The organism is Pseudomonas sivasensis (assembly GCF_013778505.1).
Taxonomy (GTDB): Bacteria; Pseudomonadota; Gammaproteobacteria; order Pseudomonadales; family Pseudomonadaceae; genus Aquipseudomonas; species Aquipseudomonas sivasensis.
Genome location: NZ_JAAOWU010000008.1, coordinates 1 through 51,026 on the forward strand (window position 1 = coordinate 1; position 51,026 = coordinate 51,026).

The following is a 51,026-nucleotide window of genomic DNA, read 5'->3' on the forward strand; positions in this document are numbered from 1 at the left end:
GGGCTGGGCTGGGCTGCCAGATCTTCCATCGACTTTCTCGGAAACCTGCTACTTCAAAATCTCATACCAGATCTGGGCATTAACCAGCATTCTGACAGCGTTAACTTTGTCGATCGCATACTGCGGGGCTGTCTCCCAAGGTAGCGAACTGCCTGTAAAAACAAGCAGCGGCTCCCCCGTGCCGCGCTCAAGAACAAGTCGAGCTTTAATCGATGTGAACTCAGGCTTGGCATTCAACGTATCGCGCATATTCAGGCGCTGCATTGGCGGAAGTTGACTCCAGGCAACAAACTCTTTGATCGGCTCCAGTCCAGCTGGAAATGTGTCGCGATGTAGAGTATTTCCAAACGTCTTTATGACTCGCCCCATGTCATCGTTGAAGTCCATCCATTGATTGTTATCGGCTATTCGTGCGGGCAGCATTCTATTCCGAAAGTTGGGATTAGAACTCAGCATTCCTGACTTGCCATCAAAGTAATTGTACTGAACGTTCGTTCGATTCCACTCATAAAATTGCAAGGTTGCATACTTATTGAACGTCGACACAGAGCAGCCAGACAGCAGGAGCGTTGGAATAGTTAGCCACAGAGCTACCAAGATTTTACGCATGGGGCATCCTTGCGATTCAGGTGGATAGGGAAACTCGAAATCCAAGCACTGTACCTCGTGCCTGTCCAGGCATCCAGCGTGGATGGAATACCAGTAACCGGGTTGATCGGCAGCGTAGTAGCTTTGTGCCTCTCAATTGGAGATCGCTATGGACGGAGAAGACGAACTTTCGCGCGCACTTGTTGAAGCACTGAAGAAGACTGAAGTCGGGAAGAGGCTGACCGTTAACTTCAAAGGCCAGCCTCATCCAGTTGATGTGAAGTACCGCTTCGCAGGTGGATGGATAGTTGAGCAAACTCTCATACCAGGCATGTCGTTAGAGCTCACCCGAGGAGAGGATGGCGTCCTCGAAGGAATTGATATCACCATTCAGCCCAATGACGGGTTGAAGGAGATTAAAGTCGATTAAAGGATTTCCCAGTCCTTCGCCTGCAAGCCCAAGGACTGGGGTTGCGCCAATATCGGCGCGTTTATGACCTGGAGGTCAATGTGTCAGATGACCAATTCGTTCCGCGACCCGCGTTCACGGTCGACTGGGTGCGCCAATTCGATGTCGGCCCTTCGGACCCGAATCTGCATGCGATCGGCCAGTTTGTAGCCTGTTACTCCGCAGTGGAGTGGAAGATATCTGAGCTTTTCGCCTTTTTCCTGGACAAGCCTATCGCTGAGGCGCAACGCATCTGCGTTGAAACTAATATGTCGATGGCGGCGATGATCAGATATTCAAAATTCAAGCTCTCCGACAGTTTGGAAGAGCAAAGCGATATAGCTGATGACCTGAAGGCTTCTATCGAAGCATTCGAACTAATATCGCCAATCAGGCATAAAATTGTTCACTGGCAATGGGGGCTTAATGAAGGCCCTACCGCAACACAAACCGATTTAATCAAACCAAAAAGCGTACAGAAAGCGAATGCCGTTTTGACGCTCGATGAGTTGCGGGCGCACTGCTTAAGACTCGCAAGAATCTTTCAGGCTATTCACTATGGAATTGAAGTCATTACCGAGAAGAGGACTCGCGAGCAGATTCAGCTAGACCACACAGGCACATCGCCTGAAAAGCTCTTTCGACCGTAAATCTGGATAGAGGCCGATCATCCGTCTCCTCAAGCACAGCTAACCCGGCTTCGACCATTGAGGCTGAAACCGGGATATCTTCTGCTCGCAAAGGAAAATGCGCCTGGACTTGGTTACCTGCTTGCATACTTTCCTCCTGCGGCCTTACCGCATCATGTTGGTTATCTGGCGTCTTTGTGCCTGAGGATCAGGCGTGTTCGGTCATGCCATGTTCCACCATATACGATAATTTCCGACGGCCTGCCGTACAGGTGGTGCAGCAGAAACGGGCCGGGGCCGAAGGTGCCTGACTTTTCGCCAGGTAGCGATGGATCAGTACCCAGGTAGATCCCAGCATGGTTCGGGTGAACAGTCCTGCCCACATGCATAACGATGAGATCGCCGCGCTGCGGCCCGTCGACTCGAACAAAGCCGGCAGACTCGTAATGCTGCTCGTACAGGCTGGCGCTCTCCGCACTCTCCCACCAGCCATCGGTGCGCTGGAAGGCTTCAAATTCCAGGCCCCACTCACGCTTGTACCAGTCAGCGCAGACCTGCCAGCAGTCCCAGGCGCCATGCACGAACGGACGTTTGAGCAGCGGCGTACTGCCCGTGGGCGTGATCGTGCGCATGTCGCCCTCTGGCCAGGACAGAATGTGCCAGGGCAAGGCCGTGGCCTCGCACATCGCCAAGTCATGCGGTGACGGCCTGCTGGTGGCGTCCGGGTGCGAGTGAACGATGCCGATCACCTCGCCAAGGTCTTCCGCCGCAGCGTAGTCCTCGGGGTCGAGGCAGAACTCTTCGTTAGGCTCCGTGGCGATGTTCCGGCACGGGAAGTACTTCTGCGCTCGTCCGACGGCAATCAACAGGCCGCAGCATTCGCGCGGGTACTCGGCCGCCGCATGCGCCTGGATGGCCGCAATGATGTGCTTGCGCATGGTCAACTCCGGGCAATCAGGGAAACGGCAGGGAATCCACCGAAGGACAGTTCGTTGTTCTCGCCGAAGCGCAGCTTGCAGGACGACAGGCAGCCCTTGCACTGATCCTTCGACGGATCGTCTGTTGGGTTGTCCTCGTCATCGAACATGGCCGCGCCGGTGTAGCCACAGTCCGGCCCCCGGTAACCGTTGGTCATGGCCCAGTGGCAGAACGTGGTCATTTGCCGCCCGGGAAGCCCGTGGTTATCGATCTCGCCAGGGGAGGAAAGCTCCCAGACCACTGCCTCGCCGTCCTCACTGGTTTTCTGGTCGATGTACCAGATCTCCAACGCCTCCTGGGTCGGGTCCGCAGTTCGGTTGCCGTCAGGGTAGTTCGCCGCGTCCAGGTACTGTGCCAACGTCTCACGGACCGTCAGCTTGAACTTGAGCATGTCTTCGAAGGCCAGGCAAAGCGCAGTGACACGCCCGTTGACGTTGCCGGCGGCGAAGGTCGGTCGAGAGGCGGTGCCATCGCTGCTAGAAGAGATCCCCTCAATCTGAACCGGCCATGCCGCATACTCCTGGCCCTGCCAGATAATCGACTTGGCGGGCAGATCCTCTTCAGAGCCTTCGTAGGCAAGCAATTCCTCTGGCGTGTGCGGGATAGCGTGACCGTGGAAGCGCAGGTAATCGGCGCCGTATTCGGTACCATCAATTTCGAACAGGCGAATCTCGCCGCCGGGCTCCAGTTTCTGGAGGTCCGTGATCAGTGCCATGGGCTGTTATCTCAGGGGTGAAAGGTTTGCTGGAAAGTGGCGGTGATGGCGTAGACCTGGCCGCCACGGTGCACCGGCTTGTAGCCGTTGCACTTGTATAGGCCAAGCTCACCCAGGGGCGGCTCCCAGAGGAAGCCCTTCGCCCCTTTGTGCCGGTCAAGGAACGCCATGATGTCCTTGATACGCGCCTTCAAACCGGTGAAGGTCACCGGCCAGGACTGCGACCGGTTGTTGAGGCCATCCTCGACCGACTGCTCGTAGCCATCGCCAAACTTCTTGGAGCGAACGCGCTGGGCTATATCACCCTCTGCGCCCTTCTCCGTCGCCCAAGTGAAACGTTCGATAGCCATCAGCGCCCCTTGATTGCTTTATTGATGACGCCACCCTGGCCCATGTCTTTGTTGCGCATCTGCTGGTATTTCTGCTCAACGAACGCGGCCAGCTCCTTGCCGAACAGGTCATAGCCGGGAGCATCAGCCGAGGACGAGGCGTTACCCTCGCCATCGATGTGCACCTCGACATTGATCTGCGTACCTCCCGTAGCGCCCCCGCCCATGGCCATAACGCCAAGCTTTCCGCTGGATGTTCGGGTGAGAGGCATGATCGCCTCTGGTCCGGCCTCGCCTGCGATCCCCATGTCACCGTTCGCCATGCCAAACGAGGTTGGCTTACTCACGATGGAATTCGTGAACGCGCCGCCGTCGGCGAACATCTGCACACCGCCCGACCATGCGCCGCCCAAAGCCTGGGGAAAGTAAGTGCTGGAGTAGCCAGCCGAGGACGCGCCGAGGTTCGACGATGTAGCGCCAGCGGAACCGGCAGCCATGCCATTACCGCCGCCAGCAGCGCTACCACCGAAGTAGCTGGCCGCTGCGCCAACCAAGCTGCCCAGCAAGGCCGAACTCGCCTGACGGGTAGCGATACGCGCCATATCAGCCAGGATCGATTTGGCGAAATCTGAGAACGACGCTTTGCCGGTCATCGCGAAATTGACGATCGAGTCTTCCATGGAGCTGAAGGCATTGCCGAAAAGGCTTTTGGTCTGGCCGGCGATGTCACGCGCAGAATCCAGGTAGTTTTCCCACGCAGCAGTTGCGCCCTTCGTCCAATCGCCCTGCGCATTCTCCACATCCGCATAGTTCTGCCGGATCTGGTCCGTCGCGGCATTATTCGCATCTGCGAGCGCCTGCGACTTCCGCTTAAACTCCTCCTCCGACATGTTGCGCGACGGATCGGACTTCTGGTTGGCAAGCTCCAGCGACTGCTGAGCAAACCGGTCCTGCTGGCTGTTCAGCTCACCGCTGAGAGCGTTCTGTCGATCGCCCTGCCCTACGCCGAGCACAGCGCGCTGGCCCGCGAGCTCCAAGGCTCTCTGTTGCTGACCCAGCGCCTGCACGTACGTACTGATCGCCCGCTCCTGCTTGGCGAGTCGCCCGGTCTCGTTGGTCGCCAGAACCTCAAGCTGGCTATCCGCATCCTTCTGAGCCTTGACCATGCCTGCGCGCGCGCCGGCGATCTTCTGGTCCAGCTGGATGCTTGGCGCAGCCGACGTGGACTTCTTGCCTTTGGCCGCTTCCAGTGCGGCAATCTCAGCCTCGTATGCTGCCGTGGTTTGGTCGAGCTGGTTGCCGATCAGCGCCTGGCGCCGCAGCAGATAGTCTTCCTCGGACAGCAGGCCGGCCTTTTGAGCCGCTTCCAGTTCCTTCTGGTAGTTTTTGTAGGTGTCGGTGATGGCGGCCAGCTCGTTCTTGGCGTCGTTGAAGCTGGTCAGGTCGACTTGCGTGCTGGCAGCTTTGGGATCCTTAAACTTGGCGTTGATGTTGGAGATGTTTTTATCGACAACGTCCTGCTGGAGACGGGGATCATTTGGCGCAACTTTCCGGATATCCGCGAGTTGCTGCTTATAGTCCTCAATCTCCTTTGTCCGCTTTTGCTCATTGGTCAACGACGACTTGGTCAGCGCATCAACCTTCGTCATTGCCGTGACTGCAGCCCCCTGGGCCTTGGCCTGCTCGCCCTCCCACTTGGCAATGTCCGCCTGAGCTGCCTTTTCGTCCTCCAGCATGTTCAGGCGGTTTTGCCTAAATTCAATCAACGCATCCTTGGACTTTTGGCTTTGAAACAGGCCATCCATGCCTTGAGCTTCAGCCAGTCCAGCACGAGCATTCTCGATGTCTGAGTTGATGTCTCGGCGGCCGGCGTTTTTCAGACCGTCCGCCGCCTGTGCGACAGCGTTGTATGCCTTCTCCCAGAAGCTCAGGTTCTCCAAAATCTTCGGCGTGCGCTCGTTGATCGCGTCGGCGTAGGACTCGGTGGCCAGCTTCACGGCGCCCGCGTGATCACCCTGCTCTTCCAGCGCGGCAATCTGCGAGTAAACCGAAGCGGTGAGGTAGTGGTACTGCTCGTTCAGTGCTGCTGAGGCCTTCACAGGGTCATCAGCCAGCTTCACGAACTCGGCCACCGTATCGCTGACCGCCTTGCCCGTGGTTTCCTGCATCGACACTGCGGCCTGAGTGATACCGGTGAAGCTCTCGCTGGCGATCTTGCCGTTGTCCGCCAGCATCGCCAAGACCGCCGCTGCCTGTCCTGTAGTGCCCACGGTTGCGCTGACCTGCCGCGCCATGTCGCCCAGTTGCCCGGCGCTGACACCGGCGTAGTTACCGGTGAGGATCAGTGACTTGTTGTAGCTGTCCTGTTCTTCGCTGCCTTTGTAGTACGCGTATGCAAGACCGCCAACAGCAGCCGTTGCCAGCGCCAGCGGCCCTAAAATCGCGAGCAGCCCAGCAGCGCCCGCCCCAGCACCAGCGCCCAGCTGAGCCACGGCACGCACGCCGCTACCCCAGTCACCCGACGACAACGCATTACCGAGCTGAACAACGTTTTCCTGGGCCTGACGTGTGCCGAGACGCAGTTTGTCGAATCCTGTGGTGGTCTTTTCGAGCTTGGCGTAATCCTTGTCGATTTTACCCAGGGCGCTGTTGTACTGGTCCTGGCTGATTCGCCCGGCATCCAGGTGCTTGCCAAGTTGCTCGACCTGGGTGTCCAGCTTGGCCAGTGCAGCCCGAGCCGGGTCAATGGCACCCAGCAGGCTGTTCAGGGCCTTCTGTTCGTCTAGGGCGGACTTGGCCAGGGCAATCTGCTGCTTGTCCAACTGAGCGGAGATCTTCGCCGCCTCCGCCTCGCCATAGGCGCCGGTCTTGGTCAGCTTGGCGAGAGCATCACGCTGCTTTGCCAGGTCCTGGGTGGTTTTGGCACTGGCGGAAAGCGATTTCTCAAGCGCCTGCATTTCGTTCATCAGCGAAACAGCGGACTGCTCGGCCCGGCCGCCGGCCTTCGCCATTTCGTCCAGGCTCGTCTTAGCCTGGATTGCATCGGCCGAGTCGATTTTGACGCCGAGCTCTGCAATATTCATCGACTCACCTTGAATAAGTGCCCGTGGTTACGGGCTGTTTTCCCTTTCCTCCGCCATAACGCGCAGGGCTTCGCCTTCCAGCACCTGAAGGTCAGGGAAGATTTCAGCGAGTTTCTTTTTCTTGATGCCGAGGAACCCGGCTACATCGCGGATGCAGCTGTAGTCGAGACCGATCGCGCCGCCGGCGCCTGCTCGCCACTGGGTGGACATGCGGTTGAAAAGAAGGAACGCCGGCCAGTTGCAGGGCCAGACCTCCACTTCCTCAACCAGATCTCCAGGGGCAAGGCCGAACATCCCGATAATCGCGTCGGGCACGCTCGGCGAATACATGGCGCGGGCGGCGTCGGTCAGTTTCCCAGGCGGGCCTGGCTATACGCGCCTTCGTAGGCCTTAACGACCGCCTCGGCGGCACCCTGGCAGGACTTCACGAATGCGACGATGTTGTCGTCGCTGTATTCGTCATCGAAGCCCCAGCCGACTACCAGGTCTTTGATCTGCTGGGTTTGCTGCTCGGTGTCCACGGCAACCACTTCCGACCAAGAAGGCTTGTCGCCCAGCGCGGCCCGCGCCCTGTTCCGCGCCTCGTTCCATTCATCGAACAGAGCGGCAAGCTCGGTGCGATCCCGGTACTTGAAAGTGAACTCGACCTTCTCGGGTTCGCTGCCGACAATCGGGATCAGCACGGGCGCATTGAACGTAGCCTTTTGCGCAATACGGATCTTAGCCATGGGTTACACCGCCGCAGTCAGGTAGCGGGTCGGCTCGGCCTGCAACGCCAAGCTGACGGTACGGGTCAGCAGGTTGTTGCGGGATACCGCTGGCTGCTTGGAGAACGACGTGTAGGTGCCGTACAGCAGGGTGTCGTTACCGGGCAGGTTCAGCCGCGCTGCTTCGATCTGCTTGCCGGCGTCTGCCTTCAGCAGTACCCCGTTGAACGCCTGGGCGGGGTCATCGGCAATGGTGAGCACCATACTTGCCGCTGATTTGTCGGTGGGGATCTGCTTGCCCTGGTCATCTTCGAGGAAAACCACGTCGAGGTAGTTTTGCTCGCCGCCGGAAAAGGCCACGTCCGAGATCTGCGGGATCTGCACCCAGGTCAGCACCTTACGCATCGAGCCCGCGCCGCCAGCGACCGGATAGACCTGCGTGTCAGTAGTGTCGATGCCTTCCAAGGTAATCGCCGTTGCCGTGGCTGCCTTCACGCGCACCACCTTGCTATCCAGCTTGCTCCAGCCAGACGTCAACAGAACAATATCGCCGGCAGCGATGGTGCCACCTACAACGGTGGCAACGGCCTCGGCAGCGTTGCTGATGGCAGTGAATGCCAGTGCGGTCGCGTAGGTTGCGGCGTGCTGGAAGGTGCCGCCGTTGGGGAGTTTGTAGCCCATGGGGTATTTCCTCTTTGCAGATGTGAAAAAACCCGCTCAATGGCGGGTCTCTGGGTTTGCCCAATGGGCGGGATTAGTTGGTGTCGGCTCGGTATAAGAACGAGACCGGGACGGTGTAGGTGGAATCGCCGGTGATGCCGGGCCCAGGGTCGACCGGCGACATCGTCACCACGGTGACCGAGCCCTTCGTGTCCCGGGCGTATAGCGGGAACAGGTCGGTCAGCTCTGCTGCGATTGGGTTCGTCTTGGCCTTGCCGGTGCCGGCCGGCGCGATGATGCTCATCTGGAACACTCCGGTGAACAGCCGATGATCACCGCCGAGCGTGTTGCTTGCAGTGTCACCAGGGATCGTGAACGCCCGGAGGTATGTTTCGCCCTCCGCTGGCGTGTAGGCCGTGTTCTCGAAGACGATCTTCAGCTTCTCCGACCTGGCAGCGTTCCAAGCGATGAGCTTTGCCTCGTAGATCGAGGCGATGATTGCGTGCGACATCAGGCCACCTCGTACACAAGCGCAGGCGATACACTGCGCAAGCTTTGCTGTAGACCGCAGAGGGCACACTGGTGCAGGTACTGCGCAGGAAATGACAGCAGTACCGGGGCGCTTTCGACTTGCATCAGCCTTCCACCGCACTCGCAAAGCGTGTAGCGCATCACCGGGCGAACCGGCACGTCTTCGAACTTCATACCTGGTTGTTCCTGATGGCCTCCAGCACGATCTGCTGAAAGCGAGCCACGGTTACCCGGACCATGCCGCTGGGGGCCTGGGTCGAATGGCCGAACTCCAGCGGGATCGCGTAGGGCAAGTTGTTGATGATGTAGGCCATCTGGCCGGCGGTGAAGTCGCTCATTGCGGCCACCAGTGCTGCGGTGGTTTCTGCGCCGCTCGGGTCGACTTCGTCGAAGGTGACACTCTCGACAACGCCCAGCGAGATGTGCCAGTTCGCGCGGAACCGGCCGCCGACGTAGCCCTCTGGCGCCTTGAGGTCCATGCCGTCGTTGAGCTTGCGGCCCTTCTTCAGCCGCCCGCCCTTCGTGAGGTTCGCCGGGTCGCTGCGCAGCGCGCTGTTGTGGTCGTCGACAGCCTTGTTGTACTGCGTCGCCACAGCATTCTGCGCCCAGATCTCCGGGTTACCCACGGGAGACATGCGAATCAGGCTGCTGCCTACCTCGATGATGATCTCGCGAACGCTGGCGTCGATGGCTTCACTGGTCTGTGCCGCGAACTCGGCCAGGCTCAGGGCGAAGCTGCCGGACTGGCCAGCGCCTGCGCGGCTCATGACCGCACCTGCAGTTCATATAGGATCGGCGTGCCGGCCGGGTTGGTCTCTTTCAGCGGAGGCACGATTGACCAGGTGCGGCCCTGGACAACGACCTTGTCCAGCAAGTCAGGCACCCAAGCCAAACCCTGCGCGGCGATCTTGAGCTTCTTGTCGCCCTGCTTGATAAGGCTGTTAGTCTGGAATTCTTGACCAGTGAAGTCGAGCAGGATGCCTTGGGCGGTTTGCTCTTTGATGCTTTCGGGAGGTGCCGAACCGGTTTCCGGGTCGTACTCGCCGACGATTGTTGCGCGGATGATCACAGGTTGCCCAAACTCTGTAATCATGTTCAGTGCAGTGACGGCCATTTCGTCATAAAAAGCCATAGTAAGCCCCTGATCATGGAGAGGATCAATGAACAACCAGCAACGCGCCGCGCTTATTACTGCAGCACTCCAAGCCTATTTGACTTGCCCTCCACCATTGAAGCGCTTCTATCGTTTAGATTTACGAGGCGCGATTCAGGACGCTTTGGCAGGCACCAAAGATGAGGAATGGACATATAGAGCTCAGGGCAGGTGTTGCCCATTCGTAGTGGAAGAGGATTCGCATGTAGATTTCGCCGCCACGAATCACCTCGCCACTACGATCCACAATGCGATTGAGTGGCCCGAGGATCTGTTCTGGAACTGGTGGTGGAACAAGCTTTTGACTTACTGACTCAGGCCCGGACAGCAAACAACCCGCGCTTCTGTAGGTAATCAGCAAATTGTGTAGCGCTCGGCCGATTGGGCGCCGCCGGCAACAAGCGGCTGCTGGTGGACGGGATCGCAGCGTATTGGCGCGTTACCGCCCCCTCAACACGATCCAGCAGCACCGCTCCTTTACGTTTCTCCACCGGATCGATGTCGTCCTGATGTATCTCGGCCGCCAGGGCCATTTGGCCGTACTGGATCCGCGCCGGCAGGTAGTTGTTCGGCTTGATCTCCTGATCCAGTAACACTTCCCGGCGCGGCCAGGACAAACCCTGCTCGCTACTGGTCTTGCGCCCCTTCCAGGTCATGCCATCCATCGCCAAGGCGGCCCGGCGCAGCAGCGCTTCCTGCTCGGGAACACCAGCGGGGATGACCGTGCCGAATTTCACGGCATATCAGGCCAGGTCCTCGGCGCTCGCGTAGCTTTCGGCGTCAGGCTTGCCGGTGCCGTCCTCGATGATGAGTGTCATGCGTTAACTCGCTGGAATGGCTTGAAGATTGGCTGCCGGATCACCAACAGCCAGCAGTATTACTCCTTGGGCAGCTCAGCGACGAGCTTTTCCAGGGACTCTTTGGAGGCGTTGGCCCGGTACTGGACCTTGGCTTCATCGAGCCTTTGTTTAAGCGCTGCGATTTCACCGGCCTCGTCAGCCGGCGGCGTGAGGGCAGACTTCTTCAGCGCTTCAACCTCGCCACGCAGTGCGTCGACAGTCAAGGCCAGGCCGTTACGTTCAGTGGTCAACTCATCAATCGAAGCATGGATGGTGCCCAGCACGTCAAACAAGCGCAACGCCAGGTCGCCGGACTCTGGACGATGGATTTCGCCAGCTTCCAGGCCGTCAACAAGGATCAGGATCGATCCATGCTCAGCACGCAAAGCCGCGATCACCTTTTCCAGTTCGGCCTGGTTGCCCGCACCAACAATCTGCACCCGCTTTGCTTCCTTCACCGACACGCCAATGCCGGCTGCTTCGTATGCGTCGACCACGCTTGGCCAATCGCCAATCACCAGCACGCTGGTCACGCCGGCTTCGGGCTTATCGAAATGTTCCGGATTGCGGTAACGCTTCTCCGGGTCGAAGCCGCTCAACTGGTTGCTGTAAGTCAGTTCCATGTGTTTCTCCAAGGCGGCCATCGCTGACCGCGCGTTGAGTTTTTGGGTTAGCCGCCAGTTGCCGGAGGCGTCGCAGTCAAAGTGATCATCACGCCGGCGGTTACCTTGTTGCTGCCCGCGTGCTTGACCCAGTTGGCAGCGGAGCCGACCGCGGCCAGGGTTGGGTTGGAACCGCCAGTGGTGGCTTTCCAGCTGTAACCCAGAACATCGATGTTCACGGTGCCTTCAGCGCGGTAGCCAATGCTCAGGTTTTCTTCGTCGTTCACTTCGTAGGAACGGAAGCCCGGCGCCTGCGACTCGGTGATGGTTACGGCGTTTGGCAGCAGGCCGAAGATCACATCCGCCGGCGCGGTGTCGGTCACCAGTACCGGCTTGCCCAGAGTGCCCGGCAGGCCGCCGTAGATCACGACGCCAGCTTCTTCGTAGATCTTGTTGGTGATGGCTTCGTCAACGATGTCGAAGTAGGCGCTGGAGTGCATGACCCACAGTGCGATCCGACCGAACTTATCGCCGAACTTGCGCATACCGCGAGTCAGAGTCTTCTTGCCGTCGGTTTCGATGTTGGCCGAAACCACCATGTCAGCGTTGGAGCCGATGGCCGCGCGCAGACCAGCAGTTGCGTACTGGATGAAGCCTTCCAAGGTCGCATCAGCAACGTCGGCGCCGACGATCTGGGAGAACTCCTCGACCGGACGACCGCGGCGCTTGAACGCCTCTTCGGTGGTCTGGTAAGGGCCGTACTTCCAGGGGGCTTTGACGCCGACAGCTTCGCCGGCGCTGATCTTCTTGGCAGTCACATTGCCTTCAGAGTTGACGTCGCGGTGCTCCAGCGAACCGTTCAGCTTGTAGAGCGCACGCTTGCGGAAGTCACCTTCGATCAGTTCGTTGTCCAGCACCATCGCGCCGTTCGACGATGCGTTGAACACATCCAGGTTGTCCTGGACACGCTCCAGGTATGCGGTTTGCGCCTCATCGTTGTAGATGATCAGGTCGCTATTTACGGTTGTAGCCATGGGTCAATCCCCTTACTTGGGCAATTGCAGATATGCGGTTTGGCCGTGCTTGCGCTGGAAGTCGCGCTTCTGCTCGGAGGTCATTTCGGAGCGCTTGAATGCAGCCTTGCCGCCACCCCCGCCCGGGGCAAATGTCCCTGAAGCCCTGGGCCACAGGTGGGGTGCGCTTTCGCGCAGAGATTCCGCCCATTCGAGCGGAGTCAGAGGGGTCTTGCCGTCTTTACCGAGGATGACCTGGCCGGATTCATCGACGGCGACTGCATCGCCATCTTCGTTAAGGGTGAACACGCCTTTGGCGCGCAGGATGATGTCGTCGGTTGCTTCGGGCAGCGCGCCCGCCTTCAAAGCAGCACCACGTACCGAGTCGCCCAGGACTTTGCCCTGGAACTTGGCAGCGAAGGACTCAGCTTTCTCGGCGCGCTCGCTGATGGTCTTCAGCTGCTTGTCGTAGTCACCGCGCAGACGCTCAGTGCGGCGGTTGAAGACCTCGTCCACCTTGCCTTCGGTCAGCAGCTTGGTTTCTTCGTCCTGGCCCGCACGACTGAGCAGACCTTTGACGGCGTCGATGTCGATGCCTTCAAACTGAGTTTCGAACTGGGTCAGCTTGCCGGAGGTTTCCTTCAGCTTGCCCAGCAGTTCCGAGTTCTTGGTTTTCAAACCCGAAACAGATGCTTCAACGGCAGTCGCGATAGCGGCCTTGATTGCCGGGTTTTCCAGGTCGATTTCGTTTTCTTCTGCCACTTTGATGCACCCCTTGGGTTTAGTCCGCCCGCTTTGCAGGCAATAAAAAACCGCCCGGAGGCGGCTGGTTGAATGTGTTCAGTTAAATCCCGGCCCTCTCAAATGCCAGCGGCTCTAGTCCCTTCATCTGCGCCAGAGTTAGCGGTGCGAAGTTGCGATCAAGCTGCAGCTCGGCGAAGCGCTCGACGGTCAATCCGCCCTCACGGAACAGCTTGGCCCGGGCGGGGCCGATGGCGACATCCTGAAACGAGGCTGGCTGCTGCTGGAGCCATTGGTAGTAATCGAGGTCGGCACTGACCTGCTGTCCGCCATTGGCGCCCACTGAAGCCCTCGTGGCGCCTTTTGCAAAAATCTCACTGAGAGAAGTAAGCAGTACAAACGTTGTTCGACAGTTATGAGTTACGATTCCACCAGCAAAATACCAGCCCTCTACCGTTTCGAGATTGTAAACATGCCCAGAAAAACCATCGTTCCGAATCTCGACGATCTGGTCGCAAAATACGTGGCCGGAGCATCCATTGATGATATTTGCAGCCAATTCAGTGTCAGCAGAGCCGTACTCTATCGATCCTTCAGTGAGGCTGGCGTCGTCATGCGTAACGCCGGAAGGCCGAAAATCGAACTGCCGACCGAAAGACTGATTGAAATGTTCAATTCCGGCGTCGGAATCTCCGGTATAGCTACTTATTTCAAGGTCGCCCCAAATGTCATCATCAGGCATCTCAAGCTGGCAGGTGTTCCGACTAGAAACCGAAGTGAGCAGCAGAGTGCGCGCATGGCTACAACAGCTCCGGACGAGCGAAAGCGCCTTGCTCAGCGAGCTAACGAAGCTGCAAGAGGTAGAGTCCACAGTGCGGAAGAGAAAGCTCAACGCGCGCTTACTAATCAGACCCGATCGGCGCGCATCTCCAGGTACGAGACCCAGCTCTTTACGATGCTGGTGAATCGCGGCATATACCCCACCACCCAACACCCTATCGGCCCCTATAACTGCGACCTCGCTGCCCACCCCGTCGCCGTGGAAGTATGGGGCGGACACTGGCACTGGACAGGCAAGCACGCTGCTATTACTGAGGAACGCTTCCGTTACCTCATGAATGCTGGATGGCATGTCATGGTCGTCGCAGTCAACAACACCAGCCCACTTACTGCTGCCGTCGCAGATTACGTTGCTTCGGAGATCAAGCTCCTTCGCAGCGACCCATCCCTTGTCCGTGAGTATCGGGTGATTTGGCGTGCAGGTGAGTACACGACCAGAGGATGTCTTGAAGACAACGACTTCTCCGTCGAACCACCGTTTACTTACGCCCGCGATCCCGCTACTGGCCGTTACAAGAGTGTGCCCCGGTAAACAATTCGGATGAAACGGCGGCCGTGGCCCGGAATCGACCGGGAACTTGCGTTTGTCCATCGAGCGGCATTGCTGGCTGGTCTTGCTGTCCAGCGTCGCCACCATTTGGATCTCTTGGACGATATCCGTATTAGCCTTGGCCACCTCCATACGGGCCTGGGACGACACATGCTGAATCGCGGTGTGCACAACCGTGCTGGCGTTGCGGTTGGTGGTAGCGAGAATGCCGTCTTTGTACCCTGCCGCCTTGGTACCGCGAATGTTGCGGATGACCTGAAAGTTCGTCTGCCCTTCGAAGAACCCCTGCCGGATTGTGCCGGTGACGCGCTCACGCTCTGCGCTGGTCCAGCCTTTGATGAAGGCCTTCAATAACTTCCCGCCACCGGTACCTCGCACACTGAGCGGGTTCGTCAGCACTGCGGTGCGGATCGCTGCAGCCGTCGGCGCAACCACATCCAGTGAGACTCCAAGCGGCGCCGATCTGGCAAGGCTGGTTGCCTCAAACTCGGCCTCGTAATTGGCGATGTCCACCAGGTCGAGGTTCAGTTGCGCGCTGTAGCGGTCGAAGATGCCCAGCAGCAGACTATCCACTTCCTTCAGCAGCGCTTCGAGGCGTTTGACACTGTACTCAGTCAGGTCCGACTGGGTCAGCCGGTCGCGAATTGAGCGGTCAATCTCCTTGAGAAAGGGAGCGAACTTGCCGACCTCCCCTGCCTTGAGCTTTTCGAGGAAGACCGCGTGCCGGATCGTGGCATCAAGTACTGCCGGATTTACCGCCATTTGGTTTGTCCTCGTCGTCCAGGTCCAGGCCGTCGCCCTGCTCTTCCAGCTCGCCATCGATTTGTAGGTCTGTTCGCTCTGGCGCGATCAAGCCCAGCTTGCGCAGGTACGCCCGAAGATCCGCCTTCGCGAAGCCGCCGTTCTGCCACAAGCCAACCAAGGCTGTGATCATCTGCGGATCCGCCGTTAGCTCGACGAATTCCTGATTAATCTGGTAGGCGACCTTCTTGTCAGCAACGCCCATGTAGGCGCAGCACCACATGATGGCTCGCGTGTATGCCTCGCTGACGTTTGCCACACAACCAGCGAGCACCGATGTGGATGCCGACTGATCGCCGCGCGACTCGGTAGCTGTCTTGGTGGCAAGTGACGCCACCACCATCCGTGCGCCCAGCTCAATCATCATCTGGTTCTTATCGGCCATCGCCTCTTTGACCAGCGTATTGGGTAAGGGCTGCGCGTAACCGAACTGGCCGCCAGCTGGCAGCATCATCGGTGCCCGGGAGCCGACATAAACACCGTTCTTCTCCATCCAGTCGCGCCACTGCTCATCCAAACCAGAGATCCACGGTTGAGCCTGGCCACACCAGAAGACGCTGTCTTCGTAGTCGGCGCTGTTCCGGTAATGACCCAGGTTGATCATGGCGATGTCGTACAGCGGCGACTCGTCGATGCTTGGGTCGTTGTTCTGAGCGCCGACGAAGGTGAACGGGATCTCTTTGAAGCGCCCAGTGACACCTTTAGGCCTGAATTCTTCGATGACCTCCAGTGGGCCGCCACCCTTTGGTCCGGACCGGCGCCAAACCCGGCAAACAAAGCCGTCTTCCTCCAGCGCCAGTTCCCGGTACTGCTCAGCTGTCTTGTAGCCAAAACCTTCCGGTATCTCCGGCGACTCGCGCAGCACCACCAGCGTCAGCACGCTGTGGCCGTTCACCATACCCGTGCGCCAGTTGATGATGTCTTCTGCGCAATAGGAAAGGATCACAGAGTGACCGCCGATGCCGTCGTCTTGGTGGTAGTCGACGTACAACCCGTGGCGCCCAGCCTCAAGCACCTTCTCCAGCGTGCCTTGGGAGTGCTGGTAAATGCTGACACCGGAGCCGTTAGCATTGTCCTGCAGGTATTCCAGCTTCTTCGGCACCGCGAGGGTCGGATCTTTATGGAAGGCCAGACCAAGCAGCCCGTTTCGGGTGTGCCCTGTGGCGTTCTTGAACACCGCCCGCTCGCGGTAAGCCCTGTTCCGGTCTACGTTCTCCGGCGACTTGTCGTGCGCGTTGATGTACGGCAGCCGATCGACTACCCGGTGCTGGCCGGCGCAGACGTCACGAACGGTCGCCCAGCGGTCCAGCACTGTCGTGTATTCCGCCCGCTTGAAGGAGACGTCGTTACTCATCGGGCGTATCCCATTTTGATAGCGGTGACCGGTTTGATGATCGGATACTCGCGGTGGATGAAGTAGCCGCCGGCGTCGTTCGCGTGATCAATGCCTGCGGTTTTATCTGGCTCCCCGTTCGCGCCCCACACCTGTTGCTCCAGCCCATCGGCATAGGTCGGACAGGTGAGCGAATTGATCAGGTAGCGGCGCTCGCACTGCGCATTGCAGAAGACGGCGTTCATTGCGTTGATTCGATCCTTCACCGGCGGGTTTGCAGCTGGAGCGATGACCGCGAACCCGGCCTGTTTGAGCATGGCAAGGTCGGTGATGCTGGCGTTCACGGACTTGCGCGAATCGCCCGAGGCGTCCGGGTAGATCCTGATTTCGCAGGTCTTCTTGAAATCGTTGCCGTCGTGCTGCCAGTAGCGTTCTTTGATCCGCCGGATCATGTCGGGCGTGTCGTAGCCGTCGATCAGCTCATCTACTGCCCTGGGCAGCCCCTGGTCACGTTTGACGTGGGTAATTGCCGCCATCTTGCCGACGTTGAAGTCCATCCCGATGAACAGTGGCTCACCGGGCTGCACGGTGTCGAAGCACCCGTTGAGCTTGCGGTCGTAGGCCGTGTAGATCGTGCCGGACGTCAGGTTGACGAACTGGCCTTTGAGGTACGCCATGATCAGCTGCGGCGGATACGACTCCATCAGGGAGGCGATGTAGTCATCCGGCAGATTGAGCTCGTTGTCGAAGGTGCTGGCCTGCACCAGGCCGTACATCTCCTTGAGCGACGGCTTGTCGCGGAGCTGCTTCACGAACTGCAGAAAGACGAACTTAAAGCCTTCCGGCGTTGTGGTGACGTCCACCCCGTTCTTCAGTCCGGGCAGGTTGTAGCGCATCCGGGCGATGATCTTGCGCCAGGCCTGCTGTGCCTTGATGGCCGTCAGCACGTCCAGCTCATCCACCAGAGCGTGACCGATCTTGAAGCCAACGATGGTCTGAGGCTTCTCCATAGACCTGCAAATCACAGTGCCGCGGCACTGCCGGCCGCTGTAGATGTGAACCTCGTGGTTCGCCTGGTTGATTTTGGTCTTCAACCCCCAGTCATAGGCCACTTCATCCATGGTCGGATAGAAGATGTCCCGGATCTGCGGGTAGGTCGGCGCGAAGTACCCAGCGTTGACGCCGGGCCACTCCATGAAGTGCTTGCTGAGTGCCGAGCAGCCCACCCATGTTTTCCCCGAGCCGAACCCAGCAACGAAAGCACGAAACTTGTGGGGCAGCGTGAGGAACTGAGCCTGCGGAACGTTAAGGCTCGGCATTCGGTTTCCTCGCATCAACCACGTCGACCTGAATCCGAGTCGGAATTACCGGCTCGTCGCCCGCCTCCTCCTTCCGCGCTCGATTGACGTAGATGTCGCCGGTTTCTTTCGCGGCCTGCTCCAGGATCTGCATAGCCAGACCAATGTTCTTCATCGACTCGGCCCTCTCCACGAAGCGGTTCATGGCACGAAGGCGGAAGGCACGATTGGCGATCGGGATGTCAGCTGTCTCTTCGCGGAACCGCTTACGGGTGTCGTGAAAGAGGGTCTGCCACTTGAGCGCCAGATGGGAGCCGGCGCGCTTTGTCGGGTCATGCTGCTCAACCTGCTGGCGGGTTACATCTACATCAAATTCTTGCTTCACCGCTTGTGAGACCTGGCTTGGGGTGTCGAAGCACGCCAAAGCCTGAACGATGAAGCTCTTCACCTCATTTTTCAGGGCTGCCATAAGTTAGATTCCGTCTCACGCCTGTCTTACATCAGGCCAACTTGAGCAGACAGGTTCCGCAGGCCCTCGCAATGTTCAATTTCCCCACCTCAGCAGGACTGTTTGCAGCATCCACCAACGCTTGAACGTCAGGGCTCACACCGTAGCGGCGGACGACACCGACGAACTCTTCGACGTCGTGGCCCTGCAGCTTGATCTTCGGTGCGCCATCTTGGGTGAATGCTGGTTGACCGTACTTGTCGGTCGCATGAGCCAGGTGATAAAGCTCGTGCTCGATCAGGGCGCAGAACTCAAGGTCGCTGCACTGGGCGCAGTAGTCAGCAGCCAGAGTGATGATGAAGGCCGGCACATCACCGAACCAATCACGCATCTGCTGCTCCATCCGGGCTTTCTGCCACCCACCCGCGCGGAACGCTACCTGTTCGGCCTGGCCCAGAACTGTGCGGCCCTGCTTCTCGAAGCTCGACGAAGCCCACATGACCCGGATGTCTGCATCCAATAGGTGGGCATGGTCTTCGTTGTGAATGGTTCCCATGTCGGCGAGGATCTCGGCTTGGAGCCATTCCCATACCTCAGGAGCTGGGGTCAGGCGGATACCGAAGTCGGAAAGCTCGGACAGCTCAAGTATTGAGGGCGGAGGAAATGGCCTATCCATGGTTCACCTTGAGCTTGTAATAGTCGCGACTTGCCGGTTATAAGTCCGCCCGATAACGCTATAGAGCTCAAGGTGTAGGAAATGGATAACCTGATAAAGCTGCGTATCGGACTGACAATTGCGGCGGTTGTCGGGCTTGTACCAATCACTATTCTCTTCGCGGTCGGCGTAGTGGCGTTCTTTATCCCGCTCATCTTTGTCGCCAAGAGTCCTCCGCTTGGGACGCTAGCACTTATAGGCGCAGCAATCGTCTCGGCGTTCGCGATATGGTCGGCATGGAAGATCTATGCACTTTCAATGTCAGCGACAGCCGTTGTGCGCAACTCACACTTGCTGGCATCGGGAGCGGTGATTGCCATGATTTGGGGTATGGTCCTCGCGTACTGGACGCGCGATCTGCCCGAACTCACATACATATTTCTTATGCCAGGAATAGTCTCGAGCTCCATGCTCGCCCTTACATTGAAAAGAACGAAGGCTTGAGGCGGGCGACGAGTCGGGTCAGAAATTTACCCTTCTGAATTTTCCAGCAGCACATCAATCAGCTTCCGCTCACCGAGACGCATTGCACCCTGGCATTGCAGGTCATCGCACTTGGGACCAAGGCCGAACACGGTGACCTCCCCCTTCGCGCCGATCAGCGTCAAGGCACCTACCGTGCACTCGGGATGCTCCCCGGCATCGAGGTCATCGGCGATCTTGCGCAGGGTTTTAGCAGCGTCTCGCCAGTCCTCCCGCTTGAACTCCAGTACCTTGACGGTCATTCGGTCACCATTTGGTGTGTCTGTGCATGGGCGTGCCCGTGAAGCAGGCTGACGACCAGGCCCTGAGGCAAACCGGCAGCCTTGGCAGCATCCACAGCATCGGCAATAGCCTTGTCGAGAGCGCCGACCGCAGCGTTGATGTCCGGGCTCATTGGTAGCACGTGTCGCAGCCGGCTGACGTTGCTCATTTGCTAAACCTCGCGCCACGATTTGGCGCATTCGAAAACGTGGCGCGGATTAATCGACCTTGCGACCTGGCAGCTTGAAGTCAGTCACGCGGTCAGCAATTGACCGGATCTTCTCCACACCCAGGAAGCCTACCCATCCACCTGCGAAGGTGGCCATGCTTTGGGGCAGGCCAAAGAAGTCCAGGCCGCTGATGATGGTCAAGGTGAGGCCGCCACAAATAGCGCCCTCCACCAGCATCTGGCGTCGCGTACCACCACCGTAGGTGATACGCAGGACAGCCATGGCGCAGGACAGCGCAGCCGCATAGAGGATTGGCGAATGCTGGCTCAACCACGCAAGCGCAATCGCCCATGTGTCTGGTTTGTCTGGCATGTTGGACATCTCGGTTCCTCCCCGTCAGGGAGTTATGAATATGACAGGCCATGACCTGCAGATTTGAATCAGCCCCAGCAGCACTCCCAGCTCGGAGCAATGGGTGTGGTGGAGCCGAAAACGAAAACGGCCCCGCACGATGACGGGGCCGCAAGTGACGCTTGATATAGAACTGAAGCTTTCTGCCTTTAGAGCCCTGCGTTATGTGGGGCTCAGAGCATTCAGCGGAGCTTACGCAACACTGCCATCAGGGTTCAAAAAATCCCAGCGAATGAAAGCCGGAATATTGTAGGTCTGGGTGAGCTGGATATACACCCCAAGCCCGGCCGGAATGAGGATAGGCTGAAAGCCAGTCTCACCTTGGGAAATGATAGGCAGGTCCCTAGACAGGATATCCGTCGGGGCTTTAACGCCAACACTTACGACGTTATTAGACCAGGTACGCAGGTCGTACAGGAGAATGCCGTTAATATTTTCTTCTGGCTTGAACAGCGTACCCACGCTGGCGGCCATACCGCTGAAGAACAGATTTTTGAAGTGTTTGCCAAATACTCGTACAGTCATTTTGTCACCTATTGAGTCGAATGATTTGTCGCGGAGAATTCCGCTTTCATGTCGCTCAAAGGCGATTGCTCGAGGCTCGTGGCCTTCACATGATTCAACGTCCCGCATCGGGAACATTTGATCTGGAGCTCTGTAAACCCACCCGTACGGGCGAGAAGTCTTTTGCAGTTACCGCATCTGAATTCTTTCAACATCTGCAAGTCCGTTTATTTATCTGCTAGGCTCCCTCCCGCTCGCGCGAGCAGTGAGGGCCTTGGCTGGCTTGCAGGCTAGATCTGCGATCTGGCGTCTCCTTAGGGTGTTACAGCACCCTCTGGAGTCGCCCTCTCTTTTTTCGCCGCAACGCAAAAGCCCCGCACTTGGCGGGGCTTTCTCGTTTCTGAAGGGCACAAAAAAGCCCGCTCATTGGCGGGCTTCGTGGAGCAAGTTGCCGCAGGCAAAGTACTCAATGTGGTGAAACGATACTGTCAGCCGGACATTTCGTCAACTGCATAGTGAAAGTATGCCCGCCCAATATCGATCAAGACACAAAAGTGAAGTCGCCTGCCTTCTTCGGATCAGGCCGTAGAAGAAGCGGAATGTCATCGAGCGTCCATAAATCCTCTGATGGATCATGCTTGATGACGAATTCCTTAGGGTCAGTCAGGATGTCCCAAGTTGCCTGATCGTGAACGTGGATCTCTTTGACATGAGCTCCATTGGATGTGAAATGGTAGGTTTGACGTGCATCCAAAAGAGCGCTGACATTGCTCATGCTGCTTCCTTCATCATGTTGATACATCTTGATACCGGCACAAGTGCCGCCTTATCAAGATCATTGCACGCTTCGAAGCAGAGGTCGATGAAGCCGCCCCACTCCCTGCCCCACTGCTCAGATGAAAGCTCCAGTCCAAGTTCCATTTCAAGCCAGTAACGGAACGCTTCGGGCGTCGAGCAAGGGTCCATGCCCTCGCTCTGGCCGCCCTGGTGCATCCGGCGATAGCGGTGGAGCACACCGGCCGCAACAAGCCTGGCCTTCTCGAACTTCTTCGCGTACATCTTCGACCCGGCGTTGTAGGCGCGCAGGAAAACAACCTCCCCAGCCTCTTCCTTGTCGTCAGCCGTGGCGATGGGGCTGTACATGTGATTGCCGAACGCCTTGAGCTGGCCGGGCAGCGTTGCAATGGCGTGCTGAATCCGAGCCGATATCGACTGCTGCATGGCGTGGTGGCTATTCACGGACTTGGCTGTAGTCTGGATGGTGCAGCCCAGAAGGCCGATCTGCTCAATGTGCGAGCCCTGACTGTCCCACGGCGTGTAGAGAGCATCGTGCCAAGCCATTCGCGCTGAGTTCAATTTCATCATGGCAGAGCCCTCCACCAGGTAATGACCTGCCCTTCCCGGAAGAACCAGGCAATGCAGATGAGCGTGGTGAACGTTACTGTGATGGTCATGGCTTGACCCTCTTCGCGCATTTCTTGCAGCGGTCCCAGTTTCCAGGCTCAAACATCGGCATCTTTTCGGTGCTGACCGCATCGATTCCACACTCAGAGCGCCAGAAATACGCGCGGCCTTGACTGGTTATTGCGGCATATTCTTTTTCTTGAACGTAGTAGCGAGCCTTCCCTGTGATGGGAAACATCGGTTTAAGCCAGCCTTTTGAGGGCCTGGCTGCTCCGCCGGTTATTTGCGCAACTTGCGTCATGCTGCTGCCCTCTTGATTTCTCTAGTCTTTGCTCGGTAGGCGGCCTTGATGTCCTTCAGGTCGTCAATGGTGTACTTGCGAGTGCCCTGGTCAGCCTCGAGCGCGTCGACGGCCTCCTGGCCAATGCGTGCGATCAGGCCAATCCGGTAATCCACGGCATTTCCGGAGAGGAACCGGTTGTCCTGCTTACTCTGGGCGTGGCAGTTGCGCTCATCGAAGCGCAGGTGAGGCGCGGAGCCAACGCTGCGGTAATGGCCGGCATCGACTGCGTTGCCGCTCCAGTCCAATGGCTTGCCGCTGGAGATGCACAGGTGGCCGGCGGCCTGGTCACGAGTGCGGATGTATTCGTTGAACGCCTGTTGGGCCTCGCGCATGCGTTCGCCGCGGCTCTTCAGCGCCTCCTTTCGCACCTTGATATCGGACCGTCCAACCTGATCCAGCGCCTTGCGCGCCTTCGCTTCGTTCACGTCCTTGATGGCAAGGCCGCAGGATGGGCTGCACACCTTCTGGCCGAGGCGCTGAGGGGCGAATGATTCCCCGCAATCCGGGTTCTTGCAGGTCTTCGGCTTGGGCTGTTTCCGTTCGATAGACATTCAATAACGCCCTCCCCAATTGTCCTTTTGCGTCCATCGCACCTGGTGCTCGGCGCCGAAGGCGTGAACCCACTCAATCAACTCGCCGCACTGCTTCACGGTGAGCTTGCTGGTGCGCTCATAAATCACGTCGAAGCCATTACCATCGACCGCCGGTATCATCTGCGGCTGATCGCCCGTCTCACGCAGCCACGCAGCCGTCAGAAGGCGCTTCCAGATCAGGACATCCCACTTCTTCCCGGCGTGCTCGACCTGGGCGGCGATATCGGCCAGCGCCGCGTGCAGGGCCTTGTTCTGCTCCCCGCTGCGGTCCACTTCGGTGATGGCCAGCTTCTTGGGTTTTGCGAGATCCAGGCCGGCGATGTATCCCATGGCCTTGTTGCGATCTGACTCGTTGCGGATCTGAAGGCTGGTCATGAATTCACCTTAAGGCCCGCGGCTTCGATGGCTTCTGCACAATCCTTGACCACATATAAGGCCTCTCCATGGTCGGCGTACTTGAGGTGGTCAGGCAGCTCAATAACCAGCGCCTCGCGGGAGGCCTTCCAGGAAACCCAAGCCATATTCACCATGCTGTACCGGTATTCGTCAGGATCTTCTGGATATCGCTCCAGAGGACGCATGGTGTCGGAGTTGATGAATCGGGCAAGTGCCCACGCCTCAAACTCGTCACGCATCTTGTCGTCGCTCATCAGAAACCCTCCTTGCCGCGCTGGGATTCCCACTCAAACGGGATCACGATCACACCGCCCTCCCGCAAGCGATCAATGCAGCGTTCGCCAATGGCCGCCGGCAGCGACTGCCCATCCAGGTTGGAAACGATGACCGTAGGGCGTAGCTCTTCGTACCGGCCGTTGATGATCGCGAACAGGGTCGTCAGTTCGAAGTCGCTGGGCTTCTCCTTGCTGACGCCGATCTCGTCCAGGATGAGCAGTGAGGGGCTGATCAGGCTGGCCAGGATCTGGCTTTCGCTCTGGTCGCTGGACTGGTCGTAGGTCGCGCGGATGGCCTGCAGCACGGCGCCGATGGTGCGGTACACCGCCGTTGCGCTGGACTTGGCCATGATCTCGTTGGCGATCGCTACGGACAGGTGCGTCTTGCCGGTGCCGGGCTTGCCCAGCAGCAACAGGCAGCGGCCCGTCTCGGCGATCTGCGCGAACTCAGCAGCATACCGGCGGCAGGTGTTCAGCGCCTTTCGTTGCTCCGTGGTGGTGGCAACGTATCCATCCAGCGTCTTGCTGGCGAAACGCTTGGGGATCAGCGCGGCGCCGAGCTTGCGCTCCATGGACATGCGCAGCTCCATCGCCTTGTTGGCCAGCTCAGCAGCGTCGGCCTTCTCGCGAATAATCCGGCCGCACTCAGGGCAGCCGCTTTTCAGCTCCTTGCCCAACACCGGGAAAACCTTTTGGTCGTAATCGCCGTGGGTTTCGCAGTGGGCAGGCTGGGTACGAGAGCCCGCTGGCAGCTCCGGTGTTGGTTGGATTTGCTCAGATCGCATAGGAACCGTCCTCACGCTGAATCAGGCCGCTGGTGTAGTTGCGCTCGGCGAAACCGGTGTGGCGAGACTGGGGTGCCGGGGCTGGCGCGGATTCCGCCAGGCGCTTGATCACCCAGGACGCCTTGAAACCCTGCCAGCCAGAATTCAGCGCCTCGGTGATTGCGTCTTCGGCGGTGATCCCGGCCTCGGCGCACTTGCCCAGTTCGGTGTTCACAGTTGACCAGACGGTGGCGGTCACTGCAGCGCGCTTGGCCTTGCGCTGGGTCAGCCAGTCGGCCAGCAGTTGCTCAGGGACGTTGTGCGGGTTGTCGGCCAACAACTGCGCCATGCCGAACGGAGTCTTACGATCAGGCTTCGGAGGTTCGACTAGCTCCTGGGGCGGATTAATCTCTTTCGAAGAAAGAGTTAATAGGGGTTCTTTCTTTGTATAAAGAAGGGAGTGAGCAGTTTTGGTCTCACTCGCAGATGGTCTCAGTGAGACGATATTGGCTGAGTGAGACGTTTTGGTCTCAGTGAGACGTTGTTGTTTTTCTTCGAAGAAAGACCACTCACGGACTGGCGCGATGCCGATATCCCCACGGCTCCCGCCAACGCGGAAAATTATTCGGCGCTCAAGAAGGTGGCTGATCGCCTTCGACGTGACGTCACGGCGCAAGTTGGTCTGTTTGCCGATATCCTCGGCAGTCAGGCGTTTGGTTTCCAGTTGATAGCCGATGGTCTGGCGTGCAATGGCCATGAGAACGCGCAGTTCACGCGCTGGCAGATCAACCGTAGCCAAAGCCTCCATAAGGCTATTGTCCATACGGGTGAATCCCCGAGGGTTGTGTAACGCAACAATGTTTGGCATGATTTCTCTCGCATAAAGTTGTTGAAGAAGCCGACCTCGTACGTCGGCTTTTTTTTGCCTGGAATTCGGTGCGGAAGCGGTAACCTCCCCGCCCTGCTCCCCATTTCGCCCCTCCTAAACCCCACTGGATAAAACTCCAGCAACTTCAGGTTTCTTACTTCGCAGACCGTCTGGGCCGATACTAGCTACACGGATCAAGTGAGCGCGGAAGTCAGGCGACCGACTGGATGTCTCTTTGGCGCATACACAGCTCGCGAGCCGTTATCTGTCCGCCGGTTAACTCTTCAGCCTTAAATGCTTTTTCAGCGCCCATCGGATGAATCCCGGAAACCCAGTACGAAACCGCGGCCTGCGAGACGTCGAGCGCCAAAGCTGTTTTGGTTTGCCCGCCGAAGAAGTCGACGAGCCTTTCGATAGGGGTCATAAGAGCGCCCTCCTGATAAGCCTGCTTATATCCTAAGTAGAAGGACACTTATTTGCAAGGCAATAAGGGAACTTATAAATTTCAGCTCATGAGCACACTCGCCGAACGAATCAAAACCGCACGCAACCACGCCAAGCTGACGCAGAAGGCTCTCGCCTTAAAAGTGGGTGTTGAGCAGCCGGTAATCTCCCAGCTGGAGACCGGAAAAAACCTTCAAAGCGCACACCTCCCGAAGATCGCGCACGTGTGCGGTGTGAACGCTATTTGGCTCTCGGAAAACACCGGTCCAATGACTGGAGTGAGCGCCTCGGAATCGAACATTTCAGTTGCCGCCCAGCCCACCAAATCATTCCGCTACCCAGTAGTCAGCTGGGTTGCCGCCGGTGCCTGGTCGGAAGCTGTTGAGCCCTACCCGACCGGAATCTCGGACTCGTATGAGTTTTCGGAGTACGACGCCAAAGGCCCTGCGTTCTGGCTGACAGTCAAAGGTGACTCGATGACAGCGCCCGCCGGCCAGAGCATTACCGAGGGCACGCTGATCCTTGTGGACACTGAGGCTGAAGTAGCACCAGGTAAGCTGGTGGTGGCCAAGCTCCCAGACAGCAATGAGGCGACATTCAAGAAGCTGGTCAGCGATGGCGGACGGCTGTTCCTGAAGCCACTCAACCCTAGCTACCCAATCGAAGCGGTAGACGAGAGCTGCCGGGTCGTGGGCGTGGTAGTGCAGGCGCTGCAGAAGTTTTACTGATGCGTTCAAGGAGGCCCCATGGCCCTCACGAAACCTAATCAACAATTGCGCCGCGACCTCAAAGCGATAGCCTCCAACCTTGAGCAATTTTGTGTCGACCTGGGGAGGTTGGCCAGCCGACTCAGCGATGCCGACGCCATAGCCCTGATGGGGCTGGTGGGTACGCTCTACGAAGAGGCTGATCAATTGGTGGGGTATGCAGACGAGGTGAAGGACGGCCGGATAATTCGGGCTGCGGAGCAGCGCAAATGACTGCATGGCGAAAGCAGCGCTTCTGGAGCAAGTTTTGGATCTGGGCCTGGGTGGCGTTCATGGCCGTTTTTACCCTCTGCACCGGCGCGTTCTGGCTGGGTGATGGTTCATCTAATCGCAAGCGAGTCTTCAGCCCTGGCTTCGTTGTGCTCTGTGCCATCGTGGCTGTGGTTGAGCTGATAGCGCTGAATCACTTCTATGGTGTGCATGGATGAGGTGCAGGCGGGAAGGAATGTGCGATCGACGCCTAGGTAGGCTTCGTGCGCTCCGCCGGGTGACATAGTGGTTTCAACTGAACCAAAAAAAGGAAGCGCGCTCATTTGAGGCTCGTGAATTATAGGAGCAGGGAATGGCGCAAGCCGGCAAGATTCCGTACACAGATGCCATGGCGGCAATTTCCGTCCCAAAATCCTGGGCTGGAGCCAAGACCATTATCTGGAAGGCCCAGGGCGGGAAAGGGTTTCCAGCGTCCCACAAGTGTCGCATCCCTATATCGATTAAAGATGTCGTCCAAGAGGGCTACTTCCTAGATATTTTCCATAAGTACAGTGACTTCGACGGAGTGCCGGACAAGGTATCAATGACCTTTGTTGCTGGTGGCGCCAGGCTGCTGGCCCTTGACGAAAATGGTCCAAGCGAACACGTCAACACTATCGGAAAGGGCATGCCGCATTATGGGAAAAATGCGGACCATCCTCATGTGCACGTGCCAGTCCCTGAAGGATCTTCAGGATACGCAGAGCCCATTGATCGGACCGACATTCAGGCGTTATGGCGTATCTTCCTAGAGCGTGCCAATATTTCAGGGGCGCCACCTTTTACGTTGCCGCCGCGACAGCCGCAATCAGAAAGCGGGCAAATGGACTTACTATGAACTGTGCAGACATCAGCAGGCAGCTGGGCTTTCGTTGCCGTCATATCAACGATGGACTGGCCTACATTCAATCCCCTCTCAAGCTTTCCTTCGACGGCATGGCTATAGGCGCGTTCGTTCAGGATATTGGGCGCGGACTAGTTCGCATAAGTGATAATTCCGACATTTTGTTCACTGCTATGACTCATGGGATAGCCCCAGACCAGAGGCGCTCCAAGAAATTCGGAGATATCGCCAAGCTGAGCGGAATGTCCTTATCTGATAATGGCGAGCTTCACACTGTCTGCCCTGAGGGCGAGGCAGGTTTTCAGATAGCTAGATTCATTGAGGCCGCCTCCAGAATCGGTGACGCCTGCAGCGATTTGCTCGTAATTCAAACGCCCAAATTCCAGCGGAAGGTCGGATCCATCTTGTCGCGCATTTATAAAGACCGCTTACGACGAGATTTTATTTTGGCAGGGGCTAGCGGACATCAGCTTTCCTTTCCTTTTGTGCTAAACCCAGGAACCGCAAATCAGATGGTCATCCAAACTATCTCCGCCGGATCTGCTGGAAAACCAAACTGGGCAAGTATCTATGGAGCCGTCGGCAAGATGGGCGATCTGAAAAATTCTGGCGACAATACCAAGCGCACCGTAATCCTGGAGCGTGGCGAAGATGAGTCCACTCAGCAAGCCATGGTTGCTTTAGCCGAAACCGCATCGATTGTGGTCTTCGAGGGAAATAGCGAGAAGCTCTACGCAGCGCTGCAGGCCGCCTGATCAAGTTTTAGATGCAGAAGCCCGGCCCAGCGCCGGGCTTCTTGTTTCTGCCCATTCACACTCGGGCTCCTCTGGTCATCCCAATTCTCAGCACCCGCTTAAGCCCGACCTCCGGAACCGAATCCATCACGGCATATCTTGTTACAACCATTCGCCCGCAGGCACCGCCCGTAGAGAACTACAAACTTCTACTCCAGTCGTAATGCTAGGCGTGCTTTAAACCGTGAGCGCCTGCTGACAACCCATAGAGGTTCACAAAATGAAAATGACACTGCCCGCCCTATTCTTGGGCGTCCTCATTTCGCAAGGAGCAATGGCTGCCGGAGACGGCACAGCCGGCCTTGGAGGCGGCGTTGGTGGTGCACTTGGCAATATCGTAGGCCAACAGCTCGGCGGCTCAACTGGCGCGGCAGTAGGCGCAGGCGTAGGTGGTGCAGCCGGCAGTGCTGTCGGCGCTCAAAGAGGCAACAGAGCCGAAGCAGCATTAGGCGGCGGTATCGGCTCGGCTGGCGGCTCTCTCATTGGTAATCGCCTCGGCGGAACAACTGGTTCGACTATCGGTGCAGGTCTCGGCGGCGCGGCGGGTGGCGCGCTAGGAAATAACCTGGCGGATGATGAGAGCGGTCATCGATCGGATGGTAAGAAGCACAAAGGGAACAACAAGCATAAAGACAAAAACAAGCATCGTTAGTTTCTGACGCTGTTACATCGAAGCCCGGCGCTAGGCCGGGCTTCTTGTTTCTGGTGATCCCCTACTCTGCTATCGTGGCGCCCTCTGATCGCAATGGAAGCAACGAAGAATGGACTCATGGAAGATTGTAGCTGCAGCCCTTATGGTATCGATCAATGCTCATGCTTCAGAGGGGTCCGACGACTCCTACAATAACTCGATGCTGTCAGTGCTAATGGCTCCAACCTACACCGTTGCGGGAACTACCGGACTTACCATGCTGGCCTCAAATAACTTCAAGCCTGCAAAGGCTGACGCCCTTGCGTTCATCGGTTCAAAAGGCGAGATTCGCGGAGCCCAATTTGAACAGGCAGTTCGCTTTTATCGCACGACATACCTGCCGCCTCTAATGACCGACCGGCAGTTGGCACAGGCAATCGCTACCTCGTACTGAGCACGAGCATTCACGAACTTTTCACAGTAGGGCGCCTATGGTTATCCCAGCTCCTAGTGAAACCCTTTAAGCCCGCTACCCCCCATCGCGGGCTTTTCTTTGTCTGAGATTTGGAGGGCCGAAACTCGCCCTCCCCAACTTACCCAACGACGGCTATACACGCCCACCGTCAAAATGACACGATAACGCCTCGCCTTCGTAAGTAGGAATACAGGATGTTCAGTCACGTAACCGTTGGGACAAACGATCTTGATAAGGCCTCTACCTTCTATGACGCGGTGCTGATCCCCCTGGGGCTCTGTCGTAGGCCTGTAACGCCTGATGGCGGGCCACCTTCGGCATGCTGGATTAAGCCAAATAGCGTCCTCCCTCGCTTTTATGTGTACAGCCCTTATGACCGAAATGAAGCCGGAACAGGGAATGGCAGCATGGTGGCTTTCACCGCACCATCTCCAAATGCGGTAGACAGCGCCTATGCAGCTGGGCTTCTTGCGGGCGGATCTGATGAAGGTGAACCTGGCCAACGTCCCCACTATGGTGACGGCTACTACGGTGCGTACCTACGTGATCCAGATGGCAACAAGGTACATATCGCTCATCGTGGTGATTTGGACTTGGCGGGGTAGCCGCCGCTCACCGTATTCGCTTAAAGCCCGCCCACCGCGGGCTTTTTCATTCCTGCCGGAAAGCACCCATCATAAAATATGCATTTATGCATTAAACTTCTTGCTGCCCTCTTGCCAATACATGACAGCACAAATACTGTGTATACATACAGTATTCGCAAGGAGCTACACATGAACCAGGAACCCTACCCCGCACCAAAACCGAGAAATTCCTACGAGCTTGTTGGCCGCCGCCTGCAAGGGTTGATCGCCTCTCCCCGGGTACAGCGGATTCAGTTGGTCGAGGTCTCCAGGCGCGACGATGAAAGCCCTGAAGCCTGGCACCAGGTCATCCAAGACATTGGCGATACCGCCGGGATAAGAGTCGAGCATCTGGAAGACGGAGCCGTCAGGATCGGCTGGAACGAGTACTGCGATTCCTAAATGAGCCCGCCAGTGAGCGGGATTTTTATCGTCCTCAGGAAAATATATAAGCCTGCTTATTGACGCTAAAAATAAGTTGGCTTATATTTCATCTCAAGCCAGCAACGAACATCGCCGGCCAGCAGCGAGAGCTGCGCCGCTCTTTAACAGTCAGCGCAATACAGAAATACCAACAGACCGCATTGCCTCTACCGGCGACCGGCGATTAGACGGGTCAGATAGCCCGCCCACGACAGGAACATCCTGTACGGCTGATCGAGAGCGAAACGCTCGAACCGTGCGAATGACCTGGCAAGCAATGCGCCCCGCGAATCCCAGCGGTAGAAGGGAGACTCAACTGAACAGAATTAGCGGTCCCGATAGCCTCGGCTGGGAACGCCGGACCTCATGCACCCTGCCCCAATCAGCCAGGGCATTCAGAGCTGTAGCGTGCATGTTGTAAGGACCTGTGATCCATGGCGAACAGATGCTGTTTGACGCTGCGAGTAGGAAGCTCGAAGCCCACACCGATGACGACCGGCCTGCCCTGCAATCAGCAGCGGGCAACGGGCCACACCGCTGACGCAACAACCCCGGCCTGACGCCACTAGCGAGGTCGGGGGTTTCACCGATAGTCCTTGGCAACAGGGCCTAACGGGAAACCAACCGAGGGTTACCACGATGGAAGCAACAATCATCAACGGTTCATGGAAAGGCCACCTCGGACGAGGCCTGGCGCCGCGAGAGCTTCAGTTCCTGCTTTGGATTGCCCAGGGCTTCACCTCGAAGGAGATCGCCCGGGAGGCAGGCATTGAGGCAGGCACCGTCAAGAAGCGGCTGACCAATGCGATGTTCAAGCTGGGTGTGACGAAGCGTACTGCTTTGGTGGCTGAGGCAATGAAGCGCCAGATCATCACGCCGGTGTGCTTTGTGCTGGCGGCGCTGATCGCCATGCACTCGATGATCAGTGACGACTCCCTGCGTCGTGATCGCCGGGCGCCGGAAAGGCGAATGGCCCAGGTGCGGATGGTGCGCCGGGCTGAGTGCGCAGAACTGGCTGTGTGAACACCAATATCGATGAGCCTCTTCAACTGGGTATGGCTTCTCCAACATCGATGTTTTTGCTTCCGCACTTACAGACAGGCACGAGTGCATCAGATCTTTTCCGATAGTACTCGTAGTCATTTGCGGGAGTGGTATCAAAGCCCTCCCACCACTCTTCGGTACGCCCCCAGTCATCTGAGCTCCTGACCTGAACACCCGCATGACCACAAGCGCTGCAAGTTGCTTTGTACCTGCTTTCATCCCTGCTCATTTCGCTCTCCTCGGCCTCGAACAACTGGTTCAAATATAGCAGTGCGATAAGCCTTCACCCTTCCCCCCCACTACCTCTATTACGTCAGCACTCCTCCCCCGCGCCCATCGACAACCAGCGGGAGGCATGAGTGTTGACGAATACAGGTGAACCAACGAACGGAGAGAGTCATGGCCAAGAAGGTTGGCGTAAAAACAAGGAGCGCCCAAATCGGCGTTCGAATCAGCCCTCGCGTTAAGTACATGCTCGACGTGATGGGTCGCATCCAGCGCAGAACCATGAGTGGAGTTATCGAATCGGCTCTTTTGGCTTATGCCAAGTACGACGAAAAACGCTTAGCCGACCAGACATGGTCAACGGATGAAAGCGAACGATTGCTCAACCTTTACCTAGTAGCGCCTCACCTTCTGTCATTCGACGAAGAGATAGAGGCCAAGCGGCTAATCGCAGCCAAAGCTACCGCCTAACCCCAAGCAATGGAGGCCGCCAATCGTCAATGCGCTCTGGGGCGAGATCGATGCCAGCAAGCGCCGGTAACGTTGGGCGGCACCCGGCGCCGGTTGCGGTCAGCTTAGGCTGACTGTGCGATGAGAGCCTTCCAACGATGTCAGACGCCAACCCCGCAGGTGCGAGACACCTAGCATAAGGTATGCGTTCTCACTTCTTGGGGAGGTAGTACGAGCACATATCTGGAAGCTTAGATACGACGACAGAGTTGCTCATATTGAACGCCAACGATTGGATTTTTGCTTTGGAAGCTGGATCAGCTTTGACTCGGCGAACTTCTGCTCTAAGCGAATCGGTCGTCTCCGGATCGCTATTTAAAGCGTTCTCAACGCTGCTATTCGAATCTGGATTGGCCTTGACGCAAAGGCTTTCAATGGCCAGCAAATTGACGGCGTTTTCGGTGTCGTCCTCTGCTGCGCTTGCCAAGGTACTTGCGACCGAGGAAACGCTCAATAGCAGAAGCGCTGCAGAAATTCGCTTTAAAAACATCATTGATCTCCCTGAAAAACTGAAATTTATCATAGCGCTATTGATTGACGATTTTCCAGTTTTCCCCCGCATAGACACCTCCCTACCCACTACCAACAACCTTACCGGTCAAGTGCCCGACAGGCCTATTTATGACGGGATTCAAAGACGGCCACTTCAAATACGTCGCTTACACCGACTAACCCACCCAGCCGCCTCGGAGGCGACCATGAGCGCAGTATTGAAATTATGCCAAGAGCGATTCGACGCTCAGTTGCCTCCAGATGTCAGCGACGCGAATCCGGAACAGGAGTGGCTTGAACATTCGGCGGAACAGCTGGTGTGCGGCATGGACATCAAGTGGAAGCGTCGCCACGGCCAACTGCAGGTGGTGACGTTTGATCGGTACTGCACCTATCTGCAAGGCATCCTGAATCAGCGCCAAATCGACGGCCTGGATCAACGTGACTCACTTGCCCGGCTGTTTCTGTCGTCGATCCTTGGTGGCCAGGCCGATTCACGCGGCCACGCTGCTGACTTGATCGGCCAGCCCCGCCCTATCGAAGCGGCCGAGAAGATCGCCATGGAACTGCTCAAGCCTTACGCCGCCGACGCGGTTGCAGCAGAATGGGAAGAGCTCGTAGACGACGTGGATGCGGACCTATGAGCGCTCACATCCTTATCGACGACGCGCTCGAAAGCCTCAAGCACGCAGCAAGCACTCAGGCAGAGGCGGTAATTGTTCAGCGGATGATCACTCAATTCCTCGTTGATCAGTCGCTAACCCTCAAAGAATTCGACCACTACTGCGCACGCCTCAATAAAGTCTCGCGCAAGGAGGCAGCATGACCACTGCAGCGGTTAAATCACTCGTCGACGAGCAGCTCGACGACATAGAGCGCCGCATCGCGATCTTGGGCTTCGGCCGTCCCTTCAACGAACTAATCGGGCGTAAGCGTGAAGACTTGGTGCGGGATCTGCCGCAGCGCCTGGCGCCGACAATGAAGGGTGGCCGAATCGCGGTGAGGGTTCGGCCTTGACTCCCCACCAGCGCACTAGGCGCCTACTCATCTGGCGTGGCGCTTTCCCTGTACTTGCCCTCTTCACCTTCCTGATGTTGCTCAGCGCCCTCGCTGATCGAATCACCCAGTAACCAACACCTTCAATCGCTGCGAGCATCGCGGCAAGGATTCCCCATGTCCGCAGTAATGAAGCAGGACGACAACAAGCCTGCGATGTCGGAGGCCGCGCTCGTTGACGTGCTGAGCAGCAGCCTCTACCCCGGCGCCGAAAAGAACTCAGTCGTGATGGTGTTGGCTTACTGCCAGGCCGCGCACTTGGACCCAATGTTGAAGCCGGTACACATAGTCCCGATCTGGAACTCCAAAACGAAAAAGATGCAGGACACGGTGATGCCTGGCATCGGCCTATACCGCATCCAGGCGGCGCGCACCGGCCAGTACGCCGGAATCAGCGAGCCTGAATATGGCCCTCCAGTAACGGCGAAGCTGAGCGGCGTAGAAGTCACGTATCCCGAATGGTGTCGTGTGACGGTCAAGCGGCAGATGAGCAACGGTCTGGTCGCCGAATACACGGCCAATGAGCGCTGGCTTGAAAACTACGCGACATCGGGCAAGGACACCGCGGCGCCCAATGCCATGTGGAAGCGTCGAGCATTTGCACAGCTCGCCAAATGCGCCGAGGCCCAAGCCCTGCGCAAAGCTTTCCCTGAAGTTGGATCAGCGCCAACGGCCGACGAGATGGAAGGCAAAGCGTTCGAGGAGCCGGCGCGCGATGTCAGCCCACGACAGCAAGCCCAGCCTGAACCGGAAACGCTGCCCGCCTACTCCGACGACCTGCTGACCGAGAACATCGTGAAGTGGCAGCCACTTATCGACTCGAACCGAACCAGCCCTGAACACCTCATTGCGACCATCAGCAGCAAGTACACGCTGAGCCCGGCGCAGATTGAAAAAATCACCAACCTCAAAGCCCTCGATGGAGACGCAGCATGAAAATTCACAACGTAGCTCAAGGCTCCGCCGAGTGGCTTGCCCTCCGCGCCCAGTTCCGCACCGCCTCCGAAGCCCCAGCAATGATGGGCGCCTCGAAGTATCAATCCCGCACCGACCTGCTGGTCGCCAAGAAGACCGGCATCACGCCCGATGTCACGCCATCTCAGCAGTTCATCTTCGACAAAGGCCACGCAACCGAAGCCATGGCTCGCCCGCTGGCCGAAGCACTGATCGGCGAAGAGCTTTATCCGATCGTTGCTACCGAGGGGAACCTGCTGGCCTCTATGGACGGCGCCACGATGCTCGGAGAGACCCTGTTCGAGCACAAGCTGTGGAATGAGTCGGTCGTGGCCCAGGTGAAAGCTGGCGATCTGACTCCGCACTACTACTGGCAGCTTGAGCAGCAACTGCTGGTGAGCGGTGCTGAGCGGGTTATCTTTGTTTGCTCGGACGGCACCGCGGAGAACTTCGTGCACATGGAGTACCGGCCCGTCGCCGGCCGTGCGGCCCAGTTGATCGAAGGCTGGAAACAGTTCGAGGCAGACCTGGCCAACTTCGAGATGGCCGACGCCCCTTCAATCGTCGTCGGCAAGGCGCCTGATGAGCTGCCAGCGCTGCGCATCGAACTGACCGGGATGGTCACCGCCAGCAACTTGAAGGTGTTTGAAGACTCCGCGCTGGCTGTCATCAACTCGGTGAAAACCACTCTTTCCACGGATCAGGACTTCGCCGACGCGAAGAAAGCGGTCAAGTGGTGTAGCGATGTTGAAGAGGCTGTAGCGGTCGCCAAGAAACAGGCCCTGTCGCAGACTCAGAGCATCGACGAACTGTTTTCGTCGCTGGATCGTATCGGTGCGCATGCTCGCGAGACCCGCCTGAAAGTCGACAAGCTGGTGAAGGCTCAAGAGTTGCTGGTGAAGACCACTATTAAGCAAAAGGCCGAGCTAGCACTTATAGAACACATCGCCGGGATCAACAGGACCTTGGGCCAGGTGGCGCTGCCTAATGTGCACGTCGACTTCGCCGGCGCCATGAAGAACAAGCGCACCATCGCCAGCCTCCAGGACGCAGTTGATACCGAACTGGCCCGGGCGAAGATCGATGCAAGTCAGGCAGCAGAAAGCATTCGCTTGAACCTGACCAGTCTGGCAGAGCTCGCCGTTGATCATGCTTTCCTGTTCAGTGACGTGCAGCAGTTGGTTACCAAGGCCAATGACGACCTGGTGACACTGATCAAATTTCGAATCTCCGAACACCAGAAGGCGGAGCAACAAAAGGCCGACGCGAAGCGTATCGCCGAAGAGCAAGAAGCCCAGCGCCTGGCAGCTATCAAGCCAGAGCCAGTCGTGGAGAAGGTGGCAACACCGGAGCCTGTCCGCGCCGCGCCGGTCCAGACTTCAGCACCCGTGACACAGGCCGCAAAGCAAGTAACTACCCAAGCGGTCGAGCAGGTAGCGCTTCAGGCCAACGTGACGGACTTCGAGGCACTGGTGAAGGCCGTAGCAGATGGTCAGGCGCCGATCACACTGCTTCTGGTCAACTGGGATGCGCTCGACGCAATGGTCGCAGCGCAGGGTTCAAACTTCAGCATGGCCGGGGTGACACTCGGCAAGGCGGCAGCATGATCAGCATCCTCCGCAACGAAGTGGAACGGCTGCGCCCGGCGCACGATGAACTGGCCGCGCAGATGGCTGAGTTTGTGGCATCTGGCGGTGAGATCGAAGTCGCGCCGCCCACTGGCTACAAGCCAAAACCCATCACCTACAACAACCAGATGCCGCCAGCACCGAAGCCGTTTGTTCGGCGCAAAGCTGAGGCAGATGCCCTGCCCCTCGACAAGGACGACATCCGCACCCAGGCCCGCCTGAAGCTGGTAGAGCAGATACGCCAGCTAGGTATCACGCACACCCAGACCGAAGTCGCCTCAGCCTTGGGCGTAAGTCGGCGGCTGATCTACAACCACGCCGCGCGGTACGACATCACGTTCAAGGCACCAACCCGAGGTGGTGCACGCAACCTGGTGCACAACGTGGTTGATAAGGAGCGGGATGCGAAGTTCGCCGAGCGGATAAGGGCATTCATGGAGCTAGGCATCAGCCGGCGCCAGTGCTGCGGGAAGCTGGCAATCGGCAGCAAGGCCTTTGAGCGGATTATCGCCGCCCACGGCATCGACTATCCCAAAGCACGCCAGGGCGGAACTTCATGCGCCGCATAGCCCGCATCCAGCAACGCAAACGTCAAACCTGGCTCGCACTGCCGGCCAGTGGAATAGAAGAGGTAGGCCATGGCCAAAACTGTGCAGGAGCGCTCGGCGAAAACCGCCAGGAAGCGCGTGGCACTTGCCGAAGAGGAATTGAGGCTCAGGGTACGCCCAGGCACCCGGCAAGCGCTGGCCGACCTGATGGAGTGGTCAGGCATTACTGAGCAGGGCGAGGCGATGACGCTGATGATTCATCACCTGCATGCGATGGGTTCCGCAAAGTGCCAGCCGCTGCTGAATCCGCCGCGCCACGTTTTCGAACCTACGGAAAGTGTGGCGCGGGAATTCCGAAATAAAAGCCTGCTCGCCATCCAGAAAGACCCCGGCGACGAGATTATCGGGCCAACTATTTAACCGATGCAGGAGGTGTTGCATTGACAACAGAGCCTGCGACATCAGCTGGCTGCCCAGTCTCAACGTCACGAATTTCATACCTCCACCATGTCAACGATGATATTCCGTAAAGTCCATAGGTACGGCCGCCCACCAGATCAACAGTCATTTCAATCGGAGCAGTTTGCTGTTGCGCGGTAATAAACTTACGAACTTGAATCTTATGCCTGCCTGCACCCAGTCGGTACTCGCTCTGGCGGCTCAACCAATAAAGGGTTTGATCGTCGTCGATCTTAAATATTGTTAATGATTTGTCGAACTGTTGGATCGTAGCGATTTGGGCGCTTGATTTTCCTTCTGCACTTTTGTGCTCGTAATGAATACATCCGGTCAGCGTGAAGCTGAACATAATCATCGCTATAAAACGCCAAAAAATATCGTGTCGCATCAGTGTCCCTCCTAGGCTCAAATCCAAGGTGCGGATTGATACCTTATCCTTTTCCAAAATTCCACCCTACTCGCTGCATCCGGTAACCGGAGGGCGGCGCCTGACTGGAGATAACCCATGAGCAACATTCCTCCGCGCCCGAAGGCTGATAAAGCAATGATTCTCGCGGCTTGCACCGTTGTTGCTGAAAAGATCAATGGGGACGCCGACACCATCGCCCAGCACTACCGCCGCCACATGGACGGTTTTGAGCTGGCAAAGGAGCTAGATAAGTATGCGTCCTGGGACACTACGCGGGATGACATGGAAGCGCTGGACGAGGTCGACTATCTCGTAGATCGGTCCGAGGAGCTGGCGGTTAAAGCGTGGGCTGAAGAGTTCAAGCCCGAGCCGCCGCTGCCTATCGGCACCAGGGTCAAACAAGGAATTATCACACGGATCTACGAACACACCCCGGCCACGTACTGCGTCAAAGAAGACGGCTGCACCAGCGACACCCGCAGCCTGCTTATCAAGTTCGAAGACGCCGTAGCCGCCTGATCCGGCTCCATGCCGGTAACCCGTAATACCCCATATCAATCTCGGACGCAGATATTTTTAGATTCTAGCTTGAGCGAACTATGAAAACTGCCGCTATCGCAATCACAGCGACGACTCCAAACACCATCCGTGCGAGCCAAGGAGCTGTTAGCCAGACGCCGGTAACGCCGGCAATCTGCCCAATGTTTTTTTCGCTGAAATAGCGGCCAGATGGCGGCTCGCGAAAAGGATTTCCGCAGTGGGGGCAGGAGTAGGCTTTATCAGAGATTTTTGCAGAGCATTCAGGGCAGTCAATTAGGCTCATGATTTTTTGTCCGTTTTAATTAATGGCTGCAAACCAATATGAAGACTTCATTTTCTGATTTTGGTTCTGCGGGAAATCATATGAGCCCACTCATTAACGAATCACGCCAGCCGGCTCAGTAGCAGGCAGGCCGGCGAGGTTACGCCACTTCGCCAGGTCAGCGATCAACTTAAGTCCTGGGCGCACCTCAGCTTCGAGCGCTTCATCAGGAAGGCTCAGCAGGCGGACAACCTCAGCGCCGATCAGGCGTATCGCTTCCACATCGGTTTTCGTGCTCATCGCAGTCACCGTCAGGTTTTTGCTGAGTGCAAATCATCAACCCAATTTACGAATCACGCCAGCCGGCGAGGATCCCCTATGCCACCTTCTCACCAGATCCTGGTCGGCGACTGCATTGAGATGATGCGGACGCTGCCAGACAACAGCGTCGACAGCGTCGTGACAGACCCGCCCTACGGCATCAGATTCATGGGCAAAAGCTGGGATGGCCAGGATATCGAAGCCCGCGCCGCTTACCGGGCCAGCATGCCATCGCACGCCGGAGCTTGCGGGCCGAACGGCGGTCACCGCTCGATCGCGGCCGAGGCCGGAAAGTACGACCTGACGCCGGCGGGCATGCGTGCCTTCCAGGCATTCACGCTGGAATGGGCTACTGAGTGCCTGCGCGTTCTCAAGCCTGGCGGGCACCTGCTGTCGTTCGCCGCTGCGCGCACCTACCACCACATGGCAGTTGGCATTGAAATGGCCGGGTTTGAGATCCGCGACCAGATCATGTGGGTGTTTGGGTCGGGCTTCCCGAAGTCGCACAACCTCAAAGGCAAGCACGAAGGAAAGGGAACCGCGCTAAAGCCTGCGCATGAGCCCATCTGTATGGCAAGAAAGCCAATCACCGGAACCGTGCTGGAAAACATGGATCAGTGGGGCACCGGCGCGATCAATGTCGACGATTGCCGTATCCACGGTGCGGATGCAAAGGCCGCCAAGTACTCCCAAAAGCGAATGGCTCCCGGCCACGTAGTAAACGACACCGGCGCCTGGAAGCAGGAGGCTGAGTATACCGGCATGCTGAAGGCTGGCCGCTGGCCCGCGAACCTGATTCACGATGGTAGCGATGAGGTAGTAGCGATGTTTCCCGCAGAGGCTGGCGCATCGGCGCGTGTTCGAGGTACAGAGGCGAGCGCTGCAAGTGTCGGCCGAATTACTGGACAGCGCGATCGAGTGGAAGGCGCTTTTTACGGCGACAGCGGCAGTGCCGCCCGCTTCTTCTACTGTGCCAAGACCAGCCGCACCGATCGGCATGAAGGCCTGATCAACCCGGGCCCCCAATTCAAAATGGGCACAACCTTGCGCAAGGTCGAGACGACCGAAACGAAGGGCAACAATCACCCAACCGTCAAGCCTACCGACCTGATGGCATACCTGCTGCGCCTGGTCACACCGCCGGGCGGCGTGGCGCTCGACCCATTCATGGGGTCAGGCAGCACCGGCAAGGCCGCGATGCGCGAAGGCTTCCAGTTCATCGGCTGCGAAATTGATGAGCAGTATGTGGCGATCGCGCGTTCTCGCATTGAGCACGAAGTCACTCGTGTAGCAGAAGCGGCATTCGAAAGTGATCAGCTTGAGCTGTTCGGCACCGCCTGATCCAACTCAGCTATACCACCGTATGCTCGGCAATCAGGATGGCCCCAACCTCACGCCCAGCCACCTGCGCCAGGCCACGGTCGACATAAGTACGATCACCCGCAACAACAGGCACCACAACCTCACCACCGCGCTTCACCTCGACGTTGATACGCCAGGTCTCCCGGCCCTCATCGTCCTTGTCGCACTCCATGTAGTTCCAAACCTGAAAGCCTTCGATCTCATCGTAAATATCGTGCTTTGTCATGGGTCTGTCTGCTTGTAGGAAGATTCTGTATCACTTCATGATTACATGGACCTCGTAACCCTTGCCGTTCGGCCAGTCATCTCTAGTGACCTCAATGCTGCCACTTCCGATTTGAGAGGTCACAGGCTCGCCCTTAACGATAGCTTTACGTATTTCGTTGTTCAGCTTCGCACCAAGTACTTTTGGAGCTAGTGCTTCTGATGCCTTGCCGAGAGCACCAATTGCAGGACCTTTTGACTTAGGCTGATTAAAATTTAGGACAAGTTTTACCTGTTCGACTGCAGTAGCTGTGCCTGTGGCGTAGTAAGCCAGATTATTTGACAGTGGCGACCCGGAACCTATGTCCTTGTAGTCGCTCGCGCACCCAAAGGATTCATCTCCGTAGTCCGTCCATTTTCGCCCCTTCAAGCCCGAATCGGACAGCAGCGCACACGCGATACTAGGTTCGGTAACTTTGAGCTCAGCCAAGCATGTCGCAGAGAAAAGGAAAGCCAGCGGCACAACAATAATTTTCAGCATCTGTCTTGATTCATCCATTTTGTATCCGGCTCCATGTCGGACCAAATACAAATACCCCACTTCTACCAATCTCGCCACCCTGGCGAGGCCAGAGGCTACACCACTCCAACGCCCGGGCATGGCCCGGCAAGGACTCCCCATGCCCACCCATCAAGACGAAACCCTTCCGCAGCGATACGCCAGAGAGTATCAGGACTACCTGAAGCTCTGCGGCAGCATGACTGCCGAGCAAGTGGCCGACCTTCAGTCGCAGCTGAGCAATTCGCTGGCCCGCGAGCAAGCCCTGCAACAGCGCTTGACCGCATCGGATGAGCGGGCAGGCGTGCTTACTTCCGCGCTTGAAGGGATGCTGGAGTATTTCCCCGAAGGTCATTCGGACGGCGAGTGCTTCAGCGTTGAGATGGCTAAGGCCGCACTCAAGCCAGCAGTGGGCTCGACATGCAACCAAATCCGAGAGGAAACGGGGCTGCCTATCAATAACCCATGCCATGCCTGCAACAACGGCTTATGCATCGATAAATGATAGGAGTACATCCGTACTCCACCCGCAAAACCTGTAACCCCTCCCCCTTCAAAGTCAGCCGCTCTAGCGGCAAGGACGAACTCGGCCATGAAAAGAACAGTCGTGCTCACAGGCAAGGCAGTCGTGAACTTCCGAAAGGTCATTGAAGGCATCGATGACGACGAGGTAGCGGAGCTCCTGGCCAGCAATGATCTGCGGGAAAGCCAGATCGACGACGATGACCTGCTCGACATCGAGTGGATCCATGACGACGTGAATATCAAGGTGACGCCATGATCGCCACCCTCTGGTTCGCCTACGTGTTCATCTACAAGGGGCCAAGGACATGAGCAGACAAGTCACCGAGCGGGACTTCCGCATGCCCGAGTTCCGGGACGCCAGGGTTGAGGACTACGAAATCCGCGCAGACGGCAAGGTGGTCCGAAAGGATCGTTGGGAAACAGGAATCCACCAGATTAAGGGCATCGTCGGATCGAGTCGCGGCGAGTTTGAAATCGACGATGTGGTCGAAGCTGTACGAAAGCTCAGAGGCAACTGGGAAGATGCTGATACAGATGAAGATCCAGGCCACCAGACGATAGATCTACGCCTTTCATGTGGGACGGTTCTGGCTCGATGCGAACGTGGCCACGGCCAGTTGCCTTTCACCTACCACTGGCAATTCGGCGCTATCGACTTCACCCGCGCCGACTTCGGCGCCGATGTCGTCGAATGGCAGAAGTCTCCGCCAACTACCGACGCAATAGCCTAACCCCAATCCCCCTACATGCCTGCTGTTGAGCGGCGTAAGGGCAATTGACTGTCGACCCAACGCTCAGCAGCAGCCATGGCCTCATCGAGCGCTGCTGGATAGTCCGGCCAGGGGCCCGTCAGCTCGGCAGCGACTTCGCCAAGCCCATCAATTGATGCCGGCTCGATGATCGTGACCGCAACCGGCGAGTCGTCGTTCGGGCGGCGCCAATTAAATTTTAGAAACATGACGTGGCCCCGGTAAGCATGCGCTATCGGAGCATCGAAGTTGTGTGACACGTCCATGCCTCATCACGAACAAAGTTGAACCCTTTTGTACACCAAACTCGACGCAGTAGAAATCTAGGCAAAACGCCATCACCCAATCCCCCTACATGCCTGCCGGTGAGCGGCGGGCGAGGTATTCGTATGCCTGCAAACTGTGAATACAGCATGGAAAAAAGTGATGCCTCGAACATGGCGGGCATGGCTCAGCTGGATCTGGAAGGTCGGCGCTCCGCGCTGGAGGTTTACCTGAAAATCCATGGCCAGCGCCGTTTGGTTGAGTTCACGGCGCAACTGATTGGCATGGCCAACTCGGTCGCGGAAAACTGCGCCGAGATGTGCGACCAGGTGCTGATCGAGGAATGTGGCGTCCACCCCGACAAGTTCACCAGCGTGAATCTGCCAACGCTCATCGGTGCGTGCCAGGGCGTGATGATCGCCAGCAAGTGCGACCCGGCCGGTGCCTGTCACGGGTGCGCATATCGCTTGGGGTCGATTGCCAATCAGTCGCCCATCACCACTTGCGATGCGGAGTTCATGGCTCACCACCGAAAAGGGTTCATGTGTCATGCCCACCTGGACGCAGAAGGCGAGCCCACAAAAGTGTGCGTCGGGCACGCGAAAGCAGCAAAACCCTAACCCACCTTCTGCCGCCCAGCGCGGCGCGGAGCATCCAATGTCAGCAGCAGAACAGTTAAACGACGGCATAACAGGCGACAAGGTGCCCGAGGCGCAGATGGCCGAGATCCTCGGTACCACCCTCGCCGCCCTGCGCTCAAAGCGCGCCCGCAATCAAATCCCCCTCGGCGTCTGGAACAAGCAAGGCAGCCGCGTCATGTACAGCATCAGGAGATACTACGAATGGCTCGAAAGCCAATGGGTTTGCCCGCAGGAATGGACCTCCACCACGGATCGATCCGCATCCGCTTTATGTGGAACGGCAGCCGGCGCAGTGAAACGCTCCCCTATCCCCCGACACAGAAAGGAATCAAGTCTGCCTCACAGGTTGTTGATCAAGTAAAAGGCCTGATTAAACTGGGGCTGCTCGACGACGATAAGTACGCCGAGCTTTTCCCCAGTTCCAGCAACGTCGCTGGGGGGAAGATCAACTTCGGCGAGTATGCCCAGCTCTGGCTAGACAGTCGTGAGGTGGTCGGTGGAACGAAGGCGAACTACAAGGGTGCACTGAACCGGTACTGGATGCCCGGCCTGGCCCTGGTGCGAATCGACCTGATCACCACTACGCTGCTCCGCCGGGTAATGGCAGCCAGCGAATGGAAGTCCCCCGGGGTGAAGCGCAACGCGATCTCAAAGCTGTCGACCATCCTGAACTCAGCAATGTCCGAAGAGCTTATCCCGAAGAACCCCGCGGCGATCCTGGAGTTACCCAAGCGCAGCAAGAAGGAAATTGACCCGTTCACTTTGGAAGAGGCAAACCTGATCATCGCCAAGATGTACGAGCACGATCACTGGCCCAGCACGATCTATGCGGCATTTTTTGAGTTTGTGTTTTTTACAGGAATGCGCCTTTCCGAGGCCCTGGCAATGCGCTGGGATGCGGTAGACGAAGAGAAAAGGACGGCCCACGTCTGTCGTGGGATCGCCCTGGGGGAAGTGGTAGAGCGTACAAAAACGGGTGGAGACCGCTATGTTTTGCTTAATGAACGCGCCATGCATGCGCTGAAATTCGCGAGGGAATACGCAGAGCGTCGGAAAAAAGGTAAAGGGAGGGTGTTGGAAACGCCTTTCATTTTCCCGCCGTCAAAGAACTCGGAGTACGTGAAACAGACATCTGACCTGCACAAGCAGTGGATTCCGACCCTGAAGGCTCTGAATATCCGTCGTCGGCCGCCATACAACTGTCGTCACACCTATGCGACAATATGCATTATGTCTGGCATGAACCCCGCCTTCATCTCCCAGCAGCTCGGCCATAGTGTGCAGATGCTGCTCTCGACTTATGCGCGTTGGATCAACTCAAGCTCGGACTGGAGCGAAATGCAAAAGCTCCAGATTGGTCCCAAATTGGTCCCAGTTCAAATAAGCGCACCCTAAGCTATTGATAGGTAAAGTAATTGATCTCCACAGCTAACATCACCATGCAGTTCGGCGCCAAGCCGCTCTTCGAGAACGTCTCGGTCAAGTTCGGCGCCGGCAACCGGTATGGTTTGATCGGTGCCAACGGTTGCGGCAAGTCGACCTTCATGAAAATCCTCGGCGGCGACCTCGATCCGTCGGGCGGCCAGGTCATGCTGGAGCCTAACGTTCGCCTGGGTAAATTGCGCCAGGACCAGTTCGCCTACGAAGAATTCACCGTGCTCGACACCGTGATCATGGGCCACGAGGAGCTGTGGAAGGTCAAGGCCGAGCGCGACCGTATCTACTCGCTGCCGGAAATGAGCGAAGACGACGGCATGGCCGTGGCCGAGCTGGAAACCGAGTTCGCCGAGATGGACGGCTACACCGCCGAATCCCGTGCCGGCGAGCTGCTGCTGGGCCTGGGCATTCCTCTGGAACAACACTTCGGCCCGATGAGCGAAGTGTCCCCTGGCTGGAAACTGCGTGTATTGCTGGCCCAGGCGCTGTTCTCCGATCCTGAAGTGCTGTTGCTCGACGAACCGACCAACCACTTGGACATCAACACCATCCGCTGGCTGGAAAACATCCTGACCCAGCGTAACAGCCTGATGATCATCATCTCTCACGACCGTCACTTCCTGAACAGCGTGTGCACCCACATGGCTGACCTGGACTACGGCGAGCTGCGCCTGTTCCCGGGCAACTACGACGAGTACATGACCGTGGCGACCCAGTCCCGCGAGCAGCTGCTGTCGGACAACGCCAAGAAGAAGGCGCAGATCTCTGAGCTGCAATCCTTCGTCAGCCGCTTCTCGGCCAACGCCTCCAAAGCCAAGCAAGCGACTTCCCGCGCCAAGGCGATCGACAAGATCCAACTCGCTGAGGTCAAGCCTTCGAGCCGGGTGAGCCCGTTCATCCGTTTCGATCAGAACAAGAAACTTCACCGCCAGGCTGTAATGGTCGAAAAAATGGCCAAGGGTTTCGACGGCAAGCCGCTGTTCAAGGATTTCAGCTTCCAGGTTGAAGCGGGAGAGCGTGTTGCGATCATCGGTCCGAACGGTATCGGCAAGACCACCCTGCTGCGCACCCTGGTCAACGAGTTGACCCCGGACGCAGGCTCCATCAAGTGGACCGACGCTGCGGAATTGGGTTACTACGCCCAGGATCACGCTCACGACTTCGAAGATGACGTGACGCTGTTCGACTGGATGGGTCAGTGGACTCAGGGCGAGCAGATGATTCGCGGCACTTTGGGCCGCATGCTGTTCTCCAACGACGAGATCCTCAAGTCGGTCAAGGTAATCTCCGGTGGTGAGCAAGGTCGCATGCTGTTCGGCAAGTTGATCCTGCAAAAGCCGAACGTGCTGATCATGGACGAACCGACCAACCACTTGGACATGGAATCCATCGAAGCGCTGAACCTGGCGCTGGAAAACTACCCGGGCACGCTGATCTTCGTCAGCCACGACCGTGAGTTCGTATCGTCCCTGGCCACCCGCATCATCGAGTTGAGCGCTGACGGCGTGATCGACTTCAGCGGTACTTATGACGACTACCTGCGTAGCCAAGGCGTCGTGTTCTAAATAACGCCCGCTGCACCCAAGAGCCCCGTCCACTGTGACGGGGCTTTTTGCATGTTGTGGCAAGCGGGCCTGTTCGTCAGACCAAGTAGTTAGGCTGCTTCCTTTTACCCCGGGCCCTTGCCATGATGCCCTCACCGCCCGCCCGCGAACGAGTGCCCATGTCTACCGCCACCCCCTCCTCCCTGTCGGTCACCCTGCAGATCGTCTCGATCGTCTTCTATACCTTCATTGCCTTCATCTGCATCGGCCTGCCGATTGCGGTAATCCCAGGCTACGTGCACGAACAATTGGGGTTCAGCGCGGTGGTGGCCGGGATCACCATCGGTTCGCAGTACCTGGCGACCCTGCTTAGCCGCCCCATGGCCGGGCGGATGTCGGACAATGTCGGGACCAAACGCGCGATTGTGCTGGGGCTGGCGGGCATTCTCGTGAGCGGTGTGCTGACGTTCTTCGCGACGTTGCTGGAAAGTACGCCCAACGTAAGCCTGGGCATTCTGATCGTCGCCCGGCTGCTGCTGGGCGTGGCCCAAGGTCTGATCGGTGTGGGCACCATCAGTTGGTGCATGGGCCAGGTCGGCGCCGAGCATACGGCGCGGTCGATTTCCTGGAACGGCATTGCGTCCTACGGTGCCATCGCCATCGGTGCGCCGCTGGGGGTGGTGATGGTGGCCGAGTATGGCTACAACAGCCTGGGGATCGCCCTGACCGTACTCGCAGCGCTGGGCCTGATACTGATCCGCAACAAACCGTCGGTGCCGGTGGTGCGCGGCGAGCGCTTGCCATTCTGGGCGGTGTTCGGGCGTATCGCGCCGTTTGGGGTCAGCTTGTGCCTGTCGTCGATTGGCTACGGCACGCTCACTACCTTTATCACCCTCTACTACCTCAATCGTGGCTGGCAAGGCGCGGCGTACTGCCTCACGGTATTTGGCGTGTGCTTTATCCTGTCGCGCCTGGTATTTATCTCGGCGATCAGTCGTTTTGGCGGGTTCAGCGCCGCCATCGCCTGCATGCTTATCGAGACCCTCGGCCTCACCTTGTTGTGGCTGGCGCCCTCCACCGGTGTGGCGTTGATCGGCGCAGGACTGACGGGCTTTGGTCTGTCGCTGGTGTACCCGGCGCTGGGCGTGGAAGCCATCAAGCAAGTACCCAACAGCAGCCGTGGCGCGGGATTGAGTGCGTATGCGGTGTTTTTTGACTTGGCCCTGGCGATTGCCGGGCCGTTGATGGGTTTTGTGGCGCTGAACCTGGGGTACGGCTGGATCTTCTTCTGCGCGGCGTTGCTGTCGGTCACGGCGCTGGGCGTGACTTTACTGCTCAAGCGCCGCGCTTACTGATCAGCCGTCTGCAAACCCGCACGAGTGGACGTGCCAAGGGTACGAGTGAAAAAGCGCCCGGCTTCGGAAATCAGATCGCGGTGAATGCCTTCGCGGTCGACGCCATCGGCGTCAGTGCAGATCGCCGGCATGGCGGCCAGTTGGTCACTGTCGCACGGCGCCATGAACACGAAGTGCCCTGCCCCGGCCAGCAGCTTGAAATTCGGCGGCTCAGGTAATTTGCGCGCGAGTGCTGCGGCGTTCTTGTCCACGGCCACCAGCTTGTCGCCGTCGCCGCTGTAGAGCAGCACCGGCACATGCACGTCGGCCAACGTGTGACGGCCGAACATCAGGCTCAACGGCGCCATTAGCATCAAGGCGTGGATACGCGGGTCGGATTGGGGCTGTAAGTCGTCACGGTCCACCACCAACTCGCCTTTGGTGGTGCAGGCGTCGCGGTCTTCCGGGCGTTCCTGGCAATAGCGGCGCAAGCGATCGAAATCCGGCTTGGCGCCAGCCAGGATCAACGCGGTTTCGCCACCGGCGGAATAGCCGATCACCCCCACCTGGTTGATGTTGACGAACGGAGACAGCATCGGATCCGCCAGGGTGGCGGTGATCGCTTCGGATATCTGGATCGGCCGCCCGTACAGGTTGCTCAGCGTGCCCAGACGGCTATGGTCCTTGTAGTTGTCGCCAGGATGCAGCACCGCCACCACCACAAAGCCTTTGCGCGCCAGGGACGTGGCCAGGTCGTGCAGGGCCAGCGGCGTGCCGGTGTTGCCATGGGACAGCATCAGCATCGGGAAACGGCCGATGGCGATCTTGGAATCTTCGGTGGCGGCGACGTGATAGGCACCCAGCTGCGTGGTGTGCTCAAGGCCGGTTGACGGATAGAACGCCACGGCCTTCATTGGTTGCAAGTCGAGCGGATCGAGAAACGTCATGCGATGAAAGCCGACGCTCCAATGGGGGTGCGGCGCAGGCGCGGCGTGCACTGAAATCAGGCCGCCCAGCAGGGAAAGAACCATAACAGCACAAAGACGCATCATGGGGATGTCCACCTTTGCTGCGTGAGAACCGACATGTCGAATGAAAAGTCCAGGGCATTGACCCCATGCTTGCACAAGCTGGGCCACATCAAAGAAGACAGCGGGAAAACGAAAAAACTCCGCACTCCGGTCGCGTTCAGGCGATCAGAATACAGAGTTTAGACACTCGGCTTCAGATTGAAACCGAGAGGAGGCGATATTTACTAAAGCCTTACGCGGCAGCGAACAATTGTTCGTTGATCAGTACGTTAGCGTCGCTCAGGGACTTGCTGCGCACTTCATCACCATAGGCCAGGCCTTCGGCCCGCACGATTTCGATGTTGGTGATGCCGAGGAAGCCGAACAGCAGTTTCAGGTAGCCTTCATGGGCAGCGCCCGACGCTTGACCGGCATGCAGGCCGCCGGCAGTGGAAACGATGATGACTTTCTTGTTGCCGCACAGGCCTTCCGGACCGGCTTCGGTGTAACGGAAAGTCTGACCAGCGACCGCGATACGGTCGATCCAGGCTTTCAGTTGGGTCGGGATAGTGAAGTTGTACATCGGCGCACCTACCACAATGGCGTCGGCAGCGAGGAATTCAGCCAGGGACGAAGCGCTCAGTTCAGCTTCGTGTTTTTGCGCAGCGTCGCGCAGTTCAGCGGCCGTGCCCAACGCACCCAGGGTGGCGCCGGAGAAGTGGTTGATGGCGTCGCTGGCCAGGTCGCGGTAAGTCACTTCCACACTCGGCTCAGCCGCTTGCCAGGCTTTAACCACACCAGCGCTGAGCTGACGGGAAGCCGAGTTGTCGCCGAGAATGCTGGAATCGATATGCAACAGTTTCATGATGGATCTCCGAGGTGGGATCGACTAGGGCGATCAGATGGCGGTGATGCTACGCATGAAACGAATAGTCGATAAGCCGCCTGTAATGCGATAGTTTGTCCCACTGACAGGACAATAGGCTCACCATGCAAGATCTCAACGACCTCTATTATTTTGCCAAAGTCGTCGAAGCCGGCGGTTTCGCAGCCGCCGGTCGGCTGCTGGGCATCCCCAAGTCACGGTTGTCGCGGCGCATTGCCGAGCTCGAAGAGCGCCTGGGCGCACGCCTGCTACAACGCACCACGCGCCAACTGACCCTCACCGCCGTCGGCGAACGCTACCTGCGCCACTGCCAAGCGATGCTGCTGGAAGCCGAGATGGCCGACGAGGCCGTGGCCAGCATGTCCAGCGAACCCCGTGGACGTCTGCGGGTGACGTGCCCGGTGGGGCTGGCACAGAACATGATGCCGGACGTGGTCGCCGGGTTTCTGGCAGCACATCCTCAGGTGCAGTTGGAAATGACCCTGGTCAACCGCCGAGTCGACCTCGTGGCCGAAGGCATCGATGTGGCGCTGCGAGTGCGTGAGCAAGGCGATGAAGACCCGCTGCTGGTCACCAAGCGCCTGCGCCCGGCCCAGACCGTCCTGGTTGCCAGCCCGAACTTCATGCATGGCCGATCTATCAGCACCCTTGATGACCTCAAGCAGCTGCCGATACTCGGTGCATTGGAGGCGGACCGGATGGTGCACCAGCGCATCCTCGATCCCCAGGGCAACCCCCACGACCTGATTATGGAAGCACGTCTGGGCGTTGATGACTTCAACGTGCGCAAGGCCAGCGCCATCATGGGCCTGGGCTTTACCGTGCTGCCAATGATGTACTGCGAGGAAGAATTGGCCAACGGCCACTTGGTGCAACTGCTGCCGGAATGGTCACTGCCCGGCGGTTGGTTGCAGGCCGTCTACCCACACCGGCGCGGTGTGCTGCCGGCCATTCGTGCCTGGATCGATTACCTGGAAGAAGGCTTTAAAAGCTGCGGAGACCGCCTGCTATGAAGATGACCGAAGCGCAAGTCGCCACCTTTTGCCTGAGCCTGCCCGGCGCGCGGGAGGACTACAAATGGGGCGGCGTGCGAGTGTTCTCGATTGCCGGCAACAAGATGTTCGCCCTGCAAAACCTGCGCGGCGACTCGTTGGCGTTCAAGGTCGACAAGGAACTGTTTCTCGGCCACGTGGACCGCCCCGGTATCCACCCCGCGCCATACCTGGCGCGTGCGCAGTGGATCATCATGAACACGCCCTACCCGCTGGGCGCCGAGGAACTGCGTGGCTTGTTGCAGCGCTCCCACCAACTGGTGGTGAGCAAGCTACCCAAGCGCA

General features: G+C 58.0%; 73 protein-coding genes and 4 pseudogenes (1 of these 77 running past the window's edge). 33 read left to right on the plus strand and 44 right to left on the minus strand.

Annotation, left to right across the window (positions count from 1 at the left end):
* Window positions 1–48: 48 nt before the first annotated feature.
* Window positions 49–609, minus strand: a complete 561-nt coding sequence (locus tag G9Q84_RS14915; RefSeq protein ID WP_122753970.1) for a hypothetical protein — start codon at window positions 607–609, stop codon at window positions 49–51.
* 148 nt (window positions 610–757) lie between these two features.
* Here G9Q84_RS14915 and G9Q84_RS14920 point away from each other — a divergent pair, with 148 nt between their 5' ends.
* Both G9Q84_RS14920 and G9Q84_RS14925 read left to right on the plus strand, forming a co-directional pair.
* The gene (locus G9Q84_RS14920; protein ID WP_122753971.1) at window positions 758–1,018 is read left to right on the plus strand and encodes a hypothetical protein; all 261 of its coding nucleotides are present in this window, start codon (window positions 758–760) and stop codon (window positions 1,016–1,018) included.
* An 80-nt stretch (window positions 1,019–1,098) separates the two neighbouring features.
* Window positions 1,099–1,686 carry a hypothetical protein gene (locus tag G9Q84_RS14925; RefSeq protein WP_128191816.1) on the plus strand — a complete coding sequence of 196 codons (588 nt, stop codon included), beginning with the start codon at window positions 1,099–1,101 and terminating at the stop codon, window positions 1,684–1,686.
* Between the two features lie 161 nt (window positions 1,687–1,847).
* Here the strand turns inward: G9Q84_RS14925 and G9Q84_RS14930 are convergent, their stop codons facing one another.
* From G9Q84_RS14930 to G9Q84_RS14980, 11 genes are all read right to left on the minus strand, one after another.
* Window positions 1,848–2,603 (minus strand): C40 family peptidase, encoded by a 756-nt coding sequence (locus G9Q84_RS14930; RefSeq protein ID WP_181643597.1) that lies wholly within the window; start codon window positions 2,601–2,603, stop codon window positions 1,848–1,850.
* A gap of 2 nt (window positions 2,604–2,605) precedes the next feature.
* The gene (locus G9Q84_RS14935) at window positions 2,606–3,358 is read right to left on the minus strand and encodes a phage minor tail protein L (RefSeq protein WP_181643598.1); all 753 of its coding nucleotides are present in this window, start codon (window positions 3,356–3,358) and stop codon (window positions 2,606–2,608) included.
* Window positions 3,359–3,369: 11 nt separating this feature from the next.
* Window positions 3,370–3,708 carry a phage tail protein gene (locus G9Q84_RS14940; RefSeq protein WP_181643599.1) on the minus strand — a complete coding sequence of 113 codons (339 nt, stop codon included), beginning with the start codon at window positions 3,706–3,708 and terminating at the stop codon, window positions 3,370–3,372.
* Window positions 3,708–6,770 carry a phage tail tape measure protein gene (locus G9Q84_RS14945; protein ID WP_181643600.1) on the minus strand — a complete coding sequence of 1,021 codons (3,063 nt, stop codon included), beginning with the start codon at window positions 6,768–6,770 and terminating at the stop codon, window positions 3,708–3,710. The genes G9Q84_RS14940 and G9Q84_RS14945 overlap by 1 nt, the downstream gene beginning before the upstream one ends.
* A 27-nt stretch (window positions 6,771–6,797) precedes the next feature.
* Window positions 6,798–7,100 (minus strand): DUF1799 domain-containing protein, encoded by a 303-nt coding sequence (locus G9Q84_RS14950; protein WP_012724063.1) that lies wholly within the window; start codon window positions 7,098–7,100, stop codon window positions 6,798–6,800.
* Between the two features lie 17 nt (window positions 7,101–7,117).
* Window positions 7,118–7,498, minus strand: a complete 381-nt coding sequence (locus tag G9Q84_RS14955; RefSeq protein ID WP_032891220.1) for a phage tail assembly chaperone — start codon at window positions 7,496–7,498, stop codon at window positions 7,118–7,120.
* A 3-nt stretch (window positions 7,499–7,501) separates the two neighbouring features.
* The gene (locus G9Q84_RS14960; RefSeq protein ID WP_122822485.1) at window positions 7,502–8,158 is read right to left on the minus strand and encodes a phage tail protein; all 657 of its coding nucleotides are present in this window, start codon (window positions 8,156–8,158) and stop codon (window positions 7,502–7,504) included.
* A gap of 73 nt (window positions 8,159–8,231) precedes the next feature.
* Window positions 8,232–8,648, minus strand: a complete 417-nt coding sequence (locus G9Q84_RS14965) for a phage tail terminator-like protein (RefSeq protein WP_122822486.1) — start codon at window positions 8,646–8,648, stop codon at window positions 8,232–8,234.
* Window positions 8,648–8,842: a hypothetical protein gene (locus G9Q84_RS14970; protein ID WP_122822487.1), complete on the minus strand. Its 195-nt coding sequence runs from the start codon at window positions 8,840–8,842 to the stop codon at window positions 8,648–8,650. The genes G9Q84_RS14965 and G9Q84_RS14970 overlap by 1 nt, the downstream gene beginning before the upstream one ends.
* On the minus strand, window positions 8,839–9,435 hold the full coding sequence (locus tag G9Q84_RS14975; RefSeq protein ID WP_122681609.1) for a hypothetical protein: 597 nt from the start codon (window positions 9,433–9,435) through the stop codon (window positions 8,839–8,841). Before G9Q84_RS14975 ends, G9Q84_RS14970 begins: the two co-directional genes overlap by 4 nt.
* Complete coding sequence (locus G9Q84_RS14980) at window positions 9,432–9,800, minus strand: hypothetical protein (protein WP_181643601.1); 369 nt, start codon at window positions 9,798–9,800, stop codon at window positions 9,432–9,434. Before G9Q84_RS14980 ends, G9Q84_RS14975 begins: the two co-directional genes overlap by 4 nt.
* Before the next feature lie 28 nt (window positions 9,801–9,828).
* Between G9Q84_RS14980 and G9Q84_RS14985 the strand changes: the two genes are divergently transcribed.
* Entirely contained in the window at window positions 9,829–10,134 is a 306-nt protein-coding gene (locus G9Q84_RS14985) for a hypothetical protein (protein WP_181643602.1), read from the plus strand.
* 1 nt (window position 10,135) lies between these two features.
* Here the strand turns inward: G9Q84_RS14985 and G9Q84_RS14990 are convergent.
* The 10 genes and pseudogenes from G9Q84_RS14990 to G9Q84_RS15035 form a co-directional block, all read right to left on the minus strand.
* Window positions 10,136–10,639: pseudogene (locus G9Q84_RS14990) on the minus strand (DnaT-like ssDNA-binding protein).
* A gap of 59 nt (window positions 10,640–10,698) precedes the next feature.
* On the minus strand, window positions 10,699–11,283 hold the full coding sequence (locus tag G9Q84_RS14995; RefSeq protein ID WP_181643603.1) for a hypothetical protein: 585 nt from the start codon (window positions 11,281–11,283) through the stop codon (window positions 10,699–10,701).
* Between the two features lie 47 nt (window positions 11,284–11,330).
* On the minus strand, window positions 11,331–12,296 hold the full coding sequence (locus tag G9Q84_RS15000) for a major capsid protein (RefSeq protein ID WP_181643604.1): 966 nt from the start codon (window positions 12,294–12,296) through the stop codon (window positions 11,331–11,333).
* 12 nt (window positions 12,297–12,308) lie between these two features.
* Window positions 12,309–13,037, minus strand: a complete 729-nt coding sequence (locus G9Q84_RS15005; RefSeq protein ID WP_093546469.1) for a hypothetical protein — start codon at window positions 13,035–13,037, stop codon at window positions 12,309–12,311.
* Window positions 13,038–13,119: 82 nt separating this feature from the next.
* Window positions 13,120–13,431, minus strand: a pseudogene (locus G9Q84_RS15010) (phage head morphogenesis protein); the annotation flags it as partial.
* Window positions 13,432–14,355: 924 nt separating this feature from the next.
* Window positions 14,356–15,168: pseudogene (locus G9Q84_RS15015) on the minus strand (phage minor head protein); the annotation flags it as partial.
* Complete coding sequence (locus G9Q84_RS15020; protein WP_181643605.1) at window positions 15,143–16,561, minus strand: DUF4055 domain-containing protein; 1,419 nt, start codon at window positions 16,559–16,561, stop codon at window positions 15,143–15,145. The gene G9Q84_RS15020 and the pseudogene G9Q84_RS15015, both read right to left, overlap by 26 nt.
* The gene (locus tag G9Q84_RS15025; protein ID WP_181643606.1) at window positions 16,558–17,859 is read right to left on the minus strand and encodes a terminase large subunit domain-containing protein; all 1,302 of its coding nucleotides are present in this window, start codon (window positions 17,857–17,859) and stop codon (window positions 16,558–16,560) included. Before G9Q84_RS15025 ends, G9Q84_RS15020 begins: the two co-directional genes overlap by 4 nt.
* Complete coding sequence (locus G9Q84_RS15030) at window positions 17,846–18,307, minus strand: DUF2280 domain-containing protein (protein WP_122681617.1); 462 nt, start codon at window positions 18,305–18,307, stop codon at window positions 17,846–17,848. The genes G9Q84_RS15025 and G9Q84_RS15030 overlap by 14 nt, the downstream gene beginning before the upstream one ends.
* 31 nt (window positions 18,308–18,338) lie before the next feature.
* Entirely contained in the window at window positions 18,339–18,962 is a 624-nt protein-coding gene (locus tag G9Q84_RS15035) for a putative metallopeptidase (RefSeq protein ID WP_122681618.1), read from the minus strand.
* An 81-nt stretch (window positions 18,963–19,043) separates the two neighbouring features.
* Here G9Q84_RS15035 and G9Q84_RS15040 point away from each other — a divergent pair, with 81 nt between their 5' ends.
* Window positions 19,044–19,445: a hypothetical protein gene (locus G9Q84_RS15040; RefSeq protein ID WP_122681619.1), complete on the plus strand. Its 402-nt coding sequence runs from the start codon at window positions 19,044–19,046 to the stop codon at window positions 19,443–19,445.
* Window positions 19,446–19,471: 26 nt separating this feature from the next.
* On the opposite strand, the gene G9Q84_RS15045 is transcribed toward G9Q84_RS15040, so the two are convergent.
* From G9Q84_RS15045 to G9Q84_RS15110, 15 genes and pseudogenes are all read right to left on the minus strand, one after another.
* Window positions 19,472–19,726 (minus strand): hypothetical protein, encoded by a 255-nt coding sequence (locus G9Q84_RS15045; RefSeq protein WP_122681620.1) that lies wholly within the window; start codon window positions 19,724–19,726, stop codon window positions 19,472–19,474.
* Entirely contained in the window at window positions 19,723–19,914 is a 192-nt protein-coding gene (locus tag G9Q84_RS15050; RefSeq protein WP_032891197.1) for a hypothetical protein, read from the minus strand. The genes G9Q84_RS15045 and G9Q84_RS15050 overlap by 4 nt, the downstream gene beginning before the upstream one ends.
* A 49-nt stretch (window positions 19,915–19,963) precedes the next feature.
* Complete coding sequence (locus tag G9Q84_RS15055) at window positions 19,964–20,296, minus strand: phage holin, lambda family (protein ID WP_032891196.1); 333 nt, start codon at window positions 20,294–20,296, stop codon at window positions 19,964–19,966.
* 222 nt (window positions 20,297–20,518) lie between these two features.
* A complete protein-coding gene (locus G9Q84_RS15060) occupies window positions 20,519–20,851 on the minus strand; it encodes a 3-methyladenine DNA glycosylase (protein WP_181643607.1) in 333 nt (110 codons plus the stop codon).
* 8 nt (window positions 20,852–20,859) lie between these two features.
* Window positions 20,860–21,045, minus strand: a complete 186-nt coding sequence (locus tag G9Q84_RS15065) for a zinc finger domain-containing protein (RefSeq protein ID WP_122463296.1) — start codon at window positions 21,043–21,045, stop codon at window positions 20,860–20,862.
* Between the two features lie 326 nt (window positions 21,046–21,371).
* Window positions 21,372–21,605, minus strand: coding sequence for a hypothetical protein (locus G9Q84_RS15070; RefSeq protein WP_181643608.1), 234 nt, complete (start codon window positions 21,603–21,605; stop codon window positions 21,372–21,374).
* The gene (locus tag G9Q84_RS15075) at window positions 21,602–22,195 is read right to left on the minus strand and encodes a hypothetical protein (RefSeq protein ID WP_242461442.1); all 594 of its coding nucleotides are present in this window, start codon (window positions 22,193–22,195) and stop codon (window positions 21,602–21,604) included. The genes G9Q84_RS15070 and G9Q84_RS15075 overlap by 4 nt, the downstream gene beginning before the upstream one ends.
* Window positions 22,196–22,280: 85 nt before the next feature.
* Window positions 22,281–22,535, minus strand: coding sequence for a hypothetical protein (locus tag G9Q84_RS15080; RefSeq protein WP_181643609.1), 255 nt, complete (start codon window positions 22,533–22,535; stop codon window positions 22,281–22,283).
* The gene (locus G9Q84_RS15085) at window positions 22,532–23,128 is read right to left on the minus strand and encodes a recombination protein NinG (protein ID WP_181643610.1); all 597 of its coding nucleotides are present in this window, start codon (window positions 23,126–23,128) and stop codon (window positions 22,532–22,534) included. The genes G9Q84_RS15080 and G9Q84_RS15085 overlap by 4 nt, the downstream gene beginning before the upstream one ends.
* Window positions 23,129–23,545 (minus strand): recombination protein NinB, encoded by a 417-nt coding sequence (locus G9Q84_RS15090; RefSeq protein ID WP_032891187.1) that lies wholly within the window; start codon window positions 23,543–23,545, stop codon window positions 23,129–23,131. It lies immediately after the preceding gene.
* Window positions 23,542–23,820 (minus strand): phiTE_015 family protein, encoded by a 279-nt coding sequence (locus tag G9Q84_RS15095; protein WP_181643611.1) that lies wholly within the window; start codon window positions 23,818–23,820, stop codon window positions 23,542–23,544. Before G9Q84_RS15095 ends, G9Q84_RS15090 begins: the two co-directional genes overlap by 4 nt.
* Window positions 23,820–24,626 (minus strand): ATP-binding protein, encoded by an 807-nt coding sequence (locus G9Q84_RS15100; protein ID WP_181643612.1) that lies wholly within the window; start codon window positions 24,624–24,626, stop codon window positions 23,820–23,822. Before G9Q84_RS15100 ends, G9Q84_RS15095 begins: the two co-directional genes overlap by 1 nt.
* Window positions 24,616–24,954, minus strand: coding sequence for a hypothetical protein (locus G9Q84_RS29615; RefSeq protein ID WP_338104101.1), 339 nt, complete (start codon window positions 24,952–24,954; stop codon window positions 24,616–24,618). The genes G9Q84_RS15100 and G9Q84_RS29615 overlap by 11 nt, the downstream gene beginning before the upstream one ends.
* Window positions 24,955–25,230: 276 nt before the next feature.
* Window positions 25,231–25,473 (minus strand): annotated as a pseudogene (locus tag G9Q84_RS29620) (replication protein); the annotation flags it as partial.
* Between the two features lie 211 nt (window positions 25,474–25,684).
* A complete protein-coding gene (locus G9Q84_RS15110; protein ID WP_178955860.1) occupies window positions 25,685–25,897 on the minus strand; it encodes a transcriptional regulator in 213 nt (70 codons plus the stop codon).
* Between the two features lie 88 nt (window positions 25,898–25,985).
* Here G9Q84_RS15110 and G9Q84_RS15115 point away from each other — a divergent pair, with 88 nt between their 5' ends.
* From G9Q84_RS15115 to G9Q84_RS15200, 18 genes are all read left to right on the plus strand, one after another.
* Window positions 25,986–26,645 carry a LexA family protein gene (locus tag G9Q84_RS15115; RefSeq protein WP_181643708.1) on the plus strand — a complete coding sequence of 220 codons (660 nt, stop codon included), beginning with the start codon at window positions 25,986–25,988 and terminating at the stop codon, window positions 26,643–26,645.
* Window positions 26,646–26,663: 18 nt separating this feature from the next.
* The gene (locus G9Q84_RS15120) at window positions 26,664–26,897 is read left to right on the plus strand and encodes a hypothetical protein (RefSeq protein ID WP_181643614.1); all 234 of its coding nucleotides are present in this window, start codon (window positions 26,664–26,666) and stop codon (window positions 26,895–26,897) included.
* Window positions 26,894–27,112, plus strand: coding sequence for a hypothetical protein (locus tag G9Q84_RS15125; protein WP_181643615.1), 219 nt, complete (start codon window positions 26,894–26,896; stop codon window positions 27,110–27,112). The genes G9Q84_RS15120 and G9Q84_RS15125 overlap by 4 nt, the downstream gene beginning before the upstream one ends.
* A gap of 134 nt (window positions 27,113–27,246) precedes the next feature.
* Window positions 27,247–27,771, plus strand: a complete 525-nt coding sequence (locus G9Q84_RS15130) for a hypothetical protein (protein WP_164444897.1) — start codon at window positions 27,247–27,249, stop codon at window positions 27,769–27,771.
* A complete protein-coding gene (locus G9Q84_RS15135) occupies window positions 27,768–28,532 on the plus strand; it encodes a DUF1828 domain-containing protein (protein ID WP_181643616.1) in 765 nt (254 codons plus the stop codon). Before G9Q84_RS15130 ends, G9Q84_RS15135 begins: the two co-directional genes overlap by 4 nt.
* Window positions 28,533–28,791: 259 nt before the next feature.
* Window positions 28,792–29,223 (plus strand): hypothetical protein, encoded by a 432-nt coding sequence (locus G9Q84_RS15140; RefSeq protein WP_181643617.1) that lies wholly within the window; start codon window positions 28,792–28,794, stop codon window positions 29,221–29,223.
* A gap of 109 nt (window positions 29,224–29,332) precedes the next feature.
* On the plus strand, window positions 29,333–29,656 hold the full coding sequence (locus G9Q84_RS15145) for a DUF2388 domain-containing protein (RefSeq protein WP_181643618.1): 324 nt from the start codon (window positions 29,333–29,335) through the stop codon (window positions 29,654–29,656).
* Window positions 29,657–29,871: 215 nt separating this feature from the next.
* Window positions 29,872–30,282: a VOC family protein gene (locus G9Q84_RS15150; RefSeq protein ID WP_181643619.1), complete on the plus strand. Its 411-nt coding sequence runs from the start codon at window positions 29,872–29,874 to the stop codon at window positions 30,280–30,282.
* Between the two features lie 171 nt (window positions 30,283–30,453).
* Entirely contained in the window at window positions 30,454–30,705 is a 252-nt protein-coding gene (locus tag G9Q84_RS15155; RefSeq protein WP_181643620.1) for a DUF1654 domain-containing protein, read from the plus strand.
* A 660-nt stretch (window positions 30,706–31,365) separates the two neighbouring features.
* On the plus strand, window positions 31,366–31,749 hold the full coding sequence (locus G9Q84_RS15160; RefSeq protein WP_181643621.1) for a response regulator transcription factor: 384 nt from the start codon (window positions 31,366–31,368) through the stop codon (window positions 31,747–31,749).
* Window positions 31,750–32,169: 420 nt separating this feature from the next.
* On the plus strand, window positions 32,170–32,466 hold the full coding sequence (locus G9Q84_RS15165; protein ID WP_095184961.1) for a hypothetical protein: 297 nt from the start codon (window positions 32,170–32,172) through the stop codon (window positions 32,464–32,466).
* A 257-nt stretch (window positions 32,467–32,723) separates the two neighbouring features.
* Window positions 32,724–33,641 (plus strand): hypothetical protein, encoded by a 918-nt coding sequence (locus G9Q84_RS29340; RefSeq protein WP_242461443.1) that lies wholly within the window; start codon window positions 32,724–32,726, stop codon window positions 33,639–33,641.
* Window positions 33,638–33,823: a hypothetical protein gene (locus tag G9Q84_RS15175; RefSeq protein ID WP_078825158.1), complete on the plus strand. Its 186-nt coding sequence runs from the start codon at window positions 33,638–33,640 to the stop codon at window positions 33,821–33,823. Before G9Q84_RS29340 ends, G9Q84_RS15175 begins: the two co-directional genes overlap by 4 nt.
* Window positions 33,820–34,014 carry a hypothetical protein gene (locus G9Q84_RS15180; RefSeq protein ID WP_181643622.1) on the plus strand — a complete coding sequence of 65 codons (195 nt, stop codon included), beginning with the start codon at window positions 33,820–33,822 and terminating at the stop codon, window positions 34,012–34,014. Before G9Q84_RS15175 ends, G9Q84_RS15180 begins: the two co-directional genes overlap by 4 nt.
* A gap of 168 nt (window positions 34,015–34,182) precedes the next feature.
* Window positions 34,183–34,989, plus strand: a complete 807-nt coding sequence (gene bet, locus G9Q84_RS15185; RefSeq protein ID WP_181643710.1) for a phage recombination protein Bet — start codon at window positions 34,183–34,185, stop codon at window positions 34,987–34,989.
* The gene (locus G9Q84_RS15190) at window positions 34,986–36,614 is read left to right on the plus strand and encodes a YqaJ viral recombinase family protein (protein WP_181643623.1); all 1,629 of its coding nucleotides are present in this window, start codon (window positions 34,986–34,988) and stop codon (window positions 36,612–36,614) included. Before bet ends, G9Q84_RS15190 begins: the two co-directional genes overlap by 4 nt.
* The gene (locus tag G9Q84_RS15195) at window positions 36,611–37,204 is read left to right on the plus strand and encodes a hypothetical protein (protein WP_181643624.1); all 594 of its coding nucleotides are present in this window, start codon (window positions 36,611–36,613) and stop codon (window positions 37,202–37,204) included. The genes G9Q84_RS15190 and G9Q84_RS15195 overlap by 4 nt, the downstream gene beginning before the upstream one ends.
* A 69-nt stretch (window positions 37,205–37,273) precedes the next feature.
* Window positions 37,274–37,603, plus strand: coding sequence for a hypothetical protein (locus G9Q84_RS15200; RefSeq protein WP_181643625.1), 330 nt, complete (start codon window positions 37,274–37,276; stop codon window positions 37,601–37,603).
* Here the strand turns inward: G9Q84_RS15200 and G9Q84_RS15205 are convergent.
* Window positions 37,596–38,030, minus strand: coding sequence for a hypothetical protein (locus G9Q84_RS15205; protein ID WP_181643626.1), 435 nt, complete (start codon window positions 38,028–38,030; stop codon window positions 37,596–37,598). The two genes, G9Q84_RS15200 and G9Q84_RS15205, sit on opposite strands and share 8 nt — an antisense overlap.
* Window positions 38,031–38,147: 117 nt before the next feature.
* Here G9Q84_RS15205 and G9Q84_RS15210 point away from each other — a divergent pair, with 117 nt between their 5' ends.
* On the plus strand, window positions 38,148–38,570 hold the full coding sequence (locus G9Q84_RS15210) for a hypothetical protein (protein WP_181643627.1): 423 nt from the start codon (window positions 38,148–38,150) through the stop codon (window positions 38,568–38,570).
* Between the two features lie 397 nt (window positions 38,571–38,967).
* Here the strand turns inward: G9Q84_RS15210 and G9Q84_RS15215 are convergent, their stop codons facing one another.
* Window positions 38,968–39,153 (minus strand): hypothetical protein, encoded by a 186-nt coding sequence (locus G9Q84_RS15215; protein WP_181643628.1) that lies wholly within the window; start codon window positions 39,151–39,153, stop codon window positions 38,968–38,970.
* A gap of 78 nt (window positions 39,154–39,231) precedes the next feature.
* Here G9Q84_RS15215 and G9Q84_RS15220 point away from each other — a divergent pair, with 78 nt between their 5' ends.
* Window positions 39,232–40,515: a DNA-methyltransferase gene (locus G9Q84_RS15220; RefSeq protein WP_181643629.1), complete on the plus strand. Its 1,284-nt coding sequence runs from the start codon at window positions 39,232–39,234 to the stop codon at window positions 40,513–40,515.
* Between the two features lie 10 nt (window positions 40,516–40,525).
* Here the strand turns inward: G9Q84_RS15220 and G9Q84_RS15225 are convergent, their stop codons facing one another.
* Complete coding sequence (locus G9Q84_RS15225) at window positions 40,526–40,762, minus strand: hypothetical protein (protein ID WP_181643630.1); 237 nt, start codon at window positions 40,760–40,762, stop codon at window positions 40,526–40,528.
* Window positions 40,763–40,792: 30 nt separating this feature from the next.
* Window positions 40,793–41,299, minus strand: coding sequence for a hypothetical protein (locus tag G9Q84_RS15230; RefSeq protein ID WP_181643631.1), 507 nt, complete (start codon window positions 41,297–41,299; stop codon window positions 40,793–40,795).
* A gap of 121 nt (window positions 41,300–41,420) precedes the next feature.
* Here G9Q84_RS15230 and G9Q84_RS15235 point away from each other — a divergent pair, with 121 nt between their 5' ends.
* The 3 genes from G9Q84_RS15235 to G9Q84_RS15245 all read left to right on the plus strand — a co-directional run bounded on the left by G9Q84_RS15235 (window position 41,421) and on the right by G9Q84_RS15245 (window position 42,555).
* Window positions 41,421–41,804: a hypothetical protein gene (locus tag G9Q84_RS15235; RefSeq protein WP_181643632.1), complete on the plus strand. Its 384-nt coding sequence runs from the start codon at window positions 41,421–41,423 to the stop codon at window positions 41,802–41,804.
* Window positions 41,805–41,891: 87 nt separating this feature from the next.
* The gene (locus G9Q84_RS15240; protein WP_181643633.1) at window positions 41,892–42,080 is read left to right on the plus strand and encodes a hypothetical protein; all 189 of its coding nucleotides are present in this window, start codon (window positions 41,892–41,894) and stop codon (window positions 42,078–42,080) included.
* Between the two features lie 49 nt (window positions 42,081–42,129).
* A complete protein-coding gene (locus tag G9Q84_RS15245; protein ID WP_181643634.1) occupies window positions 42,130–42,555 on the plus strand; it encodes a hypothetical protein in 426 nt (141 codons plus the stop codon).
* Window positions 42,556–42,566: 11 nt separating this feature from the next.
* On the opposite strand, the gene G9Q84_RS15250 is transcribed toward G9Q84_RS15245, so the two are convergent.
* A complete protein-coding gene (locus G9Q84_RS15250) occupies window positions 42,567–42,782 on the minus strand; it encodes a hypothetical protein (RefSeq protein WP_242461444.1) in 216 nt (71 codons plus the stop codon).
* 204 nt (window positions 42,783–42,986) lie between these two features.
* Between G9Q84_RS15250 and G9Q84_RS15255 the strand changes: the two genes are divergently transcribed.
* The 4 genes from G9Q84_RS15255 (at window position 42,987) to G9Q84_RS15270 (ending at window position 47,814) form a co-directional block, all read left to right on the plus strand.
* Window positions 42,987–43,457, plus strand: coding sequence for a hypothetical protein (locus G9Q84_RS15255; RefSeq protein ID WP_181643635.1), 471 nt, complete (start codon window positions 42,987–42,989; stop codon window positions 43,455–43,457).
* Between the two features lie 222 nt (window positions 43,458–43,679).
* Complete coding sequence (locus G9Q84_RS15260) at window positions 43,680–44,873, plus strand: tyrosine-type recombinase/integrase (protein WP_181643636.1); 1,194 nt, start codon at window positions 43,680–43,682, stop codon at window positions 44,871–44,873.
* Window positions 44,874–44,893: 20 nt separating this feature from the next.
* On the plus strand, window positions 44,894–46,480 hold the full coding sequence (locus G9Q84_RS15265) for an ABC-F family ATPase (protein WP_081797888.1): 1,587 nt from the start codon (window positions 44,894–44,896) through the stop codon (window positions 46,478–46,480).
* A 158-nt stretch (window positions 46,481–46,638) separates the two neighbouring features.
* Window positions 46,639–47,814, plus strand: coding sequence for an MFS transporter (locus G9Q84_RS15270; protein WP_181643637.1), 1,176 nt, complete (start codon window positions 46,639–46,641; stop codon window positions 47,812–47,814).
* On the opposite strand, the gene G9Q84_RS15275 is transcribed toward G9Q84_RS15270, so the two are convergent.
* Both G9Q84_RS15275 and G9Q84_RS15280 read right to left on the minus strand, forming a co-directional pair.
* Window positions 47,808–48,845: an alpha/beta hydrolase family protein gene (locus G9Q84_RS15275; protein WP_032891141.1), complete on the minus strand. Its 1,038-nt coding sequence runs from the start codon at window positions 48,843–48,845 to the stop codon at window positions 47,808–47,810. The two genes, G9Q84_RS15270 and G9Q84_RS15275, sit on opposite strands and share 7 nt — an antisense overlap.
* Window positions 48,846–49,056: 211 nt before the next feature.
* Window positions 49,057–49,668 (minus strand): FMN-dependent NADH-azoreductase, encoded by a 612-nt coding sequence (locus G9Q84_RS15280; RefSeq protein ID WP_032891140.1) that lies wholly within the window; start codon window positions 49,666–49,668, stop codon window positions 49,057–49,059.
* A 125-nt stretch (window positions 49,669–49,793) separates the two neighbouring features.
* On the opposite strand from G9Q84_RS15280, the gene G9Q84_RS15285 reads away from it, so the two are divergent.
* Together G9Q84_RS15285 and G9Q84_RS15290 are read left to right on the plus strand one after the other, a co-directional pair.
* Entirely contained in the window at window positions 49,794–50,702 is a 909-nt protein-coding gene (locus tag G9Q84_RS15285; RefSeq protein WP_122754008.1) for a LysR substrate-binding domain-containing protein, read from the plus strand.
* A protein-coding gene (locus G9Q84_RS15290) for an MmcQ/YjbR family DNA-binding protein (protein ID WP_012723994.1) crosses the window boundary here: on the plus strand, window positions 50,699–51,026 show its 5' portion. 29 nt of this gene lie beyond the right edge of the window; only the first 328 of its 357 coding nucleotides appear in the window; its start codon is at window positions 50,699–50,701; its stop codon lies off the right edge, out of view. Before G9Q84_RS15285 ends, G9Q84_RS15290 begins: the two co-directional genes overlap by 4 nt.

Bases quoted from the DNA above. Each gene is read 5' to 3' on its own strand.
- G9Q84_RS15125 (WP_181643615.1), top strand. From the start codon at position 26,894: ATGACTGCATGGCGAAAGCAGCGCTTCTGGAGCAAGTTTTGGATCTGG.
- G9Q84_RS15130 (WP_164444897.1), top strand. From the start codon at position 27,247: ATGGCGCAAGCCGGCAAGATTCCGTACACAGATGCCATGGCGGCAATT.
- G9Q84_RS15030 (WP_122681617.1), bottom strand. From the start codon at position 18,307: ATGGCAGCCCTGAAAAATGAGGTGAAGAGCTTCATCGTTCAGGCTTTG.
- G9Q84_RS15075 (WP_242461442.1), bottom strand. From the start codon at position 22,195: ATGATGAAATTGAACTCAGCGCGAATGGCTTGGCACGATGCTCTCTAC.
- G9Q84_RS15165 (WP_095184961.1), top strand. From the start codon at position 32,170: ATGGCCAAGAAGGTTGGCGTAAAAACAAGGAGCGCCCAAATCGGCGTT.
- G9Q84_RS15160 (WP_181643621.1), top strand. From the start codon at position 31,366: ATGGAAGCAACAATCATCAACGGTTCATGGAAAGGCCACCTCGGACGA.
- G9Q84_RS15220 (WP_181643629.1), top strand. From the start codon at position 39,232: ATGCCACCTTCTCACCAGATCCTGGTCGGCGACTGCATTGAGATGATG.
- G9Q84_RS15070 (WP_181643608.1), bottom strand. From the start codon at position 21,605: ATGAGCAATGTCAGCGCTCTTTTGGATGCACGTCAAACCTACCATTTC.
- G9Q84_RS15115 (WP_181643708.1), top strand. From the start codon at position 25,986: ATGAGCACACTCGCCGAACGAATCAAAACCGCACGCAACCACGCCAAG.
- G9Q84_RS15050 (WP_032891197.1), bottom strand. From the start codon at position 19,914: ATGAGCAACGTCAGCCGGCTGCGACACGTGCTACCAATGAGCCCGGAC.
- G9Q84_RS15250 (WP_242461444.1), bottom strand. From the start codon at position 42,782: ATGTTTCTAAAATTTAATTGGCGCCGCCCGAACGACGACTCGCCGGTT.
- G9Q84_RS15100 (WP_181643612.1), bottom strand. From the start codon at position 24,626: ATGCGATCTGAGCAAATCCAACCAACACCGGAGCTGCCAGCGGGCTCT.
- G9Q84_RS15270 (WP_181643637.1), top strand. From the start codon at position 46,639: ATGTCTACCGCCACCCCCTCCTCCCTGTCGGTCACCCTGCAGATCGTC.
- G9Q84_RS15235 (WP_181643632.1), top strand. From the start codon at position 41,421: ATGCCCACCCATCAAGACGAAACCCTTCCGCAGCGATACGCCAGAGAG.
- G9Q84_RS14920 (WP_122753971.1), top strand. From the start codon at position 758: ATGGACGGAGAAGACGAACTTTCGCGCGCACTTGTTGAAGCACTGAAG.
- G9Q84_RS14980 (WP_181643601.1), bottom strand. From the start codon at position 9,800: ATGGCTTTTTATGACGAAATGGCCGTCACTGCACTGAACATGATTACA.
- G9Q84_RS15280 (WP_032891140.1), bottom strand. From the start codon at position 49,668: ATGAAACTGTTGCATATCGATTCCAGCATTCTCGGCGACAACTCGGCT.
- G9Q84_RS15215 (WP_181643628.1), bottom strand. From the start codon at position 39,153: ATGAGCACGAAAACCGATGTGGAAGCGATACGCCTGATCGGCGCTGAG.
- G9Q84_RS15120 (WP_181643614.1), top strand. From the start codon at position 26,664: ATGGCCCTCACGAAACCTAATCAACAATTGCGCCGCGACCTCAAAGCG.
- G9Q84_RS15135 (WP_181643616.1), top strand. From the start codon at position 27,768: ATGAACTGTGCAGACATCAGCAGGCAGCTGGGCTTTCGTTGCCGTCAT.
- G9Q84_RS15055 (WP_032891196.1), bottom strand. From the start codon at position 20,296: ATGTCCAACATGCCAGACAAACCAGACACATGGGCGATTGCGCTTGCG.
- G9Q84_RS29615 (WP_338104101.1), bottom strand. From the start codon at position 24,954: ATGGCGCAGTTGTTGGCCGACAACCCGCACAACGTCCCTGAGCAACTG.
- G9Q84_RS15245 (WP_181643634.1), top strand. From the start codon at position 42,130: ATGAGCAGACAAGTCACCGAGCGGGACTTCCGCATGCCCGAGTTCCGG.
- G9Q84_RS15065 (WP_122463296.1), bottom strand. From the start codon at position 21,045: ATGTTGAAAGAATTCAGATGCGGTAACTGCAAAAGACTTCTCGCCCGT.
- G9Q84_RS15085 (WP_181643610.1), bottom strand. From the start codon at position 23,128: ATGTCTATCGAACGGAAACAGCCCAAGCCGAAGACCTGCAAGAACCCG.
- G9Q84_RS15025 (WP_181643606.1), bottom strand. From the start codon at position 17,859: ATGCCGAGCCTTAACGTTCCGCAGGCTCAGTTCCTCACGCTGCCCCAC.
- G9Q84_RS15035 (WP_122681618.1), bottom strand. From the start codon at position 18,962: ATGGATAGGCCATTTCCTCCGCCCTCAATACTTGAGCTGTCCGAGCTT.
- G9Q84_RS15020 (WP_181643605.1), bottom strand. From the start codon at position 16,561: ATGAGTAACGACGTCTCCTTCAAGCGGGCGGAATACACGACAGTGCTG.
- G9Q84_RS15080 (WP_181643609.1), bottom strand. From the start codon at position 22,535: ATGACGCAAGTTGCGCAAATAACCGGCGGAGCAGCCAGGCCCTCAAAA.
- G9Q84_RS15150 (WP_181643619.1), top strand. From the start codon at position 29,872: ATGTTCAGTCACGTAACCGTTGGGACAAACGATCTTGATAAGGCCTCT.
- G9Q84_RS15180 (WP_181643622.1), top strand. From the start codon at position 33,820: ATGACCACTGCAGCGGTTAAATCACTCGTCGACGAGCAGCTCGACGAC.
- G9Q84_RS14950 (WP_012724063.1), bottom strand. From the start codon at position 7,100: ATGTATTCGCCGAGCGTGCCCGACGCGATTATCGGGATGTTCGGCCTT.
- G9Q84_RS15240 (WP_181643633.1), top strand. From the start codon at position 41,892: ATGAAAAGAACAGTCGTGCTCACAGGCAAGGCAGTCGTGAACTTCCGA.
- G9Q84_RS14930 (WP_181643597.1), bottom strand. From the start codon at position 2,603: ATGCGCAAGCACATCATTGCGGCCATCCAGGCGCATGCGGCGGCCGAG.
- G9Q84_RS14935 (WP_181643598.1), bottom strand. From the start codon at position 3,358: ATGGCACTGATCACGGACCTCCAGAAACTGGAGCCCGGCGGCGAGATT.
- G9Q84_RS15060 (WP_181643607.1), bottom strand. From the start codon at position 20,851: ATGACTGTACGAGTATTTGGCAAACACTTCAAAAATCTGTTCTTCAGC.
- G9Q84_RS14960 (WP_122822485.1), bottom strand. From the start codon at position 8,158: ATGGGCTACAAACTCCCCAACGGCGGCACCTTCCAGCACGCCGCAACC.
- G9Q84_RS15230 (WP_181643631.1), bottom strand. From the start codon at position 41,299: ATGGATGAATCAAGACAGATGCTGAAAATTATTGTTGTGCCGCTGGCT.
- G9Q84_RS15000 (WP_181643604.1), bottom strand. From the start codon at position 12,296: ATGGCTACAACCGTAAATAGCGACCTGATCATCTACAACGATGAGGCG.
- G9Q84_RS15195 (WP_181643624.1), top strand. From the start codon at position 36,611: ATGATCAGCATCCTCCGCAACGAAGTGGAACGGCTGCGCCCGGCGCAC.
- G9Q84_RS14965 (WP_122822486.1), bottom strand. From the start codon at position 8,648: ATGTCGCACGCAATCATCGCCTCGATCTACGAGGCAAAGCTCATCGCT.
- G9Q84_RS14985 (WP_181643602.1), top strand. From the start codon at position 9,829: ATGAACAACCAGCAACGCGCCGCGCTTATTACTGCAGCACTCCAAGCC.
- G9Q84_RS15285 (WP_122754008.1), top strand. From the start codon at position 49,794: ATGCAAGATCTCAACGACCTCTATTATTTTGCCAAAGTCGTCGAAGCC.
- G9Q84_RS14975 (WP_122681609.1), bottom strand. From the start codon at position 9,435: ATGAGCCGCGCAGGCGCTGGCCAGTCCGGCAGCTTCGCCCTGAGCCTG.
- G9Q84_RS15155 (WP_181643620.1), top strand. From the start codon at position 30,454: ATGAACCAGGAACCCTACCCCGCACCAAAACCGAGAAATTCCTACGAG.
- G9Q84_RS15260 (WP_181643636.1), top strand. From the start codon at position 43,680: ATGGCTCGAAAGCCAATGGGTTTGCCCGCAGGAATGGACCTCCACCAC.
- G9Q84_RS15045 (WP_122681620.1), bottom strand. From the start codon at position 19,726: ATGACCGTCAAGGTACTGGAGTTCAAGCGGGAGGACTGGCGAGACGCT.
- G9Q84_RS15095 (WP_181643611.1), bottom strand. From the start codon at position 23,820: ATGAGCGACGACAAGATGCGTGACGAGTTTGAGGCGTGGGCACTTGCC.
- G9Q84_RS15200 (WP_181643625.1), top strand. From the start codon at position 37,274: ATGGCCAAAACTGTGCAGGAGCGCTCGGCGAAAACCGCCAGGAAGCGC.
- G9Q84_RS15145 (WP_181643618.1), top strand. From the start codon at position 29,333: ATGGACTCATGGAAGATTGTAGCTGCAGCCCTTATGGTATCGATCAAT.
- G9Q84_RS15040 (WP_122681619.1), top strand. From the start codon at position 19,044: ATGGATAACCTGATAAAGCTGCGTATCGGACTGACAATTGCGGCGGTT.
- G9Q84_RS15225 (WP_181643630.1), bottom strand. From the start codon at position 40,762: ATGACAAAGCACGATATTTACGATGAGATCGAAGGCTTTCAGGTTTGG.
- bet (WP_181643710.1), top strand. From the start codon at position 34,183: ATGAAGCAGGACGACAACAAGCCTGCGATGTCGGAGGCCGCGCTCGTT.
- G9Q84_RS14970 (WP_122822487.1), bottom strand. From the start codon at position 8,842: ATGAAGTTCGAAGACGTGCCGGTTCGCCCGGTGATGCGCTACACGCTT.
- G9Q84_RS15175 (WP_078825158.1), top strand. From the start codon at position 33,638: ATGAGCGCTCACATCCTTATCGACGACGCGCTCGAAAGCCTCAAGCAC.
- G9Q84_RS15255 (WP_181643635.1), top strand. From the start codon at position 42,987: ATGGAAAAAAGTGATGCCTCGAACATGGCGGGCATGGCTCAGCTGGAT.
- G9Q84_RS15110 (WP_178955860.1), bottom strand. From the start codon at position 25,897: ATGACCCCTATCGAAAGGCTCGTCGACTTCTTCGGCGGGCAAACCAAA.
- G9Q84_RS15205 (WP_181643626.1), bottom strand. From the start codon at position 38,030: ATGCGACACGATATTTTTTGGCGTTTTATAGCGATGATTATGTTCAGC.
- G9Q84_RS14955 (WP_032891220.1), bottom strand. From the start codon at position 7,498: ATGGCTAAGATCCGTATTGCGCAAAAGGCTACGTTCAATGCGCCCGTG.
- G9Q84_RS14945 (WP_181643600.1), bottom strand. From the start codon at position 6,770: ATGAATATTGCAGAGCTCGGCGTCAAAATCGACTCGGCCGATGCAATC.
- G9Q84_RS15210 (WP_181643627.1), top strand. From the start codon at position 38,148: ATGAGCAACATTCCTCCGCGCCCGAAGGCTGATAAAGCAATGATTCTC.
- G9Q84_RS15275 (WP_032891141.1), bottom strand. From the start codon at position 48,845: ATGATGCGTCTTTGTGCTGTTATGGTTCTTTCCCTGCTGGGCGGCCTG.
- G9Q84_RS15190 (WP_181643623.1), top strand. From the start codon at position 34,986: ATGAAAATTCACAACGTAGCTCAAGGCTCCGCCGAGTGGCTTGCCCTC.
- G9Q84_RS14940 (WP_181643599.1), bottom strand. From the start codon at position 3,708: ATGGCTATCGAACGTTTCACTTGGGCGACGGAGAAGGGCGCAGAGGGT.
- G9Q84_RS15140 (WP_181643617.1), top strand. From the start codon at position 28,792: ATGAAAATGACACTGCCCGCCCTATTCTTGGGCGTCCTCATTTCGCAA.
- G9Q84_RS14915 (WP_122753970.1), bottom strand. From the start codon at position 609: ATGCGTAAAATCTTGGTAGCTCTGTGGCTAACTATTCCAACGCTCCTG.
- G9Q84_RS15090 (WP_032891187.1), bottom strand. From the start codon at position 23,545: ATGACCAGCCTTCAGATCCGCAACGAGTCAGATCGCAACAAGGCCATG.
- G9Q84_RS14995 (WP_181643603.1), bottom strand. From the start codon at position 11,283: ATGGAACTGACTTACAGCAACCAGTTGAGCGGCTTCGACCCGGAGAAG.